The organism is Anaerorhabdus furcosa (assembly GCF_900167375.1).
GTDB classification, from domain to species: domain Bacteria; phylum Bacillota_I; class Bacilli_A; order Erysipelotrichales; family Erysipelotrichaceae; genus Anaerorhabdus; species Anaerorhabdus furcosa.
The window spans coordinates 230,685-288,355 of the sequence record NZ_FUWY01000001.1 but is presented as its reverse complement, the minus strand read 5'-3'; the positions used below and the strand labels follow the sequence as shown (position 1 = coordinate 288,355).

Here is a 57,671-nt window from a genome sequence, read left to right as displayed (position 1 = left end):
TTAGGTATGGCTCTATTAATGAACTTTATGTTTGATAAACAAACAGCAGTATATCTATTCTTAGGATTTGTACTCAACGCATTCTTAGGTATGAGTTTATTAGGAATTACATTTATTGGGGTTATTATTGCAGTAGCAATTTATCAAACTAGAAAGCATTCAGCATAGGGAGGATAAGAAAATGACATTAACATCAAAAACAATGCAACGTACATTTTGGCGCTCATTTCCTCTACAAGGATGTTTCAACTATGAACGTCAACAAACAGTAGGTTGGTTATATAGTTTAGTACCTGGCTTACAAGAAATTTATCATGATGATCCAGAAGGATTTAAAGAAGCATTAACTCGTCATACAGGGTTTTACAATACAAGTCCACAAATGACATGTTTCATTCAAGGTGTAGTTCTTGCGATGGAGGAAGAGAAACATAGAAATCCAGAAATGGATGGAGACTCAATTGCAGCGGTACGTACAGCACTAATTGGACCACTTGCTGGAATTGGAGATGGATTATTCTGGGGAACACTTAGAACAGTGGGATTAGGTATTGGTGTTGCTATGGCGCTTGAAGGAAATTATCTAGGACCAATTATTTTCTGGTTAATTCATAATATTCCTAACTTCTTAGTACGTAAATATGGACTAAAATTAGGTTATGAACAAGGAATGAATTTCTTAAGTGGAGCAATGGGAAGTGGAACAATTGAAGAAGTAACTGCCGGAGCTAAAATTGTTGGATCTGTAGTTGTAGGAGCAATGATTTCAAGCATGGTTAAAGTTACCACATCAGTTACATTCTCATTTGGTAATGTGTCTTATGCAATTCAATCATTATTTGATACATTAATGCCAAATATGCTTCCATTAGCATTAACATTTGGTTGCTACTATTTAATGAAAAAAGGAATGAGCACAACTAAAGTTATGTTCCTTCTTATTGGATTAGCAATTTTATTAGTATTATTAGAAAGTGTGCCTTTCTTGGCACCAGTTGTAGCTGGATAAGAGGTGTAAAATGGATAACTACGATACTATATCAGAAAATGCAATGTTAGAGTATATTCACGAAACTCCAACTGTATTAAAAAACATTCTAGATAATAGAAAAGAATATACAAAAGAATTTGTAGATGATTTTGTAGAGAATAAATATTCAAAAGTAATTATTATTGGATCAGGGACTTCATATCATGGTGGATTATCTTCTAGAGCTTTTATGGAAAGAACTTTAAAAGTAACAGTAGATGCAAACTATCCATTGTTGTATAAAAACTTTACATCTGTTTTTAATGAAAAAACAGTCGTTATTGGTATTTCACAAGGTGGTGAAAGCAAATCTACAATTCAAGGATTGGAATATTCAAAAGATCACGGATGTAAAACGGTTTCGTTAACAGAAGCTGGTAAAGATTCTAAGCTAGCTGCTTACTCAGATATTGCTTTATGTTTAGCTTGTGGAACTGAAGTGGCAGGACCAAAAACTAAAGGATATCAAGCAACAATGATGATGTTAGTAGTTATGGCATTAGAAACAGGATTAGCACTCAATACGATTACTTTGGATGAATATAACAAAGTATTAGCAAGATTATACAAGATTGTAGAGAATTTAGATCATGTAATCAATGAATCGATCAATTGGTATAATCGAAACCGTGAAGATTTCTTAACAGCCAAGAGAATTCTTCTAGTGGGTTATAAAAATAACTTTGGTAATATATTAGAAGGTCGTTTGAAAATTGAAGAAGCAGTTCGCTATGGTATTGAAGGATATGAATTAGAAGAATTTATGCATGGTATTTATCATTCGATTGATGAAGGAGTTCATTTGGTTTATCTAGCTCAAGATGATGAATTTAAAGAACGCTCCGTTAAACTGAAAAACTTTATGGGTGATTACTCTTCACATCAATTTATGATTGGTGATTTAGGGGTGAACAGTTCTAAAGATATGGATTTCAAATTTGTAAATGATAAAGAATTCTGTGCATTTGAATACATTATTCCTTTACAATGCTTAGCATTCTTCTTATCTAAAGATTTAGGTATTAATGCAAATATACCAAAGATCAGAAATTTCCACTATTTATTAGGAAGTAAATAAAGGTGATAGGGATGCGCTGCATCCCTTCCTTTTTAGGTGAAGGTATGAAAATATATATTGATTTGTTTGTTTCGTGGTTCAAAATGGGTTTATTCACATTTGGTGGTGGCTATGCAATGTTACCTATGATTCAAAAAGAGGTTATTGAGAAACACAAATGGGCAACAGAAGAAGAAGTTATGGATTACTATGCAATAGGTCAATGCACACCAGGTATTATTGCAGTAAACACAGCAACTTTTATTGGCTATTATCAAAAAGGGGTATTGGGTGGAATTGTTGCGACACTGGGTGTGATAACACCCAGTCTTATCATTATTAGCTTAATTGCAACAGCATTAAGTAATTTTGCACAAATCACAATAGTACAAAATGCTTTGGCAGGTATACGAGTAGCAGTATGTTATTTAATGATCACAAGTATTATTAAACTATGGAAATCAAGTATCAAAGATACTACGGGAATCATTATTTTTTGTGGTGCATTTATCCTATCATACTTCCTTGATTTCTCGGTAGTTATAACAATCTTACTTTCAGCATTTATTGGAGTTGTTATTCGTAATATAAGGAGAAGAAAAATATGAGTACTTTTTTGTTATTAATATTTGAATTCTTCAAAACAGGTTTATTTGCAATTGGTGGTGGATTAGCAACTATCCCCTTCCTACAAGATATGGCAGTTAAATATAATTGGTTTACAACTGAAATGCTAACCACCATGATTGCAATCTCTGAGAGTACACCAGGACCAATGGGTATTAATATGGCGACATATGTTGGTTATCATATGTTTGGATTACCAGGAGCTATCGCAACATCACTTGCTCTTGTTGCACCAAGTATCATTGTAATTTGCATTATTGCGAATATGTTAACAAAGTTCAAACAAAATCAAACAGTACAAGATGTATTCTATGGGTTAAGACCAGCTGTTGTTTCTTTGATTTTGGTTGCATGCATTGATATTTTTCTAATTACTTTATTCAATCAAAAATTTGATTCAATTTTCAATTTATTTAATATGAAATCAGTATTCCTATTAGGTGCACTCATTGTTGTTAATCAATTTAAAAAACTTCATCCAATTTTGATTATCGTTACCTGTGCACTTACAGGAATATTATTCGCATTTTAAAAATGAAAATATTAAATAGAAACATTAAAGGAATCATTTTTGATATGGATGGAGTAATAATAGATTCAGAACCAGTTTATATTCACAAACAAGAAATATTCATGGCGATTAAGAATTATGAATATGATAAATCATTATTAATAGAACTTGTCGGTAAGACTAGAAAAGATGCGTTTAAATTGTTGAGTAATCATATCGTAAATTTCTACACTGATGAAGAGACTTATTTAGAAGATTATAAAGAGTTTTGGATTGATTTCGATGTAAATTATAAACGAATAGAAAATGAGGGTATTCGTGCTTTAATTCAATATTTAAAAAGTAAGAACATGAAAATAGGATTAGCCTCATCAAGTACTAAAGAAACAATTTCAAAAGTACTAGATACTATAGAACTAAAATCATATTTTGATGTCATCGTTTCAGGAGAAGATTTTGTTGAAAGCAAACCGAATCCAGAAATTTATCAGGATACGCTTAAGAAATTGGGATTAAATCAAGGAAATTGTATCGTAATTGAAGATTCTACAGTAGGAATTCAAGCTGCAAAGAATGCGGGTTTATTTGTAATTGCAAAGGAAGATAAGCGATTTAATTTTGATCAAAGCAAAGCAGATTTTTCAATAATTGATTTTAAACAATTGAAAGACATGTTTTTAGAAGAATAAACAAACCAAAGTAAGGAATGCTTTGGTTTGTTTGTATTTTGAATAAAAAACTGTTAGTGTGATACAATTTGCTATAGATGAATTAGAAATTAAGGAGAAGATGATGAAAGAAATAAAGAATACCTTTGCAAAGAAAGTATGGGCTGATTCAGCATTTAATCTGTTTTTTGGTTTGCTTTTAGTCTTACTTTATTTTGGTAGAATAAATTCATGGATTCTACTTGTTGCGGTACTAGTCTATGAAGTATTTATTGTTAGCATGATTGAAATTAGACTAAATAAGTTAAATAAAATATTGATGCAATTGACAAATGAGGAAATTCAAAAATATCAAATTATTGACAATACCTTATTTTTTGAAGAGTTCATGATTTCTTATAGCTATAGAAAGTTTGTCTTCATGAAATATTTGGAGATAAAATCAATAAAAGGTAGCAAAGGATTTGGTGGAAGTAAAAAAATAGTTATAGAATCAAATATCGATATTATTGTAATTTCGACTAAGAATGAAAGTGCTATAGATAATGCATTAAACATCTTGGAAAAGAAGAACAAATCAGTAGCACTTAAAAGATAATGAAGAGGATATTAATTTGCATAGGTTAGTTTTAATTTGTTTGGATTATAATTGTTTGGCGATTTAATTGTATAAACTAAAGCATTGATTTCAACTTGATTTAATTGATTAGGTAATTTATTAAAGTAATGCAATGATGCTTCTTTAATACCATAGCAATCTTCACCAAAATAAATAATATTTACATACAATTCAAGGATTTCATCTTTTGTATAATTATTTTCTAAGTCAAATACGACAAACAATTCAGCAACTTTTCGTTCGTATTTTTTTTCGAAGGAAAAGTATAGATTCTTTGCAAGTTGTTGGGTAATTGTGCTACCACCTTCTTTTATCTTTCCAGCGGCTATATTTTTTACAAAAGCCCGTGTTAATGCAATAACATCCAAACCAAAATGTTCATAGAATCGATGATCTTCTGATTGAATAAGTGCGGCTAAGTAGTCAGGAGATATTTGATCAATTGTCACATAGTTTTCATTAGAACGTATCTCTTGGATCATTGTTGCTAGATCTTTTTCTTTAGTTGCGTTTTTATACATTGCATATCCATCATTAATGATAGGTGCACATAAACTCAATACAAATAACATGATAGCCATCACGGATAAGATAATTGCTCTTTTCATGGTATCACCACCTTTATGACTTTATTTTAAGGCAAAAGAAAAGTCAGCACCTTAATACTGACTTACACATAACTTACATTTTTGTCATTTATTTAATATGAGAGTTATTTCCTTTGGGTAGATGGGTGATTCTTGAATCATGGTTAGAATATAAGATTTAGTATCATCATCTTGTTCAATGAGCCAATTGTAGAAGTCAGAAGCTTTGAATTCATCTCTTACTTCATCAACATTTCCTGTAAAATAATAACAATTTAATATCCCTTTTACATCTTGCAAAGCCTTTACTTGCTCATCAGTAAATCCTTTTTCCTTAAAACGATCTACGCCTCGTGATGTACTTGCAAACTTAAAATATTCATAAGAGTAATCTTCAAAAGACAATAAGTCATCATTATCAGAATTGTCTTGTGCCCATAGTTCAATATCGACTTCGCTGGAAGTGTATTTGAAATTCTCAAATGGCTTATAATGGATATCACCATATTGATTTGTATACACCAACAAAGAGCTGGTACAAATATCAGTGATTGTTCCGTTTACTATTTCCTTTTGTGCAATTGTCTGAGCATGAAGGTGTCCACTTAAATTAATACGAATGTTTTGTTCATCGAATATACGTTGTGCTTTAAGGGTATTTAATAAAGTGTAACTAGAACTAAAGAAAGAATTATGTTGAATTAAACTATGATGGGTGGCACTAATAAGTTCTACTTCTTTTTCTTTTGCAAGAGCTCCAATTTCTTCAATCCAATCAAAAGTCTCTGATTTTATTTTCCCAGAAGATTCTGCACCTAGTGCTGAATTCTCATAATACATTGCAGTATCAAGCATGAGTATCCAAGCATTATCTCTCAATTCATAAACATAACTCAATGAATTTTCATCTTTGTATAGTGCATTACCATAACCACAATTTTCATAAATTGTTGCGAATTCTTCTGCTGATACAGTAGACGTATAAGTAGAAGGAGAACCATAGGTTCTTGATGATGGATTCATAATGTCATGATTTCCAGGGATAATTAAAGGTTGGATACCTTGTTGTACCAGTTGATCCAATTGTTTTGCTAACCATTGGTGAGATAATTTTTCACCATCTAAGGTTAAATCACCAGTAATGATGACATACTCAGGTTTCTTAATTAGCATCTCATCAATAAAAGCTTGAAGTATTTCACCTGAGTAATTAAGCAATCTACCATCACCAGAATTTAGTGATAAATCATTGTATAGTGTTTTATTTTCAACAAGACTTGGATCAATTACATGGATGTCAGTCGTAGTTACCATGTGAATTGTATCTGGAATGTTTTCTGCCTGAGGCTGACTGCATCCAAATAATGTAATTGTAAGTAAGATTAATAGTAGTTTTTTCATAGGTTTATTATAGGTGGTTTACAAATAAAAATCTACTAAAGTTTCCTCTAGTAGATTTTGTGACTATTGAATTGATTCAATCATGATGATGGCATTGTCTGCGTGTGAGAATGAAATTGTTTGACCAACTTTAATAAATGGTAAATGATCATCCAAAGTCACCATGGCTTTGTAGATATTTGAATCATCTTGTATTGTTAAATAATAGTATGTATTTCCATCAAGTACTAAACTTTGAATATCAGTTACAATTCCTGTTACTTTATCACCAACGACAAGTTCCGTATTAGTGGCTCCCATCATTTGTAAATAATCTTTAGCAGCAGTAACTAATCCAAGAGAACTGTCTGTTACTTTTACTTTTTGATAATCTTGTACATCAACAAATGCATAAGCTTTAACTAAGCCAGCACTATCTTTCAAAGAAGATAAATAAGTAGGACGATCATTTAAATTAATAAGAAGAGGGAAAGTTGAGATATATCCTTTTTCTTGAACTGCCCCCTGAGCTGATGCCATAGCACTAAATTCTTCTGCGCCTGGTACTGCATAATATTTAGTTTCCTTTGTACGTAAGTTGATTAAGATGAACCCGATGTTTGATTGATCTGCAGTTGCCGATGTAATACCAGTATAAACAAAGATATCTGTGTCATCTGCAAGATAAGTATAACCTTGAGTTGTTGTACGAACGTTCTTTTGACCAATGAAACTATTTAACCAACCATCTTGATATGACCCCCAAGAATTAGCTTGCTCGATCACAAGATTTGCAGGATAAACATGGTCAACCCATTTTGGAACATCTTTTACATCATAATATGTTGATGTACCATCAATTGGATTGGTTAGAATTGCACCCTTAATATCAGGTAACATTTCAATCCAACGAACTTTTAATACAGGTGTTATAAAATATGGATTACCATCATCATCAATTTCAAATACTGATGTAGATAATAACTCAGTTGGATATTGAAAACGAATGTGACGTTGCAAGTTGTCATTAAAGTATCCGCTAGTTACATATTTCATACCTTCAGGTAGTTTAATTAAACTTGCTTCTCCTGTTGTACTATCAACCATGATGTAACCAGGAATTCCTTCATTGCGATTACCAAACCATTTGAAGAACCCGTTATATTCCAATGGTGTAACACGTACAAGTCTTCCGTTATAACTTATTTGTGTATATTGATCAGATACTGCGAATTGTGAAATAAGCTCAGGAAGTTGTCCCATAACACGATCTCCAACTTTTTCAGTACTTGATTTATCCAACAAGGGAAGGTTGTTTAAATTAACAGGTTGAATGTCTTCTGCAAAATCACCAGTAGTTACTTCAAGACGATTTGCATAAGTCTTACTAATAAAGATAGGTGAGTTTAGTACACTACCAACAACTGCTACGATAATGATTGCTCCAACTGTTGCCATAAGGTAAAAAGAAGATTTGATTGTGGATAGCGGTTGGGTAAAATTAATACCAATCGTATAAACCATGTAAGTAATAAATAAAATCCCGCCAAAAATAATAAGTGAAGAATAGGATTGGATTGAAAGTGCAGGTAATAGAACATAGAAACATCCAAGCGATAAAACTAGAAATACAACGATAGCAATGAGTAAATTTTTGTTTTTCATAAAACCTCTTTCTATTTTACTTCTTTTTATCTAGTAAGAAATGAATGACTCCAAGTACGAGTAAACATCCAACAATCATACCAGACGCATCGATAAACATATCACCGATTTCACAAGATCTTCCTGGAGTGAACTTTTGAATAAGTTCATCTGTGATAGGTACCAAGAAGAAAACTGTAAAATTGACTACGCTAGATTGAAACAATGGTTTTGTCTTAACTGCATACATAATGAGTATTCCAAGAATAGCATACTCAGTAAAATGTGCTGACTTTCTAATCATGAGGTGTAAGAAATCGTAATCCATTTGAACATGAATAGAATTGAATCCATTGAGAATAATATTTGTAATATCACTACTTAATGCCTTTGATGATACAGCAGGGGTTAAGGAATTCATAAAGATAAAACAAATCATTAAGATTACTAGTACCCAACAGTTGCTTCGAATGAATTTCATACTTGCCTCCTACTCGTAATGTATTCTAACATATTTATCATTAAAAGTTTATGTTATAATAGTCCAGTAAGTTTGAGGTGGATAATGAAGGTCAAAATAAGAAATACTTTTTTAATATTGTTAGGAAATTTTTTACTAGCGTTAGCGGTAGGATTTTTCATATTGCCATATAATATTTTATCAGGAGGCGTTGCAGGGATTGCTGTAGCACTTCACTCTTTTATTCAAATTCCTACTGATGTAATGGTTAATGCGTTGGTTATTGGATTGTTCTTTGTGGGTTGGATTTTATTGGGGAAAGATTTTGCGATTAAAACAGTAGTGAGTTCATTTGTTTATCCGGTTTTTCTAACTCTAATTTCTTCATTTTTAACACCACCAGCGAATCTTGATCCAATACTAGCTTCACTCTATGGAGGACTTATTGCAGGAGTTGGAATTGGACTTGTAATTCGAACTGGTTCAAGTACTGGGGGTATGGATATACCACCACTAGTTGTACACAAGTATACAAATATATCCATTGCAAAATTAATTTTGATTACGGATTTCTTAACTGTTCTATTGGGATTATTTGCATACAATTTAGAAACTGTTTTGATTGGTATTATTTCTGTCTTTACAACAAGCTATGCAATCGATAAGGTTTTGGTTGTAGGAGGACAGGAATCAAAATCAGTACAAATTATTTCGGCAGAATATGATAAAATTTCAAAAGAAATTCATGATAAGTTAAATCGCGGTACGACAATAACTCTTGCACGTGGTGGTTATACCAATGATGAAAAGAATGTAGTACTTGCAGTAGTGTCACAAAATCAATATCCACAACTCATTGATATCATCAATGAAATAGATCCAAAGGCATTTATTATTACTACGGATACAACTGACGTCCATGGGGAAGGTTTTAGTTTTGGATACCGTGTTTAAAATGGTTGTGATATAATATGTTAGTTAGGAGATAGTGAGATGATTACTTTAGCTGGTGTTAGTAAAACATATAAAAATGGTGTAAATGCTTTGTATGATATTAATCTTGAAATCAAACAAGGTGAATTTGTCTATATTATTGGACCAACAGGTTCAGGTAAATCAACTTTAATTAAACTTCTTGATGGAGAAGAAGTACCTACAAAAGGAAATGTTGATGTTGTAGGAATCAATGTGGGGAAATTGAAACATTCTCGTGTACCTTTGTATAGGAGAAATATTGGAGTTGTTTTCCAAGACTTCCGTTTGTTGGAAGCGAAAACAGTTTTTGAAAATATATCCTATGCATTAGAAGTAATAAATATGAAAAAAGATATTATCCGTCATCGTGTAAGACAAGTAATGAATCTTGTAGGACTTGATGATAAAGGAAGTTCATTTCCGAATGAACTATCAGGGGGGCAACAACAACGTGTGGCTATCGCACGTGCAATTGCTAATAAACCGAAAGTATTAATTGCGGATGAACCAACTGGAAACTTAGATCCAGTAAAATCAGATGAGATCATGACACTTCTTGAAAAGATAAATCGTGAAGAAGGAACAACAATCCTCATGGTTACTCACGATATCACGCTTGTAAATAAGCATCGTAAAAGAACGATCGTATTAGAAAATGGTCATGTTGCTGCGGACTTATCTGAAGGAGGCTATATTAAACATGTTCAGTAGATTTATTCGACATATTAAAGAAGGCTTCTTTGGAGTAGGACGACATGCAGCAATGTCAATTTCATCAGCATCGGCAGTTACAATTACTTTAATTATTATTAGTATCTTTGTTATTTTTACAGTCAATGTAAACTCAATGACGAATAAAATCGAAGGGGATGTACAAATCTCTGTCATGATTGATTATAACTATGAGTCACAGGAAAATATTGATCGCATCGGATTAGCGATAAAAGAACTTCCAGGAGTTGATGTTGTAACATTCTCAAGTAAAGAAGAAGAATTGAATTTCTTTATTGATAGTTTTACAGATGAGCATGAAAAAGAAATCTTTGAATCTTATCGAGAAGATAATCCAATGCATAATGCGTATTATGTAAAAATAAAAGATGGAAATGATCTACAAGCATTGAAAACACAAATTGATGCAATTGAAGGTGTTGCGAATTCTAACTATGGTGGAGAAAGTTCTGTCATGTTAGTCGATGCACTTGGTTCAGTTAGAACAGGTGGCTTTGTCATCGTAGTTGCATTAAGTTTACTTGCAATATTCTTGATTCAAAATACAATCAAAGTAACAATCTTAGCACGTGCTAACGAAATTGCCATTATGCGAAATGTTGGCGCTAAGAATGGATTTATACGAGCACCATTTGTGGTAGAGGGTATGATTATTGGAGCATTAGGGGCAATCATTCCAATCTTCGCTACCATCTTTGGATATATCTTTGCATATTCCAAATTAAACGGTATCTTAATCTCAAGTATGTTCATCATGATACCGCCACATCCGTTTGTATTACAAATTTCATTGTTATTAGTAGGGGTAGGAATGTTAGTTGGATTAATTGGTAGTTTCTTGTCAGTTACTAAATACTTGAGGTGGAAGAGATAATGAAAAAGTTAATTAAATTAATGTTAAGTTCCTTGATGATTCTAGGAATAGTAGTACCAGTAATAGCTGAAGAAGATTTTTCTAACTCAGCTGAATGGGTTGCGAAATGTTCGCGTGATGATTTGACAGCAGAAGAAAAAACTTCGTGTCAAGCTTTCGCGGATTACTATAGTAATAGTTCAAGTGGGTTACGTGAAGAACTTGCAGCAATTGAAGCTGAAAGAGAAGCAATTTCAAAAGATATTGAGAAATATGGAAGAGAAATTGCAGGGTATAATGCAAAAATCGCTACATTGAATGCAGAAATCGCTGCACTAAATGAACAAATTTCAGTTAAAACAGAAGAGATAACTGCAAAAGAAGCTGAAATTGTTCAAAAAGAAGCAGAAATTGAAGCATTAAAACAAAAAATGAAAGACCGTATGGTTGCAAATCAATCAACGATGCGTTTGAATCAATACATTGATATCGTTATGGGTGCAAAAGATTTAAATGACCTAGTTCGTAGAACGAATGGATTAAGTGATATTGCGAGTTATGATGATAGTGTTAAGGAAAGTTTAAAAGCTTTAATTGATGAATTAACAGTAGCAAAAGCACAACTTGAAGAAGATAAAGCACAACTTGAAGTTGATAAAGCTGATGTGGTGACAAAGCAAAATGAAATTATGGTTATGAAACGTCGTGCAGAAATAGCAAAAGAAGAGTCACAAAAGAAGGAAGCAGAACTTGAAGCAGCAGGTAACCGTATCGCAGGTAACCTTGAACAAATCAAAAAAGATTTAGCTGCAATGTCTGCATCACTTGATAATATTCCAAGTTCTTCAGGATTTGTAAGACCAGTAAGTGGTGGAAGAATCTCAGCGGGAACATGGGCATATCCTGATGGAGGAACTCACCTAGGTACAGACTTTGCACCAGGAGCTGGAGTTGCGATTCGTGCTGCAGGTAATGGTGTTATTATCAAGAGTGCAGATGGTTGTCCATCAACTGGTGGAATGGGAAACAGTTGTGGTGAGGCACAAGGTGGAAGCCGAGGTGGTGGTAACCAAGTGTATTTACTTACTAGAATTGATGGTACTCTTTACGCAATCAAATATCTTCATATGCAACAAGGATCACCAATTGCACAAAATACGATTGTAAATGCAGGTGATACAATTGGACGAGTAGGTAGTTCAGGGAACTCATCTGGAAATCATTGCCATGTTGAAGTATTTAAACTAGGTTCAATGTCAATTAATGAATACATTTCATCTTGGAATGGTGACTTAGCATTTGGAGCTGGCTGGGGTAATACCGGATTAAGTACTACCTGTGCAAATCGTGGAGCACCATGCCGCGTAAGACCAGAAGAAGTATTTTAATAAAAACAAGGAGGCAGATTGTCTCCTTTTGTTGTGATTTATGATAAAATAGGTAGCGTGAGGTAAAAATATATGAGTAATGAAGAAGAAAAAGATGACGATAAAAAAGTTCGAATTAAATTAGAACGTCATATATGGCCAGATGAAGCAGAAAAGAAGGAACAAAAATTCCAAAGACGATTGTTCACGGTTTTTATAGTTGTAAGTATGATTTTTGTTTTTGTTGTGGGATGGCTAATTGGGAATGCAAAAGTAATACAAATCAATCCAACAACTCAAGAAAAGCAACAGTCTAAAATTGATTATGTCATGGATCTACTAGAAAATAATTGGTATTTTGCGAAAGATGATCCAGATATTCAAGAACATTTGATGGATCGTGCATTATATGGAATGGCAACAAGTGAAGAGGATCCACATACAACATATTTTTCAAGTGATGAGTTACAAAATTTCACGCAATCAATTAATATGAACTTTGTAGGAATTGGTGTTCAATTTACAACCAATGAAGGAGTTTATTTAATTAATCGTGTATTCAAGAATTCTCCAGCAGAAAAAGCAGGTGTATTACCTGGTGATATTATAAATAAAATAGATGGTGTATCTGTTGAAGGATTAACAACTGATGATATTAAAGACAGAGTTCGTGGTGAATCAGGGACAAATGTTTCAATTGAATTCTTAAGAGGTGGAAAACCAGTTACCCTTGATATTAGCAGAGCAGAAGTAAATGGAACCACCTATGGAAAAATGCTTCAAGATGATATTGGTTATTTAGAAATATATGGTTTTGGAGATTCAACAGGATATGAAGTGGAAGCATATTTAGATGAAATGAAAGATGCAGGCATGAAGAAGCTTGTGATTGATTTAAGAGACAATGGTGGAGGCTACTTAGACGCATTTGTTGATGTTGTAAGTTTCTTTGTTGATAAAGATGTTGTCGTTATGAAACAAGAATATGCAAATGGAAGCGTTCAAGAAACACTTTCACTTGGTGGTAAATACGATAATATTGAAGATATTGTAATTCTTATTAATGAACAAACTGCAAGCGCATCAGAAGTATTGACAATCGCATTACAAGAATTAAGAGATAATGTAACTGTTATGGGTACAACAAGTTATGGTAAAGGTACTGTCCAAATAACACAACCATTTACTGATGGATCAGCTTTAAAATATACTTCATCGAAATGGTTATCACCAAGTGGAGTTTCAATTGATGGTGTAGGAATTAAACCAGACATTGAAGTTAAACTACATGATATTCTATATGAAGCCTACTTACCAATGGAAGAAACAGATTCATTTACAGTTGATCAAGTATCAAATTATGTGCGTATTTTACAAGAAGGTTTAGACTATTTAGGATATTCTGTAAATCGTACAGATGGATACTTTGATGAATCAACATTAACTGCGCTTAAACAATTTGAGAAAAACTTGAACATAACACAAGATGGTATTTTAGACAAAGGTACATTTGAGGCTATAGTTTCATCGGTAGTTAAAGAGTACTCACTCAATGAAGCTAAAGATGCACAATTGAATGAAGCAATTAATGTACTAAAAGAAAATCAGTAGCAAAGCTAGAGTAATCTAGCTTTTCTTGTGTTATCATAAAAAGACATTGAGGTAATGAAAATGAAGGATCTAATAATTAGAAAAGCACTAGAAGAAGATAGGGAAGCGATTGCATTAATCAGTGCAAGAGCTTTTAATAATGATTGGAAATTATTAAGTACAGATGAAAATAAAATAGCTAGAATATTAGCACCAGGTGTATTTATTGATGTTTATGATGTCGCTATTGTGAATCAAAAGATTGTTGGATTTATATCACTTGTTACAAAGAATGAGAGAGCACAATATATTAAAGAAAAAGTATTTCAAAAAGAAGTTGGTTTCTTTAAAGGATATGCAATGGCAATGATGTTAAAGAAAGAATTTGAAGAACCACTTCATTTTAATACTGATCAAGTCTATGTTGATATTTTGGGGGTTGATCCTGACTTCAATCATCAGGGAATAGGGAGTCAATTATTGCAACATACAATTGAAAATAATAAACAAAAAGAAATAAGTTTAAAAGTAACGAGTATCAATGAAAATGCGATAAATTGTTATACAAAGAAGGGGTTTCATGAATTTAAAAGAGAAAAAGTGAAATATCCAAAACAAATGGGATTTGATGAATTTATCTATATGAAAAGATAACTCTTATCACTTGAATATAATTCATGTATATTCTATAATTATGTGCTAGAATAGTAAGGGAGGGCATAAAAATGAGTGAACACAAATTTGAATTAGTATCAAAATATAAGCCTACCGGAGATCAGCCCCTAGCGATTAAAGAACTCGTTCAAGGGATTAGAGATGGAAAACATGAACAAGTTCTTTTGGGTGCAACAGGCACAGGGAAGACGTTTACAATCGGAAATGTAATTGAACAAATTAATAAACCAACTCTTGTATTTGTGCACAATAAAACACTTGCAGGACAATTATATTCAGAATTCAAGGAATTATTTCCAAATAATCGAGTTGAATACTTTGTTTCTAACTTCGATTTTTATCAACCAGAAGCTTACATGCCAAAAACAGATACTTATATTGAAAAGAACTCGATGACCAATGATGAATTAGATATGTTACGTATGGCGGCGTACAATTCAGTACTTGAAAGAAGAGATACAATAATCGTTGCGTCTGTTGCATGTATTTATGCATCAAGTGATCCTGAACAATATAAAGGCATGTTTTTTACAATTCGTGTTGGTGAAAGAATCGAAAGACAAGCTTTGCTTAGGAAATTAATTGAAAGACAATATCAAAGAAATGATATAGATAACCAAAAAGGAACGTTTAAAGTGCGTGGCGATGTTGTAGAAATAACATTAGGGCATACGGATCAATTTGCGTTACGAATAGAAATGTTTGATGATGAGATTGAGAGAATATTAGAAGTGGATCCATTAACAGGAAAAATTATTAATGGCTATACAGTGTATATTATTTTCCCAGCAACAGGCTATGCAAGACCAAAAGAAAATATGTTAAGAGCGTGCAATGAAATCGAAGAAGAGATGAGAGCACGAGTTAAAGAGTTGCAAAGCCAAGGAAAACTTCTAGAAGCACAACGACTTGAGCAACGCTGTACATTTGATATTGAAGCTTTAAGAGAGTTTGGAGTATGTCCTGGAATAGAAAACTATTCAAGAGAAATTGATAATAGAAAACCAGGAGAGAGACCATTCAATCTATTCGACTATTTTCCAAAGGATGATTTCTTACTAGTTGTTGATGAAAGTCATGTGTCATTACCGCAAATAAGAGGAATGTATAACGGTGATCGAGCAAGAAAAGAAACACTTGTAGAATATGGATTTAGACTTCCAAGTGCTTTAGATAATCGACCAATGAGATTTAGTGAGTTCGAGGAAATATTCCCTCAAGCAATTTATGTATCTGCAACACCAGGTGATTATGAGTTGCAAAAAGTAAACAACAAGTTTACAGAACAAATTATTCGTCCAACAGGTCTACTTGATCCTGAAATATTTATCCGCCCAACAAGAGGACAAATTGATGATATAACAGATGAAATCAATGCACGTATCGAGAAGAATGAACGTGTTTTAATCACAACATTAACTGTGAAGATGGCAGAAGATTTAACGGATTATTTGAAGAAAAGTGAATACAAAGTTGCTTATCTTCATCATGAAACTCAAACACTGGAACGTATTGAAACAATTCGTGATTTAAGACGTGGTAAGATTGATGTCCTTGTTGGAATCAACTTGTTACGTGAAGGTCTTGATATTCCAGAGGTATCTTTGGTTGTTATATTGGATGCCGATAAAGAAGGATTCTTACGTTCACAACGTTCATTAATACAAACGATTGGACGTGCTGCACGTAATGCACATGGTCAAGTTATTATGTATGCAGATCGAATCACAAATTCAATGCAACTTGCAATTGATGAAACAAATCGTCGTAGAAAAATTCAAGAAGATCATAATATTAAATATGGAATAACACCTACAACGATTAAAAAAGATATTCAAGAAGCTGTTCATGGCAAAGAAACACAAGAAATGGCAGCGAAGTTTATTAAGAAGAAATCTAAAGTTGGTAAGAAAGAAAAACAAGAATTGATTGCTAATTTAGAAAAAGAAATGAAGGATGCTGCAAAAGTCCTTGATTTCGAGAGAGCTGCAGAATTAAGAGACATTTTAATTGAAATAAAAGGCGAATAAAATGCAATTAAACAGATGTGAAAAATCATCTGTTTTTAATTTATATTTTTTCATCTTCCCTAAATCTTAAGAAATTATGAATATTTACTCTAGTGGGTGGCAATGACTATCTAAATCATGTAGAATAGAAAAGAAGTGAGGGCAATGTATGACGAATAAAAAAGATTTCTTAAGTTCACTTGCAGAAGAACTTGAAGATGAAAAAAAAGGTGTTGAGCGCGATGATTTTGATATCTATCAAGTCTCAAACAATAAGGGTGATGAATTAAGAAGTTATAAAAATCAAGACTATGATTTTCCACATGAAAAATCTACATCTAGCAATACAGCACCTAAACCTGCTCCACAACCAACTAAACAAGTTGTTAGTGAGCCTGTAAAAAAACCAACAGCAGCACCAACAGCAGCACCAGCACCAACAGCAGCACCAAGGAAAGCTTCATTAAGAGATGGAAAAGGACCAAATAGTTTCCACGAAGAAAAGCTTGAAAAAATTGAAAAGAAACCTTTCAAATTAGATCCGAAATTATTGATTGCAGGAATTGTTGCATTAGTAGCAATTGGAGTAGCAGTTTGGTATTTTGTATTTGCACCTAAAATTCCAATGCCTAATTTTGTAGGACAAACAATTAATGATGTAGGAGCTTGGGCAAAACAAAACAATATTTCAACTTCAAATATTATTATGAATACAGAATTTAGCATGGAATATGATAAAGATGTAATTATATCTCAAGATAAAACAGCTGGTTCAAAGATTAAAGATACAACACCTTTAACATTTGTAGCATCTAAAGGTGCGAATCCAGAGGATCCTGTTGATTTCCCAGATTTAATGAATATGAACTATTCAGAAATTAAAGATTGGATTGAAACCAACAAACTATCTAAAACAAAAATTAATACGCAATACAATACGATTGTAGAAAAAGATCAAGTGATTAATTTCGAATTAAAAACAGGTACTGAAAGTAGTTTTACTAGAGGTGCAACACTAACAATTAATATTTCTAAAGGACCTGCACCTGCTGGAACTGTAGCAATGGAAAACTTTGTAGGAAAAACATTTGCTGAATTTGAAGCTTGGGCTACTACAAAAAAATTAGTTGTTCAAAAAACTGAAGTATATAGTGATACTGTTGAAACAGGAAAAATCATTTCTCAAGGAACTAAAGTAGGTGATAGCGTTGAAGAAGGAGCAACAGTTACTGTAGTTGTTTCTAAAGGAAAAGCTGTTAAGATTCCTAACTTAGTTGGTTATACAAAAGAAATGCTTGAAGTTTGGGCAGCAACACCAGAGAATAAAGTAACAATTGTTAAGAAAGAACGTTATAACAGTGCAGCAGAAGGAACAGTGGTTGAGCAATCAATAAAGGCTGGTTCTGCAGTTGATGCAGGAACAGTGCTTGAACTTACTATCTCGATTTATATGCCTCAACTTGAGACAAATAGCCGTGCTTGGTATGGTAAGGATTATCTCGAGTTAACAAAATGGGTAGATGATGCAAATGGTAAAGGTGCTAACTTAGCAACTGGTGCATGGGATGGTCAAGTATGTAGTGATGAATACCCAACACCTGGTCAAATCATTAGTTATCGTTGTTTAGATGGAAATGGTAATCAAATTGATACAAGTGCAAATGGGTGTGCAAGACCATTGCCACTAAATGCGAAGATTGCAATGAAGACTTCAACTGGAGCTTGTACTGTAAAACCAACACCAACACCAACGCCTGAAAATAAATCATTTACATATACTGGTCAAAACTTCTCAATGTTTGAAGCGTTATGTAAAGCAAATGGTGTGAATCTAAGCGTGGTTGGTACAATAGATGGAGCAAGTACAGCATACAAATTACTTTCTTCTGATGGAGTGACTGTAATTAACACGAATACAGAATTGACTGAAGGAATGTCGGTAATAGCTTCAAATTAGTATAAAAAGAAAGAGGATAAAACATGAACTTTTTGAATCGTGCTTGGCGTTATGTAACGCGTAAGATGTCTAAATCAATTCTATTAGGAATCACATTCTTCATGATTGGAAATCTAGTATTGATTGGTTTGGGAATTAGCGATGCAGCAAATAACGCTAAAACATTAACACGTAGATCAATGCGTGCGGTTGTTAACTATGAGGTTGATAACCAAAAATTCTGGGAATATACAGATTCATTAGAGTCTGATGAAGAAAGAACTGAAGCATACAAGAACTATCCAAAAATTGAAAAAGAAATAGCACTTAAAATGGCAAAAGATGAAAGAGTGAAAGCAATGAATTACTCTGCATCATCACCAATGTATTCTCAAGGCTTTGATAATGTTCCACTTGGAAATGAAGAAAAGAAAGCTGAAAATGGTGGAGGAGGAGCCGTCGTGATGCAAGATGGCACTCAAATGGAATATGTTGAGCCAAACATCATGATACAAACAAATATTGTTCCAGAGACTATTGAGTTTGTGGAAGGTACGAATACGATTGTGGATGGAAGAATGTACAATCAAAATGATATTGATAATGCAAGTCCAGTTGCAGTAATAACTAAAGAGCTAGCAGATGTAAATGGTTTATCAGTTGGAGATACAATTACGTTGTCAAGTACTGATAAGAATCAAATGGAATATTTGTTAACAATGGGTATTACAGAAGAAATGACAAAAATGGATTTAGAAATTATTGGTATTTATAATACTAAAGCTGATGTTGATCCAAATGATCAAAGATTTGATTGGATGTCTGCTTATGAATCTCCAAAGAATTTTGTATTAATTCCTGGATCAACATACGCACAATTCAACTATGCATCATCAAAGGCATCATATGATTACTATGTATCTCAAGGAAATAGTGATATGTATGGTGAAGAGCCAACAGTTGAAACTTCATATTATGCAAATAAAGTTGTTTATTTATTAAATGAGCCATTAAAAGTAGATTCATTTGTAGATGATTACAAATCAGAATTAAAAGACTATACTTTCTTAAATGCAAACAATGAACAATTCAAAAAATTAGCAAAACCATTAGATACATTATCACTATTCGCAAATGTTATCGTCTGGATTGTTACATTAAATGCAGTAGTAATCATTTCATTAGTTACTGCATTAACATTAAAAACACGTGAATTTGAAATTGGTGTTCTATTGTCTCTTGGTGTAAGTAAGGTTAAGGTTGTTCTGCAGATGTTTGTGGAACTATTAATTGTAGCATTCCTTGGATTTACACTGGCAGTTGGAACAGGTAGTTTAATTGCAGGTCAAGTAGGAAAAATGGTATTAGACTTCCAACAAAGTAATACAGAAGAAGAAATTACTACCGATGACAATTATTATTCTTGGGTAGGTGATCAAAATTACTTTACTGAGATTAGTCAGGATCAATTACTAGAGAATTATAATGTATCAATTAGTGTTTGGATTATTTTACAAATCTATGCAATGGGTGTTGCGGTTGTCTTTATTAGTATCGTAGTTCCATCTGCAATGATTATGAGATTAAATCCAAAACAAATCTTGTTGGCATAGGAGGAAACCATGGGAACAATATTAAAAGTAGAAAACATAAACTATGGATATGTAGATGGTGGTTACCGTCGTGAAATCCTTAAAGATTTAAGTTATGACTTCGAAGAAGGTAAATTTTATACAATCCTTGGTCCATCAGGTTCTGGTAAAACAACATTACTTAGTATTCTAGCGGGTCTTGATAAACAAGAATCAGGAACTGTTTATTATGCAGGTGAATCTTTAGAAAAGCTTGGCTTATATAAGTATAGAAGAAATAAAATTGGTGTAGTATTCCAAGCATATAACTTAGTTCAATACTTAACAGGTATTGAAAATATTGAACTTGCCATGACAGAAACTGATAACGAAGTACCTAAAAATCGAAAAGAAATAGGATATGCTTTATTAGAAAAATTTGGAATTGTAAAATCAAAAGCTGATCGTTTAGTTACTCACCTATCAGGAGGAGAACAACAACGTATTGCGATTGCGCGTGCACTAGCTTCTAATGTAGATTTAATCTTTGCGGATGAACCTACAGGGAATTTGGATACTGCAACAGAGCAAGAAATTATACAAATCTTTAGAATGTTAACTGAAAAATTTAATAAAACAGTTATCGTTGTAACACACAGTAATGAAGTTTCAAAATTATCTGATCATCGTGTATTTCTACAAGATGGCAAATTACAAGACATTGACTAAGAAGTGAAATTTCACTTCTTTTTCTTTTATGAAAATTAAGTTTGTGTTTAGAAGTTCTTAATATTTATCAAATAAAATAATTGTATAAGGTGGTAGATAGATATGAACTATTTGAAAAGAGCAATATTGTATTGTAAAAGAAAAACATCGAAGTCAATTATTTTAGGAATTACTTTTTTCATGATTGGTAATTTAGTTTTAGTAGGGTTAGGAATAAGTAATGCTGCAGAAAATGCTAAAAAAATAACACGTGATAAGATGCGCGCTGTTGTAAATTATGAAATTGATTATGATTCTTTCTGGAAAGAAATGGATAAACTAGAATCCGATGAAGAAAGAACAGAATTTAATAAAAATATGCCAAGAGTTAATAATGAAAATGTAAAGAAAATGATGGCAGATGAACGAGTATCAGCAGTAAATCAACTTACTAGTACAATGGTATATTCCATAGGAATAGAAAATGTGCCTGTAGGTAATGAAAATAAGAAAAATGAAAATTCATCAGGAGCAAGTTATGATGCAATTACTGGTAAAGAATATGTATATCAAGAAGCAAATTTATTTTTGATGGCTAATGCCTATCCAAACATGATTGAGTTTGAAGATGGTACATTTACCTTGGAACAAGGAAGAATGTATACACAAGATGATATGGATAATTCAAATCGTGTTGCCTTAATTACAAAAGAGTTGGCAGAGGTAAATGGTTTACAAATAGGTGATACATTTAAATATGTTATGTTTCAAAATGATCAATTAGAACAATATAAAACAACGATGGGACTTACAGATCAAGATTGCATCATGGAAGTAGAAATTATTGGTATCTACTCAACCAAAAATGATGTAGATCCAAATTCTGACCAATTTGATTGGATGGCACCTTATGAGTCACCTAAAAATGTAATTTTGCTTCCATTAACAGCATATGCAGATTATAGTTATAATTTGATTTCTAAAGTGTATGACTATTTTGTAAGCACAGGGAATTTCTCAATGATAGAAGGTCAGGAAAGACCTGTAATAGAAGATTATTTAGTTACAAATAAAGCAACTTTCTTATTGAAAAGTGCAGAAAATATTGAATCTTTTGTAAGTGATCATCAATCACTTGAGGAACAATTTATAAAATTCAATTCAAACGAAAAAGAATTTAAGGAATTGGCAAAACCATTGGATACACTTTCATTCTTTGCGAATGTTATCGTATGGATTGTAGCGATAAATGCAGTTGTCATTATATCATTAGTTACAGCTCTTACATTGAAAACACGTGAATTTGAAATCGGTGTACTTTTGTCATTGGGTGTTAGTAAAGTAAAAGTAGTCATGCAATTGTTTGCAGAATTACTAATTGTAGCTTTTCTTGGATTTACATTGGCAGTTGGAACTGGAAGTTTAATTGCAGGAAAAGTTGGAGAACTGGTCTTGGATTATCAACAAAGTAATACTGAAGAAGAAATTCAAACAGATGTTACTTATGGCGGAATTTGGGATCAAGACTATTTTACGAGGATTAGCCAAGATGAACTATTAGAGAATTATAATGTATCGATTGAGCCATTGCTTATCATTGAAATCTATGGATTGGGAGTACTTGTTGTATTTATAAGTATATTAATTCCATCTATTATGATTATGCGTTTAAATCCAAAGAGAATCATGTTGTCGTAGGAGGATAAAATGAATATAAAATTAAAAATAGATCATATAAGCTATGGATATGTTGATGGTGGATATCGAAGAGAAATACTAAAAGACTTAAGTTATGAATTTGAAGAGGGAAAGTTTTATACAATTCTTGGTCCATCAGGAAGCGGTAAAACTACACTACTCAGTATTCTTGCAGGATTAGATTCACAGGAAAGTGGAAATATTTATTTTGATGATGCAGATATTAAACAATTGGGTTTGTATAAATATCGCAGAAATAAAATTGGTGTAGTGTTTCAAGCTTATAATTTGATTCAGTATTTAACTGGTATCGAAAACATTGAAGTAGCTATGCTCGAAACAGATAATGAAATGCCAAAAAACCAAAAGGAAATTGGTTATGCATTACTGGATAAGTTTGGGATTGTACAATCAAAAGCAGATCGTTTAGTAACACATTTGTCTGGTGGAGAGCAACAACGGATTGCGATTGCTCGTGCATTAGCGTCCAATGTAGATTTGATTTTTGCAGATGAACCAACAGGAAATCTAGATACCGCAACAGAAAGTGAAATCATTCATATCTTTAAAATGTTAACAGAAAAGTTTGGTAAAACGGTTATTGTTGTTACACATAGCAATGAAGTTTCTAAACTTTCAGATCATCGAGTATTTCTACAAGATGGCAAATTGATAGATTTAAAGTAAGAAACGGGTATAAATCCGTTTTTTTTCTTGTTATAATGTAAGTATGGGTTTTACAAGTGTGTAGGAGAGGTGTCGTGTGAAGAAGAATTCATCTAAAATATTTCGGTGGATATTAGCTATTTCTATAATCTTAGGAACTCTTTTTGTAGTAGGTATATGGATTGTAGAATCTACTAAAGATGACTTAGATAAACAAAATGAGCAATTTTTAAATGAAATAGCAGTTTTAAATGCGAATGCACTTGATAAAATGGTGAAGCAAGAATTAGATAAACTAGAATCTATATCCAATATTGCAGGACACATTGAAGAGTTTAGTATAGAAAACGTATTAGAGATTTTATCAATGGAAGATGATAGAACTAGTTTCAAACGACTTGCGTTTATCTCTTTGGATGGTATTGCAAGTACTACAGATAATATGACATTTACATCGAAAGATAGACAATATTTTAAAATAGCACTTGAAGGTAAAAGCAATGTATCGGATCAATTGATTGATCGAGTAGATGGATTACCAATAAATGTATATGCAACACCATACTATTGGCAAGGTGAATTAAAAGGAGTAATCTTTGCAACTAATTCTCCAGATATATTTTCTGATTTAATTAGTACAAGTACATTTGGTGATTATGGTTACTCTTACATTATTGATGATGCAGGGACAATCATTACTCATTCGAAGTTGAATGAAGAATCAACTGCAGGATTAAATCTATATACACTTCTAAAAGAAGAAGGCAATAATGCTGAAATAATTGATAAGTATAAAGAAGATATTAAAAAACATGAACAAAATGTTATTGAATATGAGCACAATGGACAAAAGTTATTGGCGACATTTGCCGCATCAAAAATAAATAATTGGTCCGTTGTAACTGCTGTACCAAAATCTGTTGTTATGGATTATACCAATCGTTTGGTAATAAGAAATATTATTAGCGTAACAGTTTCGATTCTTTTGTTTAGCTGTTTGTTAATTGCGATTGTATTTATGGAGTATCGAAACAAAAAGAAATTAGAGAATCTAGCTTATACAGATCCACTTCTTCATTGTAATAATTTGAACAAGTTTAAATTATTAGTAGAAGATAAGTTGAAAAATTACAAATCTGGATTATATATGGTTAGAGTAGATGTTGATAATTTTAAAATGATTAATGACATGTATGGTTATACTGAGGGTGACTTTATTTTATTTAAGATGGAGAAACTTATTTCTAAAATATTAACGAAGGAAGATTTATATTGTCATGAATCTGGTGACAATTTTATGTGCTTACTAATGTGTAATTCAGATGAGGAAGTTCTTAAAATGGGTGTTGAATTTAGAGCACGGTTAAGAGAAGAATTAATTCAGGCAGATAAGCAATATAAAGTAAATGTAACAACAGGTATTTATAAGGTGCCTGCTAATGAAAAAGATATTGGATTAATTATGGACAGAGCAACCATGGCTCATCAAGATGCAAAAGCGATGGAGTCTGAACGTAAATTCTGTTTCTATACGGAAACAATGAGAGAAAATGCAATTAATGAAAAAGAAATAGAAAACGTTATGTATGAAGCTCTAAATAGTGGGCAATTTAAAGCATACTTACAATCTAAAGTAGATATAAATACTGGAAAAATGGTTGGAGCAGAAGCTTTAGTACGTTGGATTAAAGATGGAAAAATTATTCCACCAAATGAATTCTTACCATTATTTGAAAAGAATGGATTCATTGTAAATATTGATTTATTTGTCTTAGAAGAAGTATGTAAGATGCAAAGAGAATGGATATCAATGGGATTAACACCATTACCGATTTCAGTAAATCAATCGAAAGCTTTAGTGTATAGCGAAGGTTATGTAGAACGCTTAGAGTCAATTATTAACAAATATGATTTACCACCACATCTTGTAGAGTTAGAATTACTTGAAACGATTATTCATGAAGATATCGAAAATTTCTCTAAGATATGTAAAGAATTAAGATTAAAAGGATTCCTTATCTGTATTGATGATTTTGGAAGTGGCTATTCATCCTTCAATTTATTAAAGGACATTGAAGCTGATGTATTAAAGGTAGATAGAGGTTTCTTGACTGATGCAGAAGATAGTAAACGAGTTGAGTTTGTATTGAGCAATATTATCTCACTTGCTAAGGGCTTAGATATGTCAGTGGTTGTTGAAGGTGTTGAGACGATTGAGCAAGTAAACTTATTAAAAGAACTTTCTTGTTATGTTGCTCAAGGCTTCTATTATGCAAAACCAATGCCAAAAGAAAAGTATGAAGAACAATTAAAAAACAATTAAAAGTAAGAAAGCACTCAAAGGTAAGGAGTGCTTTCTTTTGTATTGCTACTATGCAAATGAATGAAAAATAAAGATTTGTTGAATTATAACTCTGATATAACCTAGATATGAAAAAATAAGGTTGCATATAAAGTGAGGTAATAAGTAATGAAAAAAAATACATCGGTCAATGGAACTATTCGAAAGTAACAAAAGAAATGCTTACTACTTTTAGCAATCGATAATGAATGGATGAGATATATAGTTAATATAAACGGTATATCTTTTTCTTTTAAGAATTATCTTGATTACAAAGTAACTAAGTAATGATAAAATAGTAATAGAAAGAGGTGTCTTATGGATGAATTAAAACTATTACATGTGTTAGAAAATGATCCTCGTATATCAATTACTGATTTAGCGGATATTCTAAACGAAACAGAAGAAGTAGTTGTTCGTACAAAACGCCGTCTTGAAGACGAAAAAATTATTTGTGGATATCACACAGTAATTAATTGGGACAAGACGAATCGTGATCACTGTATGGCAATTATTGAGGTTGGTGCGCAACCGGAACGTGAAAGTGGTTATGATAATGTCGCCGCGGAAATCTCAAAATACCCTGAAGTTTCTAGTCTATATTTAATGAGTGGTAAAAGTGAATTCATGGTTGTAATTCAAGGAAAAACAATGCGTGAAGTTGCGGATTTCGTTGGTCAAAAGTTAGCACCAATTGAAGGTGTTAAACATACAATTACATGTTTCGTTCTTAAACAATATAAAGTAGAAGGTGTCGTAGTAACAGAAGATGAAGAGCCTGTTAAACGATTGATTGTTACTCCATGAGTGGAGCAAAATACTTAAATAAATTGATTCAAGAAATTCCTCCTTCAGGTATTCGTAAATACTTTGACATGGCAAGTCAAATGGAAGGAGTAGTATCGTTAGGGGTAGGGGAACCAGATTTTCAAACACCTTGGCATATTCGTGAAGAAGCAATTTATGCAATTAAAAGTGGTAAAACATTTTACACGAGTAATGTGGGTTTACCAGAGTTAAGAAAAGAAATATGTAAGTATTATCAACGTCGTTTTGGTGTTTCGTATGATTGGCAAAATCAATGTATGATAACCGTTGGTGGATCAGAAGCTATTGATATTGTTATGCGAACATTATTAGATCCAGGAGATGAAGTAATACTACTTCAACCTGGATATGTGGCTTATGAACCATTAGTTCGTCTTGCAGGTGGAACACCTGTCATCATTGAACTAAAAGAAGAAAATCATTTTAAATTAACAAAAGAGGCATTGGAAAATGCAATTAGTGATAAAACAAAAATTTTATTCTTAAATTTCCCAGGTAATCCTACAGGTGGGGTTATGAATAAGGAAGATTATGAAGAATTAATCCCGCTTATTAAAGCGCATGACCTAGTAGTATTAACGGATGAGATTTATGCAGAATTATCTTATGGAGATAAATTTTGTACAATTTCATCTTTTGAAGAAATTAAAGAACAAGTTATCATCATCAATGGATTCTCTAAAGCTTATTCTATGACAGGATGGCGTATTGGTTATTTATTAGCGGATGCGGATATTATCAAATCAATGAATAAAGTTCACCAATATTGCATCATGTGTCCATCAACGATTAGTCAGTATGCGGCAGTAGAAGCTGCGGCTAAAGGAGATAATGATTGTGATGTTCATCGTGAATCATTTGAAGGTAGACGAAACTTTATCGTAAATGGTTTAAATCGTATTGGATTGAAATGCCATTTACCTGAAGGAGCATTTTATGTATTCCCAAACATTACATCTACAGGTTTAACATCAGATGAATTCTGTGAGAAATTACTTCAACAAGAAAAAGTTGCAGTTGTGCCAGGTTCAGCTTTTGGTAAATGTGGAGAAGGATATGTAAGAATTTCTTATGCTTATAGTATTGATGAAATTAAAGAAGCATTAGAAAGAATGGAAAGATTCTTAAATTCATTGAAATAATTGTGAAGGTAGAAGGATGAGAAAAATCTCATCTTTTTATTTTGTAAAATACTAGTTGACACATTATACTATGCAATGTATAGTATACACATAAGGAGGTTCTTATGGATGCACAATTAAAAAAAGGATTCTTAGAGTTTTGCGTTCTTGCAGCACTAAAAGATGCAGATTCTTATGGGTATCAAATTGTAAAAGATGTTTCAACATGCATTGAAATCTCTGAATCAACTTTATATCCAATACTCAAAAGATTAGAAACAAGCCAACAAGTATCGACTTATTCTGTTGAGCATAATAGTCGATTAAGAAAATATTATCAAATAACTGATAAAGGAATTGGACAGATTAATAGGTTTTTAGAGGATTGGGATGAAATAGAGAAAATATACAAATTTATAAAAGGAGATAAAGAGGATGAATAAACAAGAATTTTTAGAAAGATTAGAAAATCTTTTAAATAAATTAAGTCCGAGTGAGAGAGAAAAAGCGATTTCATATTATAGTGAAATGATAGAAGATTTCATAGAAGATGGTTGTACGCAGGAAGAAGCAGTTATCAAAGTAGGTACACCTGGACAAATTGCAGAAACAATTTTATCAGAAGATGTTTCAAATAAATCGAAAAAGGAAAGTACACCAGCAAAAAAGATGTTAATCGCAACACTGATTGTGCTTGGAAGTCCATTCTGGGGTGCGTTTGTTTTGATGGGACTCATGTTATTGTTAACGGGATTTTGCTTACTTTTAGTGGGTTATATGCTACTTTGGACAATTCCATTTCTTATGGGAACGCTTACTGTTGTTAGTGTTATCCTAAGCGTTGTTAGCACATTGGGGTCATTTGCAATTATGCAAAGTAATTTAGCTCTAGGTTTGACACAATTTGGTGTAGGCGTTATAGCATCGGGTTTATTTATCTTACTAGCAATCAGTACAGGAATGATTTCAAAATACTTTGTTGTTATCACGAAGAATGTCTGGGGTTGGGTTGATATCAACTGTTTGCAAAGATTGAGAGGAATTAAATTATGGTAAAAGAGTTACTTAGTAAAAAGAATTTATTGATTTGGAGTTCATGCTTAATTATTGCAGGGCTTGCATTTATGATTGCAGGATTTAATCTTGCAGATAATAATCTTGAAAACATGAAATTAGAAGATAAAGAAATATGGTATCAAACAGTTCATGTCGATGATGATAATCAATTCCGTATCTATGCAAAAATGGGTCCACTCTACGTTTTTCATTTTGGTAATTAAATATTGTATTAGAGGATAAGTGAATACTTATCTTTTTCTATCCTGACGGAACATAAAAAGAGATGAAAGTAATATTTATTTCATGTAGAATTAGAATACACGATGAGGTACGAATATGGATTGGAATGAACAGTTACAACAAATTATTGATTATGTAGAAAATCATCTTCAGAGAACTGAAGAGCCAATTGAACAAGAAGATATAACAAGAATCGCAGGCTGTTCATACGGATTTTTTCAAAAAGTATTTTCTTATATGAATGAAATGAGTTTTGCAGAATATGTAAGAAATCGAAAATTAACACTAGCTGGTTATGATTTGAAAAGCACAAATATGAGAGTGGTTGATATTAGTTACAAGTATGGGTATGATTCACCGACATCGTTTACAAAAGCATTCAATCAATTTCATGGGGTATCACCTAAAGATGCTAGAAATGAAGATATTGAATTAAGAGTATTTCCAAAGATGCAAGTATCTACAAAACAAGAATATGCTTGGCGATTGGTAAAAAAAGAAGAGATGCGACTGCTTGGTAAAATAAAAAAAATATCTTGTGTAAATGGAAACAATTTTAAAGAAATTCCAGCGATATGGCAACAATATTTTAAAGATGGAACATTTTCTAAACTTGTTAACTTGGATCAAGGAAGTCCCAAGGGACTATTTGGTTTGTGTTTGAACTATTCTAGTGAGGCAGAAGAAATTGATTATGCAGTAGCGGTAATCGGTGATAAACAATCAGATGAGTTTGAAGAAATCGTGTTACCTTCAGTAACTTGGGCAGTATTTGATTGTAAAGGTAGACTACCAGAGGCGATTCAAAATGGATGGAAATTCTTAAATGAAGAATGGGTTGTAAAGTATCCATTCAATCATGCTGATTGTCCAGAAGTTGAATGGTATAGTGAAGGAAATTCTTTTGACGATGATTACTTAAGTCAAATTTGGATTCCCATTGAGGAGGATAAATAAATGGTGCATTTAGTTTACTGTGATAATACAGGAGGAAAAGGAAATAAAGAGTTAGATAAAATCATCAATCATACAAAGACGATGGTTGTTAGAGGAGCAGCGGGTAGAAAGTTTCCCCACAGCAGAGTATTTGAAAATGACGTTCTATACTTCATGGAAAAAGGAACGATGAAAATAACTGCAAAAGCAGTTGTAACTCATGTAGAGAATTATGTTAAATTGAGTGATGAAGAAAGTAGAGAAATTCTTGAAAAGAATCAAAAGAAATTAAATCTTACTGATAAACAAAAAGAGCGTTGGCTAAAGAAATGTCTATGTCTTGTTGAATTTAATCATGTAGAAGAAATAGAACCTTTGGATTTTGATAAACAAAGTAATATGGATGATTGGTTAATTATCGACAAGATTGAAGATGTTGTAGTGGGTACAAGTATTAAATATGAATATGTGAAGATAAAATAAAAGATATGCTCAATTTAAACATATCTTTTTGATATTATGCTTTTTTAATTTCTACACTCCATTGTGCACCAACACCAATGTTGTATGCCTTTGAGAATGAACCTTGATTGATTGCGATACCTACGCGGTAAACAGAGTTGATATAAATAATTGGTGAACCAATTCTTACATCTGCAAAACTTTTACCATAGATTACTTGATTTTGATAAACCAACATATCATTGTTGTAGATAGTAACTTCAAGTCTTTCACCATAAGCAGGATTGATGCTTAAGAACTCTTCACGTTCAATACTTGTCCAAAGTGATCCAAAGCGAACATCAAGGATATCAATAGAACCTTTTACAGAATCACTTGTAACTTCTGTTGCAGTAACAGGTAATTCAACAATTCTTTCAACTGATAGTTCAGGACCAACGTCTTCAAATGTGATAATACCAGCAGCAAGACGAGCACCTGTAAAGGCATACACATCACGGCCATGGAAAGTATAGCTCGCTTCTGTATTAGCACGGCGATTTGAAACTTCTGATATTTCGCGAATTGCTTTAATTCCCATATATTTTTTGATATGAGTGAGAGTTCCGTTATCTGGTGTAACGATGTAATGTCCAGCGTTTGTAAGCGCAACTACACTTTTACGAGATGATCCAACACCTGGATCAACAACAGAAACAAAGACAGTACCTTCTGACCAATATTCTACTGTTTGGAATAAGCGGTAACTTGCTTCAAAGATATTGTAAGGTGTGATGTCGTGGGTAAGATTACGAATACGTAATGTTTCATCAACACCAAAGGCAACACCCTCCATTGCACTAATTGCTCCATCGACTAATCCAAAGTCGGATTGTAATACTAAAGTTTTTTTCATTTTATTCTCCTATTTAGTGAAAGTGATGGTCCAGTCAGAACCAAAGTCACAATGATATTCTTCGACGAAGTTACCCATTGATACAGCCAATGACACTTTCATCAATTCATTATTATAAATAATTGGTTCGCCGATAGAAGCCATACCAAATGATTTGTGGAACAGAATTGGTTTATTCACAACAGTTTCACCTTTGTGCTTAATTTCAACATTGAGATAATCACCGTAATTGAAGCCAGCTTCATGCATCATAACAAGTGGGATATTTGTCCATAAGTTTCCAAAGTTTGGATCATTGATTTCAAATATACCGTCAACTTTATTACCTGAAAGCGTTGGTTCTAAAATTTCATGAGTTACGATTTCTTCAACTGGATAAGCTGGTCCTACTTGTTCATAAGTAATAATTCCAGAAGCAAGTTTTGCAGCACAGTAACCAAATAAATCACGACCATGGAAAATTGCAACACCTTCGGTTCCTTTTCCTTTTAAACGATTTACTGTTTCATCAATTTCTCTTACCTCTTCGATACCTACATACTTCATTAAGTGTGTTAGAGCACCATTATCAGGTGTTACAACATAGTAGCCATCTTTTGTCTTTGCAACACAGGCTTTTCTTGCAGTGCCCACACCTGGATCTACTACAGATACAAAGATAGTTCCCTCTGGCCAAAACTTCATCGATTGATATAAACGATAAGAAGCAGACCAAATATCATATTGAGGAAGTTCATGACTTCCATCTATGATTTCTAGTGAGCGATCAACACTCTTAACAACACCATACATTGCACATACTGCACCTTCTTTATAAGTGAAGTCTGTTTGAAATACTAAAATTGGTTTTTCCATATTTTTATTCTCCTTTTATATAAATGGATTAAAGTAAATACTATGATTTACAAAAGTTGTGATTAGAAGTGAAGCGATAAAGATTGCAAGACATACTCCCATTGCGATGTAATCGTTTTTATTAAGTGGACGATATGCATACCAAGTTCTAGTTTTGCTTTTACCATAACCTCTTAATTCCATTGCGTTGGTAATAAGTTCGATTCGATCTAATGTTGTAAAGATAAGAGGTGTAAGAATAGAAATAATATTCTTGAATCGTTTTGATAATTTCTCTTTATTTGATAATTCGGTACCACGAGCTTGTTGAGCAAGTGAGATTGAATGATAGTCACGTTGAACATCTGGGAAATATCGGAGTGTCAGTGATAAAGCAGTACATGCTTTATAATTCACTTTAATCTTATTTAGTGATGATGCAAACTCACTTGGGTTTGTAGTAAGAAAGAACATAATACCAAGAGGTACAATAGATAAATATTTTAATAGCTTTGTTATTTGATAGAATAGTTGTTCAAGTGTAACAACATATGGACCTGCGATGGTGAATAACACATGTTCAGTACCATAAATTTCAACACCTTGTAATGGAGCAAAAACAAAGGTAAGAATGAAATTTGTAATTAAGAAGATGAAGACATAAATCAACATAAGCTTAACTTGACTAAATTTTATTTTTGCAACTTTGAATAAAGCAAAAGACAAAATTAATACAAATAAGATAACACGAATATCAAATGATAACATGACGGTCGTTGTTAATAACAAGAAACATACAAATTTTGTTAGACCACTTAAATGATGGATATAAGTATCTAATTGATTGTAAGAGAACATTTTAACTTTCATGATTACGTTCCCTTCTTTCTTGGATAATGAAACATTCTACGAATTTAAGTGGGTCACTAATGTGTGCTTTTTGTGCTAATTCAAATAATGAAGTTTCTTTTAAATTTGCTTCTTGAATTAATACAGGGTCACATAAGACTTCATATGCTTTTGTGTCAGCTAATTTCTTTCCATTTGCAAGAACAATAGCACGAGGGGTATATTCCAACATTAAATGCATGTCATGTGTTATTAAAATGATAGTTTGACCATTCTTATTTAAACTTTCTAAGAATTCCATGATTTCTGAATAGTGATGATAATCTTGACCCGCTGTAGGCTCATCAAGAATGAGTATTTTAGGATTAAGAACTAAGATACAAGCAATCGTTACCCTTTTCTTTTGTCCATAACTTAATGCGCTAATTGGCCAACTCTTAAATGGTAACAAACCACAAATTTTCATTACATCTAAAACACGTTTTTCAATTTCTTCTTCATTAATATTTCGTATGCGCAGTCCTAAAGCGATTTCATCATAGATTAAGTTTTTAGAAATCATTTGATTTGGATTTTGTAAAACAATACCAACATGTTCTGCACGTTCTTTGATTGTATAGTTTACTAAATCTTGTCCTTCTAATAAAATCGAACCCTTATCTTCTTTCTCAAATCCAACAATAAGTTTAGAAAGTGTACTTTTACCAGCACCATTCTTACCAACAATTGAAATCATTTCACCTTCATTAATGATGAGGTTAATATCTTCTAATATCTTACGACTACCATCATAACTAAAACTCAAATGATTAATTTCAAGCAATGATTTTTCTTTTGGTGTAGGTAGTGTACGGTTATGTGTTTTGAACCAACTTTGTAATTGATTTGCGACAGCATCGATATTGAATGTAGAGATATGTTCAGGATTCATATCAGGTGTGATTTTGATTCCTGCATATTTACACGCAGTAATATAGAGGGGTTCTCTTATCCCTTGTTCAAGAAGAATGTTGCTTGATAATACATTGTTTGGTGTATCATCCATAAGAATTCTTCCCTCATTCATAACAATGATGCGATCAATATTACGATGTAGTACATCTTCTAAACGATGTTCAATGATGACAACAGTTTTTCCTTCATCATGAATATCATCAATCAATTCGATTGCAGTTTTTCCAGTTGCAGGATCAAGATTTGCAAGAGGTTCATCAAAAAGAAGGATATCGACATCATCAACTAATACACCCGCAAGTGATACACGTTGTTTTTGCCCACCAGATAGTTCAAAGGGATTACTACCCAATAACTCATCCATGGATACAAGCTGTGCAATTTTTTTAACTCTGTCTTTCATTGCAGGTAAAGGAACATTATCATTTTCTAAAGCGAATGCAATGTCCTCACCCACGGTTAATCCAACGAATTGGCCATCTGAATCTTGAAGAACAGTACCAATTTGTTTCGATAAATCAAATAAAGTTTGTGTTTTTGTTTCTGAATCATGAATCAATAATGAACCTTGAATTTCTCCTTTATATGAGAAAGGAATTAATCCATTTAAACAATGCCCCAGTGTACTTTTCCCACTTCCACTTGGTCCAACAATTAATATCTTTTCACCAGAGTGAATCGTTAAATTGATGTTATGCAATGTAGGTTCTGCTTGGGAATAATATTGGAAAGTAAAATCCTTAAATTGAATAACAGGTTGTCTCATAATTTCACCTCGTCTGTCTACTAATTAAAAATGGGCTAAATTCAATTAGCCCATTCCTGTTACAAGTAATAATAATTATTCTTTTGTAAGTGAGCCTTTACTAGTTTTTGTTTTAGCGTAAGCAAGCAATAATAATGACCCAACAACACAAGCACATATTGCATCAAGTACAAAGGCAACAAGACCTTGTGTAAATACAAGATTTACAGGCTCTGCATAAATTACGATATCTAATATTGGCGCAACAATAACCCATGCAATTGCATTACCAACGATATTCATAGCACAGAATTTGAAAATTTCTGATTTACCGATTTTGCCACTGTCTGCATCAATCATGAAGTAAACCATACCACCAATAGCAGCAGCTACCCCAGATGCGATAACCCAGCTCCACCAAGGAGCTCCATAACTGAAGTCATTTAGAGCATGTCCAATGAATGCTACTAAGAAACCACAAATTGGACCAAACACTGCACCAAAGAATGCAGATACACCATAAGCGATTTGTAAATTTGTTTCAGGAATTGGTGAAGGTATTTTTACAAACATGAATAATACCATGAATAATGCTGCCCCAAGACCAGTTGCCACAATTGTTTTTGTAGAAAATAAACTTTTCTTTGTCATAATTGTACCCCCTTAATTGTACCCAAACATTTTAGCATATTTTAGTCAAAATTTACTATCAAAATCAGGTTATTCGTCAGATTCTTTAGGATTTTGCAAAGATTGTTTGTAGGCTTTATAAAATTTGATAGAAAGAAGTGAAAATAAAAGTAATCCAAATCCAAAAGGAATGAGCCATAGAAATGCAAGCCATGCAGGAGCACTGGCATACATATACTTTGCTGCATAATATCCATGGACATAATCACTCGTTATAATAATGCAAGCAGCATGGGTATCAATAAGCGCTAAAATAGCGAAAATTAAGGCTAAATACTTATTTTTTTTCATAAATTACTCTCCTTGAGGTAATTTTTACACACAATCTTAGGAAAAGATAGATAAATAAAGGATAAATAAGGTAGAAAGGCTCTAAAAAAGTTTACACATTGTCTAACATGTGATAAAATCATAGGCACGGGTAGATTAATCGTCTACTCCTTGCCTGAAAAGGCCAGAAGACCATAAGGAGGTGTACACATGAGAAAATATGAAGTCATGTACATCGTAAATGCATCTTTAGAAGATGCTAAACGCCAAGAAGTAATCGAGTCTATGCACGGTATCATCACTAACGGTGGTGGAAAAATCGTAAATGTAGATGAGTGGGGCGTGAAAGAATTTGCGTATCGTATAGAAGACATGACCAAAGGTTATTACATGGTAGTAACATTTGAAGCTGACAACGAAACAGTTAAAGAATTTGAACGTTTAATGCGTATCAATGCAAACATTGTTCGTTTCATGATTGTAAAACAAGACGAAAACTAAGAGGTGACCCATGATTAATCGTGTCGTTTTAGTCGGAAGACTAACAAAAGATGTTGAAATTAAAAAAACATCATCAGGACTTTCTGTTGCTTCATTTACAGTTGCATGCAATCGTCGTGTATCTGGACAAGGACAAGAGAAACAAGCAGATTTCATTAACTGCGTAGCTTGGCGCCAAACTGCTGACTTTTTAGGGCAATATGCTAGAAAAGGTGCTTTAGTTGGGGTTGAAGGTCGTATTCAAACACGTAATTATGATGGAACCGATGGTAAAAAAGTTTATGTTACAGAAGTTGTTTGTGATTCTTGTCAATTATTAGAATCTAAATCAACATCAGAAAACCGCCCTGCATCAACATCATTTGATGGCCCATCCTATTCAGGTATGGAAGCATCAGGGTTTGAAGCAGATAACGCGTTTGATGATTTCAATGCTGGACCATCTTTGGATATTTCCAGCGATGACTTACCATTTTAGAAAGGAGATCTACCATGGCATTCAAAAAGCAAAGAATGGGTCGTAAGAAAGTATGTTACTTCACAAAGAATAACGTTACATCAATCGACTATAAAGATATTGAATTGTTGAAAAAATTTGTTTCAGCGAACGGAAAGATTATTCCTAGACGTGTAACTGGAACTCGTGCTAAATATCAACGTATGTTAGCAACAGCAATTAAACGTGCTCGTCAAATGGCACTATTACCATACGTTAATGATTAACAGGTAAACCTCCGTCAACATGATGGAGGTTTTTGAACTTTTGGAGGAGACCCTAAATGAATAACAATGTGAGAAAAATTACAGATGGAGCAATGATGACAGCACTTGTTGGTGTATTGCTTTTCGCGAATCGGCAATTAGGTGGGATTGTTGATTTGTTTGCTTGGATATTACCCTTACCAATGGTATTTTTTACTGCAAAATACGGTTGGAAAGATGGGTTGTTGCCACTTGCAGCAATGATTATTCTGACAGTGCTATTGGGTACTCCACAATCGATATATTACTTTACTGTAACGTCTGTAACTGGACTGATTTATGGAGAAGGAGTTAAGCAAAAGTGGACATCACGTCGATTAATGCTTACTGCAATGGGGATTTCACTAGTTTCTAATTTGGTGACAACTGTTTTATTTGCATCCTTTTTCGGTTATGATATAGCTATGGAAGTTCAAACAATGAAACAAGTGTTTGAGCAAACTATGGGAACCGCTGTTGCAGCATTACCAATTGACATTACACAAATGATTCGTATCGCTGCAATCTTTAGTGTTTTCTTAACGGGTGTTGTTGAGGGTTTATTGATTCATATGCTTTCAAGATTACTACTTCAAAGATTAGGATTTCAATTTCCTAAAGCAAAACCATTATCACAAATTAGTAGCCCAAAATGGACTGGATATGTAGCTATTATTTGTTGGGCTGGAGCTGAATATTTATTAAGAACGCCACAAAAATCTAATGTACAAGATATTTTAATGATTTTGAATTTGGCTTCTAATTTATATTTAATGTTTTTTGGTTATTTGGGAGCAATTGTATTTGGAGCTATACAATTCAAGAAAAATATTACATTTTATTTAGTTCTATTAACAATATTGTTTTTACCAGTTGCAATTCCAGCATTCTCTTTATTTGGATTTCTTTACATCGCAACTAATTGGAGAGTGGACTTATTAAGGAGGATTCAAAGTGGAGAAATTAAGTAAACTGAAAGTACAAGTTTCACTATTACTTGTTATCCAAGTGATTTTGATTGTCTTTTTCAAATTAATGTGGGATATCAATATTATTTTATCTGCATTAATTACAGCAATTGAAATTGCGATGCTTGTAATTTTATTTAAGACATATGAAAAGGATTTGGAAGAAACAAATCATGGAATAACAAGAGTATTAGGTACTGAAGCAAAAGAAGCATTTCTTTTTGGTGAAACAGGAATGCTTGCTTATGATGACAACTATGTAATCTCTTGGATGAGTGAAATCTTTGAAGAAAGAGGGTTTAATCGTGTAGGTAAGAAATTACTTGTGTGGTTACCAGAAACAGATGACTTGATTTCTGGTAAAGCAGAAGAAGTAGAAATAAAATTAGATAATCATATTTATTTAGTGCATCGTAAAGAGGATGCAAAAGTTTTATTCTTTAAAGATATTACTGAAACAAAAATGTTTAAAGATGCTTATGAAGATGAGCAAATTGTTGTTGGTTTAATCAATTTAGATAACTATGAAGAATCAACTCGTTATGAGGATGAAAAATTAACATCAAGTATTAATAATAGTATTCGACAACCGGTTGTTGAATGGTGTAAGCAACATGGTTTATTACTTAGAAGACTAAAAAATGATCGTTACATGGTTGTTTTAAATGAGAGTTTATTTAAAGGACTTGTTGAGAATCGATTCAGTATTTTAAACACAGTACGTCGTGCTTCTCAAGAGTTGGATGTATCCATTACTTTATCTATGGCATTTGCAAGAGGGACATCTAATTTTGAAGAATTAGATGAAATGGTTGTTCAATTACTTGATTTAGCTCAATCTCGTGGAGGAGATCAAGTTGCAATACGAAGAGCTGGTGAAGATGTGAAATTCTTTGGAGGAAGCTCTGAAGCAATAGAAAAACGAAGTCGTGTTCGTGTAAGAATTATGGCAAACACACTGAAAGATTTAATTCAAAAATCAGGGAATGTAATTATTTGTTGCCATAAAGAAGCAGATTTTGACTGTATGGGTGGTGCAATCGCGATGAGTCGTATTGTTCAAGCCTATGGTAAAGGATGTTGCATTATTGCGAAAACAGGTGGTATTGAAGAAAAACTATCTGGTGTAATTGAAAAGAATAAAGCTGAACTATTAGAGCATCATCAATTTGTAACTGAGAATGAAGCAATTAATCAATATAGAGATGATACTTTAGTTATTATGGTTGATCATCACAGTTTGAAACAATCAAATGGTTCTCATTTATTAGAGAATGCGAAAAAGATTGCGATTTTTGATCATCATCGTCGTAGTGCTGATTTGGAAATTAATCCAATTTTGGTATATATTGAGGCAGGTGCATCAAGTACATCTGAACTTGTTTCTGAATTTATTCCATATCTATCAAATCGCATAGAACTTAATGAATTAGAAGCAAATATTATGTATGCTGGTATGATTATTGATACAAATCGTTTTAAAGTAAGAACTGGAACAAGGACATTTGAAGCTGCAGGAATGCTTAGAAGTTTAGGTGCTGATCCACTTGTGGTTGATGAGTACTTAAAAGATACCTACGCAGAGTTTACGATGAAATCAATTATTATGAATAACTGTGAACAATATGAAAAAGGAATTATTATTGCCCCAGTAACTGATAAAGTGGTATCTCGTTCAATGATGTCACAAGTTGCGGACAATATTCTTCAAATTAAAGATATACAAGCAAGTTTTGTGATTGCAATGATCAATGAGAATCAAGTTGCAATTAGTGCGAGAAGTAGAGGTAAAGTGAATGTTCAAAGAATTATGGAAAATATGCATGGTGGAGGACATTTAACAGCTGCAGCACTACAAAGAGAAGGCAAAGATGTGGTAGAATTAAAGAACGAACTAATTGATGCAATTAGTCGATATTTTGAGGAGGTTGAAGGAAATGAAAGTAATCCTACTGAGTGATGTAAAAAAAGTTGGTAAAAAAGGTCAAGTATTAGAAGTGGCTGATGGATATGCAAGAAATTTTCTTATTTCGAAAGGTCTTGCAGTTCAAGCTACTGCTAAGAGTATGGAAATATTAGAAGATCAAAATGAAGAAGCAAGACAAAATGCAAAAGAGCTTGAAGCACAAGCGATTGCATTAAAAGAAAAATTAAAAGGAATCACATTGGAATTTACATTGAATAGTAAAAATGGAAAAGTATTTGGTTCAGTTTCTACAAAACAAATTGCAGAAGAATTGAATAAGAAATTTAATATTCATGTAGATAAAAGAAAATTTATTGATACAGATCCAATTGCAGGATTAGGTTATAGTACGGTGAAAGCTGAATTATATAAAAATGTAATTGGTGAGATTAAATGTCACATTAAAGAGAAAGCGTAGGATTAAGCATGATTCGTCAAATGCCAAATAGTTTAGAAGCTGAACAGTCATTACTTGGAACACTTATGGTTTATTCTAACAGTTTAACTGTTGTGATGGATTCAGGATTAGGTGATTCTGATTTTTACTTAGATGCACATCGTAAAATATACAGTGCAATTTTTGACTTGCACAGCGAAGGAAAACCAGTGGACATGACGACAGTTTCTGCAAGATTGAACGATACAAATCGTTTATCGCAAGTTGGAGGAGTAGATTACTTAATGCAACTTTGTGATGCTGCAGTAACTAGTGCAAACACAAAATCATACGTGGAAATTATTCAAAATAAATCTTATATGCGTAATTTGATTGAAGCATCTCAAAATATCGCAGAAGAAGGTTTTGAAGGTCAAGTTGATATTGATGATTATTTGGATAGTGCTGAAAAATTAATCTTAAGCGTTACAAGAAATCGTAGAACAACAGATTTTAGATCAGGTACTGAAGTTATTAACTCAGTAATCGAAAATATACAAAAAATGTCTGATAATCATTCTCCAATAACAGGAGTGGCTACTGGATTTAAGGATTTAGATCGCTTAACACACGGATTTCAACCAGGTGACTTAGTTATCCTAGCGGCTCGTCCTTCAATGGGTAAGACAGCGTTTGCGCTTAATTTGGGGATGAATATTGCTCAAATCAATACAAAGAAAGCAATCGCAATCTTTTCACTTGAAATGCCTGCTGAACAATTGATTTCACGTATTCTTGCGGCAAAGAGTACAGTCATGGGTGATCATTTGAAAACAGGTTTCCTATCTACTGGAGAATGGAATCAATTATCAGAGGCTGTAACAGAATTAAAATCAACAAAAATATTTATTGATGATACACCAGGTGTACGTGTTTCTGAAATATTCTCGAAGTGTCGTAAACTTGAAGCTGAACATGGGCTTCAATGTATTATCATTGACTATATTCAACTTATTTCTGGAAGTGGTAGTAAATCAAGTGATAACCGTCAACAAGAAGTATCTGAAATATCACGTAATCTAAAAGCGTTGGCACGTGAACTGAAGGTACCTGTTATTGCACTATCACAATTATCTCGTGGTGTAGAAGCAAGAACGGATAAGCGCCCAATGATGTCAGATCTTCGTGAATCTGGAGCCCTTGAACAAGATGCGGATATTATTATGCTTTTATTTAGGGAATCTTACTATAATGAAGAGAAAAAAGAAGAATCAATTAAAAATGGAATAGAGTCTGTTGAAGTTGATATTGCGAAACACCGTAATGGTGCTACTCGAAAAATTGATGTAGCATTCAAAGCGGATATCAATGCATTCTACAATATTGATAAATCTCAACAGTAAGCATAGAAATTAAAGAGAGGTGAGTGCGATGAAAAAAGTTTTACCCTTAGTGATTGCTGCACTTGCAAGTTTAGCGATTGTATTTTTACTCCCACAATTTTTTGACGTAAATTCAGTAAAAGTTGTAGAAGCAAAAGCACAAATTGAAAAATCAATTCTTCCACAAGAAGTAATTGGTGTTCGAACAGAACCAAAAGAAATAACAAAGATTTATGATTCAGGTGTCTTAGTAGGTGTTTTAAATGATGATGCAGCTGTATCAAATTTATTGACACAAGTTTATACTCAAGAATATGAATCTAAGTTTCCGGGAACACATCTAGATACTGGAAATGATATCTACGAAATTAAGGAATTAAGTTATAATGATTATCAGAACATTGATGATCAAATTACACAATATTTAAAAGAAAAAAACTCATATACTGTTCAAGTGAACGCAATTGATTTTGCGGATGAGAATGGTGTTTTTGCAACGATTTATGTTGATGATGTAAAAAAATATGAAGAGGCTCTTCATAAATATTTAATGTATTTTGTTGAAGAAAGTTCTTTGAATGCAATTACAAGTAATGAAACTGTTCCAGCATTAACTACATATGGTGAAAGAGATATGTCAGTTGAAATATTACAAAATATTTCAATGAAAAAAGCATATGCTTCCCCGGATAAGATTATGACTTCAACCAATGAAATATTAGATTATTTAAAATGGGGTGAAGGTGTTGAAAAACAATACTATACAGTTGTTCCAGGAGATACAATTCAAGGGGTAGGAAGTAAGAATAACTTCTTATCAGATAAGCAAGTTGTAAATATCAATGATGATATTTTAAGTAGTGTGGATCAAGTATTATCGCCAGGTACACAATTGAATGTTACTTATTTCCAATCACCAATTGATGTTGTTGTTAAGAAAGAATCATTGCGTAAAAGAGATGAAGAACCAGGACCTACAATCTATCAAGAAGATGCTTCGATGTATACAAACGAAGAAGAAGTTGTCCAAGAAGCTAAAGTAGGATCAAAGAATTCATTAATAGAAGAAACTTGGATTAATGGTGTCATTGTATCTGGGGAAGAAGTATCATCAATTATCACAATGCAACCTCAACAAGAAATCATTCGTGTTGGAACATTGGAAGTTCCGGGTAATGGTACAGGAACATTTAGATATCCAATTGATAATCCGCTGATTACTTGTCGTTGGGGATGCTATAGTGGTCACCGTGCACTTGATGTTCAAAACCCATACAATCGTTATGGACCAGTTTATGCAGCTGACCGTGGAACAGTTTATGAAGTTGGTTATACAGGTATTAATGGTAACTATATGATTATTGACCATGGTAATACAGGATATAGAACTTATTATGGACACATGAATAAACCAACTGATTTAAAAGTTGGAGATCGTGTTGATAAAGGGGATGTAATTGGTCAAATCGGTATGACAGGTAAAGCATCTGGACCACATGTTCACTTCTTTATTATCGTATCAGCAACAGGTGAAAGACGCGATCCATGTGCTGGATTCTTGGCATGTTAATATGAGATTTGCACTTTGTTGTAGTGGTTCTAAAGGAAATAGTTTTGTCCTACAGGATGATGAGTGTACACTGGTTATTGACTGTGGCTCAACACGAAGACACTTAGAACTAAGTTATCAAAAATTAAATATAAAATTAGATGATGTTGATGCGTGTTTAATCACGCATCATCATGTCGATCATATAAGCCAAATTAAGATGTTTAAGAATACTGAAGTATATTCAGCAAGTCCACTTGATGATTGTTTCTTATTTCATCTTGTAAAACCATTTGAAACATTTCAAGTAAAACATCTAACGATAACACCACTACCACTTAGCCATGATGCTGAGAATACGGTAGGCTATGTGATTGAGAATGGGTTAGAAAAATTAGTGTATATTACAGATACAGGTTATTTAAATGAATCATATTATGAAAAATTAACTGGTGCAGATTACATTATTCTTGAAAGTAACCATGACATTAAGATGTTGATGGAATCGAAGCGTCCACATTTTGTAAAACAAAGAATTTTTTCGGACAGTGGGCATTTATGCAATGAAAATTGTGCGGAGATATTAGAAAAAATAGTTACAGAAAATACGAAGCAAATCTTTTTGGCTCATATATCAGAAGAAGCTAACACACGTCAAAGAGCACTTGAAGTAAATACAGAAGCATTGATGAAAAAGAAGAATTGCTTGAATACTGATTTGATTTTAATTGCAGCAGGACAATTTGAATTAGTACAAGGAGGAGAAGGAAATGAAAAAATTTCTCGTAGCTCTAATTGCTGTTCTCTTGGTTTGGAATAGTTACTTAACTTATGAAATTAGTAGAGTAAAAACACAAGAAACAACAGGGCAAAAAGTTACTCCAATTTATAACAACAATACAATTAATGGATTTACAACTGACTTAACAAACATCGTAACAAAGACAGAATCAAAAGTAGTTGGAATTACAAGTAGTGCTCATGAAGATTTGTTGGGTACGGGTAGTGGTGTTGTTTATGGCAAAGATGATAGTGGCGTTTATATCGTTACCAATCAACATGTAATACAGGGTGCAACAGAAATATATGTATCGTTTGATAATGGTGAAACATTAATTGCTCATCTACAAGGAAGTGATGCTATCAGTGATATTGCATTACTCGTTGTACAACCTACATTTAGTGTGGAAGCATTTAACTTAGGTAATTCAAGCGTAGTGAAAAAAGGTGAGTATGTTTTGGCGATAGGAAGTCCACTTGATTTGAGTTTACAAGGCTCTGTATCCTTTGGTATCATTTCTGGGATTGATCGCTCTATTGCGATTGATACAGATGATAATGGGATTGAAGATTGGGAAATGACAGTGCTTCAAACTGATGCAGCTATTAACCCAGGTAATAGTGGTGGACCACTTATTAATATGAGTGGTGATTTAATAGGAATTACATCAATGAAGTTATCAGGTGATGATGTTGAAGGTTTAGGATTTGCAATTCCAATTAATGAAATTATTCCAATCGTGGATCAACTAAAAGAGAATGGGTACGTTATTCGCCCAATCCTTGGTGTTGTAGGTAAAGATATTTCACAATTAACAATTTATCAAAAGAGTTATATGGGTATTAACTTAGATCGTACAAAAGGCGTGTTAATTACGAAGGTATTTGAAAACACACCTGCTAGTACTGGTGGTATACAAACTAATGATATACTTACAAAAATAGGTGATACTGAAATTACATCCTTCAAAGATTTTAGAAAAGCACTTTATAGTATGAATGTTGGAGATGAAGTTGTACTAACTATTGTTCGAGATAACAATGAAGTTAATATAACTGTAGTATTAGAATGATTAAAATTGTAGCAGTGGGAAAAATAAAAGAAAAATATTTTGTAGATGGTATACAAGAATATATAAAAAGACTTGGACCCTATACTAAAATAGAAATTATTGAAGTACCTGATGGGGCTTGTGCTCCTAATGCATCCATAGCGGAGCAAGAATTAGTAAAACAAAAAGAAGGCGATGCGATATTATCTAAAATAAAAGAAGATGAAGTTGTGATATGTTTAGATTTGCATGGTAAAAACTACAATTCTCTAGAAATAAGTAAGAAATTAGAGGAAATATCAACGTATCAATCAAGTAAAGTGACATTTACGATTGCAGGTTCAATGGGGTATAGTGAAAAAGTAATTCAACGTGCAAATCTACGTTGGTGTCTATCAAATTGCACTTTTCCACACCAAATTGTACGTTTATTGTTGGTAGAACAAATTTATCGTAGCTATAAAATCAGAAAAAACGAAAATTATCACAAGTAACTTCTTGTAAGTTGTACAAATATAGTTTAAAATGAAGACAGTATACAGGAGGATTAAGAAGATGAAACAAATTTCAGTGTTGGTAATTGACCCTGTTGGATTACATGCTCGTCCTGCAACAGTAGCAGTAAATGCAGCTAGTAAATTCAAAAGTGAAGTCAAAGTGGCTTATAAAGGACGTACTGTGAACATGAAATCTATTATGGGTGTAATGTCATTAGGTATTCCTACTCAATCTGAAGTAGTAGTTTCTTGCGAAGGTGAAGATGAAGAAATCGCTATCAAAACTATCGAAGAAGTACTACGTGCTCAAAAAGTCATCGCATAGAGTAAAAATAATTAATTAAGGAAGATGCCTTTTGGTATCTTCCTTTTTTCAACCTAGGAGGGTCGAAATGGAAAACAAAATCGAAAAAAACTTTGAACGTTGGTACAACAATGCAAACATTGATCCAAAACTAAAAAATGAATTGGAAAAAATGGATGAAAAAGCGAAAGCAGATGCATTCTATACGAACATTGAGTTTGGTACAGCGGGGATGCGTGGTGTACTTGGTGCTGGAACCAACAAAATTAACATTCATACCATTCGTAAAGCAAATGCTGGATTTGCAGAGTATATCGCATCACATGGCGATGAAGCATGTCGTCGTGGGGTAGCTATTGGCTATGACAATCGTCATATGTCAAAAGAGTTCGCTATGGATTCTGCGAAAGTACTCGCAACTTATAATATTCAATCCTATGTATTTGAAAGTTTAAGACCAACACCTGAGCTTTCTTTTGCAGTACGTACTTTAAATTGTTTTGGTGGAATTATGATTACTGCTTCACACAACCCAAAAGAATATAATGGGTATAAATTATATGATGAACGAGGCTGTCAACTTGTTCCATCACTTGCATCACAAGTTATTGATCGTGTTAATGCAATTGAAGATGAATTATCAATTGAAGCTAACCCAACACCTGATCAAGAAAAATTAATTCATATGATTGGTGAAGAAATTGATAAAAAATATATTGATGCAGTACTATCAATTCAATTAAATAAAGATGTAAACAAAGATATTAAGATTGTTTTCTCGCCAGAGCATGGAACTGCTAATATTCCAGTAAGAACGCTTTATGATTTAGCTGGTTATGATTGCATTCCTGTACTTGAGCAATGTGATCCAGATCCAGATTTCTCAAATACAAAAACACCAAATCCAGAAGAAGCAGGAGCTTATGAATTAGCACTAGAATATGCAAAGAAAAACGATGCAGATATTATTCTTGTGTGTGATCCAGATGCTGATCGTATGGGAGTTGGTGTTAAACAAGGTGAGGAGTATGTTGTATTAACTGGCAATCAATCAGGAGCTATCTTAATTGAATATATTTTTAGTCAATTAAAGAAACAAAACAAAATGCCAAGCAATGCAGTAATGTTTAACACAGTTGTAACAGGTGATTTAGGTGAAAAGATTGCGGATAGCTATCATGTTGCAACAGAAAAAACATTAACTGGATTCAAATTTATTGGTGAGAAAGTAGCTAAATATGAAATCAATCATGATAAAGAGTATGTCTTTGGATATGAAGAAAGCTATGGATCTCTAATTTCACCATTTGTAAGAGATAAAGATGCGCAACAAGCATGTCTTATGTTAGCTGAAGCTGCTGCTTACTATAAACAAGAAGGTAAAACATTAATTGATATTTTGAATGAACTTTATGAAAAATTAGGTTACTATGATGAATCTCAAGTTTCTATAACACTTGCTGGACAAGAAGGAGCAATGAAAATCAAACAAATCATTTCATCACTTCGTGAAAATCGTTTAGAAGAGATTGCCTTAAAGAAAGTAATTGGATGGGAAGATTATGGAACACTTGAATACTTTAAAGATGGCAAGTTAGCGAAGCTTGAAGGCTTTACACCATCCGATGTACTTAAATATTATTTAGAAGATGGAAGTTGGATTGCGGTACGTCCTAGTGGGACTGAACCTAAGTGTAAGATTTACTTCTGTGTTAAAGGAGAAAATCTACAAGATTCCAAAGATAAGGCAACAATGTATCATGCCGCAATGAAAGAAATCACAGCTTAGTTAAGAGTAAGAAATAATCTTACTCTTTTTTCTTTTAAGAAGTAAGTAGAAATAAAATAAGGTATGAATTTTAAGCTATTAATGGTAAAATAAAACTATATTTAGGAGGTATTTATGACCTACACAACAATAATAGAAAGCTTCCATCAGGGGCATTCCGTAGATGCTTATAAACTCTTCGGTGCTCATTTTTGTTATGAGTCACAAGAAGGAGTAAGATTTACTGTTTATGCACCTCATGCGAAGGAAATACAAGTCGTTGGGGGTTTCAATGAATGGGATGGTAGTAATCACATCATGGAGCGTCTTACTGACAAAGGGATTTGGAGTTTATTTATACCAGGGATTAAAGAATGGGAAACATACAAGTATCGTATAGTTGATCTAAATGGTAATAAAATGGATAAAGCAGATCCATATGCATTCTTTAGTGAAACTAGACCGGGAACAGCATCAAAAGTTGTGCAATTAGATAATTTAACATGGAAAGATCAAAAATGGATGAAACATCGTAGCAAAAACTTTGATCAACCTATGCACATTTATGAAGTACATGCAGGATCTTGGAAACGTTATGAAAATGAGAATTGGTTTACTTATGAAGAATTAGAGAAACAATTAATTCCTTATGTTAAGGAAAATGGATTTACACATATTGAGTTAATGCCACTCAATGAACATCCTTTTGATGGCTCTTGGGGATATCAAGCAAATGGTTATTTCTCATGTACATCACGTTATGGAAATCCAAAGGAATTTGCACATTTTGTAAATCAATGTCATAAGAATGACATTGGTGTTATCTTAGATATGGTTCCAGTACACTTTGTAAAAGACAATCATGGATTAAGAGAGTTTGATGGATTACCATTATATGAATATAAGAATCCAAATGATGCAAATAGCCAATGGGGAACTTGCAACTTTGATTTGTGGAATGAGGAAGTACGTTCATTCTTGATTAGTAGTGCAGCATTCTGGTGTGATCAATATCATATTGATGGAATTAGAATTGATGCTGTAGCAAATATGATTTTCTGGGAAGGAAATAAAGATCGAGGAACAAATGAAGGGGCTCTAGCTTTTATTCGCCGTTTGAATTATTACCTTAGCAAAACATATCCAGAGGTGATGTTGATTGCAGAGGATAGTAGTGATTTTCCAAAAGTTACACAAAGCACCCTTGATATGGGGTTAGGCTTTGATTACAAATGGGATTTGGGTTGGATGAATGATACGCTAAGTTATTATGCAAGAGATCCAATTTATCGTAAATATCATCACAACAATTTATCATTCTCAATGGCTTATTTCTTTTCAGAAAGATTCATTATGCCATTATCACATGATGAAGTTGTTCATGGTAAGAAAACCATTGTTGATCGGATGTGGGGAGATTATGATCAAAAGTTCTCTCAAGTAAGAAACCTGTACATCTATATGATGTCTCATCCAGGTAAAAAATTAAATTTCATGGGTAATGAAATTGGAATGTTTAGAGAGTTTGATGAAGCAAAAGAAGTGGATTGGGAATTGCTTTCTTATCCACGCCATGATAGTTTCCTAAGATTCTTTAATGATTTGAATCATATCTACTTGCATCATGGTGCTTGGAGTAAATATGATTATGATTTAAAAGGGTTTAAATGGATTGATGCAGATAATTCAGAATTAAGCATTTACTCTTACTATCGTGAAGATGAACACGAGGTTTTACTAACAATCTTAAATATGACTCCAGTAGCACATGAAGAGTTCAAACTGGGTGTTCCATATAAGGGTGTATATACTGAATTAATTAATTCAGAAAAAGATATCTATGATGGATGCAATATGTGCAACTTCAAACCAATAAGAAGTAAAAAAGGAAAGCTGAATCATTTAGAAAATATGATATCAGTTCGATTAGCTCCATTTGGTGCGATTGTACTTCATTTGGATAAATCAAAACTTGTAGTAGAGAAAAAAGTAGTTAAAAAAACAATGAAAAAAGATGTGAAGGGATAGAATAATCATGTTTAAAAGTAAAGAAGAATTTATTCAAGAATTTGAATTGAGAATTGCCGAAATGTATGGACGTTCAATTGAACAATCGCACCATACAGAAAAGTACATGGCACTTGGTGAAATGGTAAGAGAGTATGCGAGTTTAAATTGGAAAGCATCAAAAGAGAAAGTAGCGAAAGAAGAAGATAAACAAATGTTCTATTTCTCTATGGAATTCTTAATTGGTCGACTTCTTACAAACAATCTTATGAATTTAGGTATCTATAATATCGTTAAAGAAGGTTTAGATGAACTTGGAATTGATATCAATGAGCTTGAAGATCTAGAATCTGATGCTGGACTTGGGAATGGTGGATTAGGACGCTTAGCAGCGTGTTTCCTTGATTCCCTAGCTTCACTACGTTTACCAGGTAATGGGAACTGTATACGTTATCAATACGGTTTATTTAGACAAAAAATTGATCGTGATGGAAATCAAGTAGAAGTACCAGATCAATGGTTAAAACTTGGAAATGTTTGGGAAGTACGTAAACCTAAACATGCCGTGGATATTAAGTTCGGTGGTCATGTAAATGTTAGCCAAGATGCTCAAGGACATTTTGTTTTTGATCATGTGGATGCAGAACACATTACAGCTGTACCTTATGATATGCCAATTGTAGGTAGAGGAACAAATGAAACAAATACACTTCGTTTGTGGTCTGCAGAAGCAAGCGATATTATTCCCTCAAATAAAGACTTCAGAAAATACTTAGCTGAAGTGCAAGAGATTTGTTTAAATGTTTATCCAGATGATTCAACACCTGAGGGTAAAATATTACGTTTAAAACAACAATATTTCTTTGTGTGTGCAGGATTAAATGCAATAGTACGTGCTCATTTGCGTGTTTATCCAAACTTGGATAATCTTGCGGATAAAGTGGCAATTCAATTGAATGATACACATCCTGTATTAGCAATTCCTGAATTAATGAGAATTTTAATGGATGAACATCACTATGAATGGATGGATGCATGGAATATTGTCGTTAAAGTCATGGCATATACAAATCATACAATCTTACAAGAAGCATTAGAAAAATGGCCAGTTGATTACGTGCGCCAATTATTACCACGTATTTATATGATTATAGAAGAAATCAATTCTCGTTTTCAAAGTAAGGTGGGACGTGAATATCCAGGTGATAATGATATGGCTTATCGTGTTGCGATAATTCGTGATAACCAAGTTCATATGGCAAATCTAGCAGTAATTGGAAGTCATAGCATTAATGGTGTTGCACAAATTCATAGTGAAATCATTAAGAAAGACTTATTTAAGGATTTCGTGAAAATCTATCCAGAAAGATTCAATAACAAAACCAATGGAATTACTCAAAGAAGATGGTTATACTATTCAAATCCTCAATTAACAAAATTGATTGAAGATACAATTGGTAATAAGTTCTTAGATAATTTTGATCATATTGAAGATTTAATGAAACATGTAGATGATGTAAAACTTCAACAAGATTTCTTGAATGTAAAACAGGAGCGAAAAGAAATACTTGCGAAAGTAATCTTAGATAAAACAGGAATTGAAGTAAATCCAAATACGATATTTGATGTTCAAGCTAAACGTCTTCATGCATACAAACGTCAATTGTTGAATGCATTGCATATTATCTATCAATATCAACGATTAAAGAGTGATCCTAGCTATACAATAGAGCCAAGAACCTATATCTTTGCAGCTAAGGCAGCACCTGCCTACGTCTTTGCGAAGAAAGTAATTAAGTTGATTAATAAACTATCAAGTGTAATTAACAACGATCCTGCAGTGAATGATAAACTAAAAGTGGTGTTTATCCCTAACTATAGTGTTTCAATTGCAGAGGTATTAATGAATGCAGCGGATGTATCTGAACAAATATCTACAGCAGGAAAAGAAGCAAGTGGAACAGGAAATATGAAGTTCATGATGAATGGAGCAATTACCCTAGGAACACTGGATGGTGCAAATGTTGAAATTGATGAACTAGTCGGCAGAGAGAACGATGTAATCTTTGGTTTAACAGTAGATGAAGTTACAGCAATTAAACCTACTTATCAAGCTCGTGAATATTATGAAAAAGATATGCGAATTAAAAATGCGATAGATTCATTGATTGATGGTACTTGGATAGATAATAAAGAAGAATTTAGAATTATCTATGATGAATTGTTGTACCGCAATGATGAATACTTGTTGTTAGCTGATTTTGATGCTTATGTAAAAGCACAAGAGAAGATTGAAGAAAAGTATAGAAATAGAAGTGAATGGGCAAAATCATGTCTTATCAATATTGCTAAATCAAATTATTTCTCATCGGATCGTACAATCAAACAATATGCAGAAGATATTTGGCATATTCATTCAGTCAAAATTTAAAAGAAATACAGTTTTATTCATTAAATCAAGGCACTTATACTAAGTGTCTTTTTTTGTTCTGTAAAAAGTTGGCAATTGGCTAGATGTTATGTGGTTATATTTAGAGGTATATTAAATAAGAGGCAAAGAAATACAAGTTATGATTATATTTTCCACGATATAGCAATAAATTATTCTTGGTTATGTAGTCAAAAAACTCAATAAATATAGAAATACAATATAATTTTGACAATGTAGAAGATTTAAAATGTGCTTATTTTAAAGGGTATTTTGAATGTCTATTAAAAATAATATAATATCTTCTGAATATAACCTTCATATAACCAGAATGATTTATTATGTAGACATCAAAAGAAAACATTCGTGGAGTGAGGGTAAATATATGAAGAAAACAACATTTGCATTTTATAGAAAAACAATGCTTACAATGATATCATTAGGACTATTACTAAATTGTTCTGCATTAACGTTTGCAGAGGAAAATAGTAATACTGATGAAAATCAACAAGTTCAAGAAGAAATACTTGTTGAACAAACAGAAGTTTTAACTGAAGAAGTAGCAGTGGAACTTCAAAAAGAAGAAACAGTTGAACAAAGTAATAAATCGATACAAACTCCAAAAGTGCATTTCTCAATTTACTTTGTTGCAGAAGCAAATGGTGAAGTAACAGGACAAACTAAATTTGATTCATTGGTAAGTTCGGATTTATTTTCAAATATAGTAACTGCAATACCAACACCTGTAGCAAATGAAGGTTATGAATTTAGTGGTTGGTATTGGGGTAATAGCTATATTGGTTCTACATCAAGCGAAGTATATTCTTATTTTAAACGAGGAGCTGCATTATCAGATTTAACAATAACTGCTAAATTTAAACAAGTAGAAACTCCAAAAGTACATTTCTCAATTTACTTTGTTGCAGAAACAAATGGAGAATTAACAGGACAAACTAAATTTGATTCATTGGTAAGTTCGGATTTATTTTCAAATATAGTAACTGCAATACCAACACCTGTAGCAAATGAAGGTTATGAATTTAGTGGTTGGTATTGGGGTAATAGCTATATTGGTTCTACATCAAGCGAAGTATATTCTTATTTTAAACGAGGAGCAGCACTATCAGATTTAACGATAACTGCTAAATTTAAACAAGCTACACCAAAATTCAATGTTACAGTAAAATTTGTAACTGAAGGTAAAGGTAGTTTAACTGGAAATGTAACATTTGATTCTACAACAAGTGATTTATTCAAAGATGTAGTTGCTACAATGCCAACACCTGTCGCTGAAGAAGGAAATACATTTGATGGATGGTATTTAAATGGTTCATTAATTGGAACAACTTCTCAAGAAGTATATACAACATTAGAAAATACAAAATTATTAGAGAGTACTGAAATCGTAGCTAAATTTGTTGAAAATACACAAGCACAAGATCCAATAACTCCTCCAACAGATACACCAACTACACCTCCAACTGCAGAAAATCCACAACCTGAACAACCAGTAATCAATGAACCTGTTGAACCAGTTGTGAATAATCCTGGACAAGCTCAACAAATTACTCCAGTTGCTCCAGAAGTTCAAGATGAAACAATTTTGGATGATGCTACACCTGAAGTAATAAATGCCAACAATCTAGATACAATTGAAGAAGAAGTAACACCACTTGCACTTGGTCATGATTCTTGGTCATTAATTAATTTGGTTTTGACTTTAGGTATTGCTGCATTAGCAATTATGATGGTTATAGGCAAGAAGACAACAAATGATGAAACAAGAAAAGTAAACAAGAATGCAAAAGTCATTGGTTGTATAACCGCAGTGATTAGTATCATTATCTTCATCTTAACTCAAGACATGAGTAATCCTATGGCTTTAGTGGATAAATGGACAATCGTGATGTTAATTCTAGGTTTAGTACAAGTAGTTACTTCATTTATAAATTATAAAGTAAAAGAAAATAATGAAGTTGAAAGCGTAAATTGTTAGAAAATGATAAAAGTCGATAAATATCGGCTTTTTTATTTGACAAGTTTACTTGGCAGGTATATACTTCCTTATGACAAGAAAACTTGTCATAAGGAAGGGGTACATATGCCTTTGCAAAATAAAGTTAAAGAATATCGCACTGCGGCTGGTATTAACCAACAAGAATTCGGCCGACTCGTTGGTGTATCAAGACAAACTATTAGTTCAATAGAATGTGGTGATTATCATCCCAGTGTACTTGTAGCTTTAAAGATAGCAAAAATACTAAAAACAACAGTAGAAGATGTATTCGAGTACGTGGAGGATGAAAATGAATAACAGAAAAAAATCATTTTATCGATATATGATAATAACTGCGATTTCAGCATTTATAGGTGGTGCAGGTGGGTTTATTGCAATGATAAGCAGACATCTTAATTGGAATTTTGGTTGGATATTAAAATTACTACCAACAATTATTTGTACATTGTTATTAAGCACTTTGCTCATAATAATGGTGTTAACAATTTTGAAATATTTTAAGGCAAAGAAACTTGTTAATCTATCAAATGATGAAGATGAAGAGATTTATTTACTCGCAGATAAAGAACTTTCAATGGTGTCTTCCTTAAATGCAGTAGGTAGTGTATTAGGTATGGTGATGATGGGCTTAGTAATTCCAATGATGTCTTATTGGGAAAGAAATGATTCTTCATTAATGGGAACTTATTCTATTGTACTAGGTATGACTACAGTTATAATTTTCATTATTTATATAATTGCTAGTACTTGTCTTCAAGTCAAGACAGTTGATTTAATCAAAAAGATTTACCCAGAGAAAAAAGGATATGCGCTTGAGAAAAAATTTGAAACTGTTTGGTTAGAAAGCGCTGATGAAAATGAAAAGAGAATCATCGGAGAAGCGAGCTATTACTCGTATCGCTTAACACAAAAAGTATTATCCTATGTGATGGTAGTAGCGTTGTTTATTGGGATGTTTCAACCCGATTCTTATGTATTCGTTATATTAATAGGTATTGGCTGGCTTACACAAACAATCAGTTATTTAAAAAAAGTTAGAGATTTAGAATTTAAAAAGAAATGAGGATGACATGGAAACGATTTTAAAAGTAGAGGGTTTAAAGAAAACATTTACACTTTCAAAAAAACAAATGAAGTTAGAGAAAACAAAAGATAAAAAGAAAGTAGCAGTTAATGGTATTTCATTTGATGCATATCGTGGAGAAATATTTGGGTTATTGGGACCAAATGGTGCAGGGAAAACGACTACGCTACGTATGATTGCAACATTAATTAAACCTGATGCTGGTGATGCATTAGTGGATGGTAGTAGTATTGTTAAAGATCCAGGAGCAGTAAGAGGAAAGATTGGATTTCTTACGAGCGAATTAAAATTAGAGGATTTCTTTACTCCAAATTATTTATATGATTTTTTCAGTAATTTATATGGTGTTGATGTAGCAACATGTAAAAGTAGAAAAGAAAAACTGTTCAAACGATTTGGTATTGATGAATTTGCGGAAGTGAAAATAGAAAATTTATCAACAGGGATGAAACAAAAAGTATCAATTGTTATTTCACTTGTTAATGATCCAGATATTATTATTTTTGATGAACCTACAAATGGATTGGATATTTTAACTGCAAAAGTGGTAACTGATTTTCTATTGGATTTAAAGAAACAAGGAAAGAGCATTATCGTATCAACACATATTTTTAGTTTAGTAGAAAAAATTTGTGACCGTGTAGGGATTATCATTCATGGCGAAATGGTTTGTGCAGATACGTTAGAACGCATTCAAGATGGAATGAGTATGGAAGAAAGATTCTTTGAAATCTTTGAAGCTCATGGAGGACGTATCGATGCATAACATAGTAACGATTATTAAGAAAGAGTTAGCTCGTTTCTTTAAAGATAAAAAATTAGTATTCACAACTGTATTATTTCCAGGGTTAATGATTTATTTACTTTATTCATTTATGGGTAGTGGATTCTTGAATAAAATGGAAGGGGATTCTACCTATATCCCAAAGATTGTGGTGAATGAAATACCTTCAGAAATCGAACCATTATTTCAAGAAACAAAATATGATTTTAGAGGATTTACTGAAAATGAATTAGATGCAGTATTAACACAAATTGAGAATAAGGAAATTGATGTTGCGATTATATTCCCAGAGAATTTTGAAGAAGATATTCAAACACATTCACAGATTCCAAATGTTGAAATTTATTATAATTCTACAAAATCAGATTCCAGCAGTGCTTACCGCGCATTGATAGCAGTGTTGAGTCAATATGAAAATACATTATCCAATGTATTTGATGTCAATGTTGATCAAAGTATTACATATGATTTAGCATCTGAAAAAGATTTAACTGGAGAAATATTCTCGATGATGTTACCAATGCTTCTTATGATTTTTATCTTTAGTGGTTGTATGGGAATTGCTCCTGAATCAATTGCTGGTGAAAAGGAAAGAGGTACGATTGCTACTCTTCTTGTTACACCAATGAAACGTAGTGAACTTGCGATAGGTAAAATTATAAGTTTGAGTATTATTTCATTACTTGCAGGTCTATCTAGTTTCTTGGGTACAATTTTATCATTACCTAAATTATATGGTGGTCAAATGGATGGAGTAAATGCAATGGCATACTCTATGATGGATTATGTCATGTTGTTAGTCATTATTTTATCGAGTATTCTTATTATTATTTCTTTGATTTCAATCATTTCAGCTTATTCAAAGAGTGTTAAGGAAGCAACAACTGCGATTATGCCGCTTATGATTGTTGTAATGCTAATTGGTGTTAGTTCAATGATGATTTCGGATAAGGGGCCAAGTTTAATTACAGCACTTATTCCTTTGTATAATAATGTAGCATGTATGAATGGAATCTTTGGATTTACCTTAAATCCGATTTACTTCGCGATTACACTTGTTGCAAACTTGATTTATACATTTATCTTTGTCTTTGTATTAGCAAAAATGTTTAATAGCGAAAAGTGCATGTTTTAGGCGAGATTTCTCGCCTTTTTCTTTTGACTAAGGTAATGCTATAATAAGACATATAGTTAGAGGTATTTATGAGACAAGATAGAAGCATTGAAGCTTATTTAGATGATTATGGAAAAGTGACAATCTATGTGTCACATCGTTTTTATCATGGGAAAGTTGATTCATTTTATTTAAAGAACAGTAAAGGGTATTGCAGTGATTGTGTTATTCGCAGTGTGGTGGATCATACTGCTTATACACAATATGATTGTATTGTACCAGCTGAGATAGAATTAGGAATAGAATATAAAATCGTTGATAATCATGGATTTCAAGCAACGCTTCAAATCCGATTTATAGTACGTACTCGAATGTTTGATGAAACATTTAGTTATGATGGAAATGATTTAGGTAATCAATATCATCCTTCGGGAACAAAATTTGCGCTATGGGCACCTACTGCTCATCGCGTAGAATGTTCAATAAAAAAACAACATGAAGAAAAAATAGTTGCAATGACTAGAAGTGATTGTGGTGTATATCGATTGCATGTTGAAGAAGATTTAAAGAATTGTACATACACTTATTTAGTTCATGTAAATGATGAGGTACATGAAGCAACTGATCCGTATGCATTGTCGTCTACATCCAATGGTGGGCGTAGCGCAATTTTAAATGAAGATGAATTTGTGGCGATGTCAACGCGTACATTACCAGAGTTTCAACATCCAACAGATGCAATACTCTATGAACTTAGTGTTCGTGA

The 57,671-nt window shown here is 32.7% G+C and carries 58 protein-coding genes (2 of these 58 cut by a window edge); 48 read left to right on the top strand and 10 right to left on the bottom strand.

The window, feature by feature from the left end; translation table 11 throughout:
- The 7 genes from B5D14_RS01485 to B5D14_RS01455 form a co-directional block, all read left to right on the top strand.
- Positions 1-168, top strand: the 3' portion of a protein-coding gene (locus B5D14_RS01485) for a PTS mannose/fructose/sorbose/N-acetylgalactosamine transporter subunit IIC (protein WP_078710809.1). It extends 567 nt beyond the left edge of the window; the window shows 168 of its 735 coding nt (coding positions 568-735); the start codon falls outside the window, past its left edge; its stop codon occupies positions 166-168.
- Between the two features lie 13 nt (positions 169-181).
- Positions 182-1,009, top strand: a complete 828-nt coding sequence (locus tag B5D14_RS01480) for a PTS system mannose/fructose/sorbose family transporter subunit IID (RefSeq protein WP_078710808.1) — start codon at positions 182-184, stop codon at positions 1,007-1,009.
- A gap of 10 nt (positions 1,010-1,019) precedes the next feature.
- The gene (locus tag B5D14_RS01475; RefSeq protein WP_078710807.1) at positions 1,020-2,108 is read left to right on the top strand and encodes an SIS domain-containing protein; all 1,089 of its coding nucleotides are present in this window, start codon (positions 1,020-1,022) and stop codon (positions 2,106-2,108) included.
- 44 nt (positions 2,109-2,152) lie between these two features.
- Entirely contained in the window at positions 2,153-2,695 is a 543-nt protein-coding gene (locus B5D14_RS01470) for a chromate transporter (RefSeq protein WP_078711124.1), read from the top strand.
- A complete protein-coding gene (locus B5D14_RS01465) occupies positions 2,692-3,246 on the top strand; it encodes a chromate transporter (RefSeq protein ID WP_078710806.1) in 555 nt (184 codons plus the stop codon). The genes B5D14_RS01470 and B5D14_RS01465 overlap by 4 nt, the downstream gene beginning before the upstream one ends.
- Before the next feature lie 2 nt (positions 3,247-3,248).
- Complete coding sequence (locus B5D14_RS01460; protein WP_078710805.1) at positions 3,249-3,914, top strand: HAD family hydrolase; 666 nt, start codon at positions 3,249-3,251, stop codon at positions 3,912-3,914.
- 103 nt (positions 3,915-4,017) lie between these two features.
- Positions 4,018-4,491: a hypothetical protein gene (locus tag B5D14_RS01455; RefSeq protein ID WP_078710804.1), complete on the top strand. Its 474-nt coding sequence runs from the start codon at positions 4,018-4,020 to the stop codon at positions 4,489-4,491.
- An 11-nt stretch (positions 4,492-4,502) separates the two neighbouring features.
- Here the strand turns inward: B5D14_RS01455 and B5D14_RS01450 are convergent, their stop codons facing one another.
- From B5D14_RS01450 to B5D14_RS01435, 4 genes are all read right to left on the bottom strand, one after another.
- On the bottom strand, positions 4,503-5,120 hold the full coding sequence (locus tag B5D14_RS01450; RefSeq protein WP_078710803.1) for a biosynthetic peptidoglycan transglycosylase: 618 nt from the start codon (positions 5,118-5,120) through the stop codon (positions 4,503-4,505).
- An 84-nt stretch (positions 5,121-5,204) separates the two neighbouring features.
- On the bottom strand, positions 5,205-6,500 hold the full coding sequence (locus B5D14_RS01445) for a metallophosphoesterase (RefSeq protein ID WP_078710802.1): 1,296 nt from the start codon (positions 6,498-6,500) through the stop codon (positions 5,205-5,207).
- Positions 6,501-6,563: 63 nt separating this feature from the next.
- The gene (locus B5D14_RS01440) at positions 6,564-8,144 is read right to left on the bottom strand and encodes a hypothetical protein (protein WP_078710801.1); all 1,581 of its coding nucleotides are present in this window, start codon (positions 8,142-8,144) and stop codon (positions 6,564-6,566) included.
- Between the two features lie 16 nt (positions 8,145-8,160).
- On the bottom strand, positions 8,161-8,604 hold the full coding sequence (locus B5D14_RS01435; protein ID WP_078710800.1) for a VanZ family protein: 444 nt from the start codon (positions 8,602-8,604) through the stop codon (positions 8,161-8,163).
- 84 nt (positions 8,605-8,688) lie between these two features.
- Between B5D14_RS01435 and B5D14_RS01430 the strand changes: the two genes are divergently transcribed.
- The 20 genes from B5D14_RS01430 (at position 8,689) to B5D14_RS01335 (ending at position 30,371) form a co-directional block, all read left to right on the top strand.
- Entirely contained in the window at positions 8,689-9,537 is an 849-nt protein-coding gene (locus tag B5D14_RS01430) for a YitT family protein (RefSeq protein ID WP_078710799.1), read from the top strand.
- A 39-nt stretch (positions 9,538-9,576) separates the two neighbouring features.
- Positions 9,577-10,269 (top strand): cell division ATP-binding protein FtsE, encoded by a 693-nt coding sequence (ftsE, locus tag B5D14_RS01425; RefSeq protein WP_078710798.1) that lies wholly within the window; start codon positions 9,577-9,579, stop codon positions 10,267-10,269.
- Complete coding sequence (gene ftsX, locus B5D14_RS01420; RefSeq protein WP_078710797.1) at positions 10,259-11,164, top strand: permease-like cell division protein FtsX; 906 nt, start codon at positions 10,259-10,261, stop codon at positions 11,162-11,164. The genes ftsE and ftsX overlap by 11 nt, the downstream gene beginning before the upstream one ends.
- Entirely contained in the window at positions 11,164-12,531 is a 1,368-nt protein-coding gene (locus B5D14_RS01415) for a murein hydrolase activator EnvC family protein (RefSeq protein ID WP_078710796.1), read from the top strand. Before ftsX ends, B5D14_RS01415 begins: the two co-directional genes overlap by 1 nt.
- Before the next feature lie 72 nt (positions 12,532-12,603).
- The gene (locus B5D14_RS01410) at positions 12,604-14,121 is read left to right on the top strand and encodes a S41 family peptidase (protein WP_078710795.1); all 1,518 of its coding nucleotides are present in this window, start codon (positions 12,604-12,606) and stop codon (positions 14,119-14,121) included.
- Positions 14,122-14,181: 60 nt separating this feature from the next.
- A complete protein-coding gene (locus B5D14_RS01405; RefSeq protein WP_159443681.1) occupies positions 14,182-14,754 on the top strand; it encodes a GNAT family N-acetyltransferase in 573 nt (190 codons plus the stop codon).
- A 71-nt stretch (positions 14,755-14,825) separates the two neighbouring features.
- On the top strand, positions 14,826-16,805 hold the full coding sequence (uvrB, locus tag B5D14_RS01400) for an excinuclease ABC subunit UvrB (RefSeq protein ID WP_078710793.1): 1,980 nt from the start codon (positions 14,826-14,828) through the stop codon (positions 16,803-16,805).
- Positions 16,806-16,953: 148 nt separating this feature from the next.
- Positions 16,954-18,741: a PASTA domain-containing protein gene (locus B5D14_RS01395; protein WP_078710792.1), complete on the top strand. Its 1,788-nt coding sequence runs from the start codon at positions 16,954-16,956 to the stop codon at positions 18,739-18,741.
- A 23-nt stretch (positions 18,742-18,764) separates the two neighbouring features.
- Positions 18,765-20,333 carry an ABC transporter permease gene (locus B5D14_RS01390; RefSeq protein WP_078710791.1) on the top strand — a complete coding sequence of 523 codons (1,569 nt, stop codon included), beginning with the start codon at positions 18,765-18,767 and terminating at the stop codon, positions 20,331-20,333.
- 9 nt (positions 20,334-20,342) lie between these two features.
- A complete protein-coding gene (locus tag B5D14_RS01385; protein WP_078710790.1) occupies positions 20,343-21,020 on the top strand; it encodes an ABC transporter ATP-binding protein in 678 nt (225 codons plus the stop codon).
- A gap of 102 nt (positions 21,021-21,122) precedes the next feature.
- Positions 21,123-22,697 (top strand): ABC transporter permease, encoded by a 1,575-nt coding sequence (locus tag B5D14_RS01380; RefSeq protein ID WP_078710789.1) that lies wholly within the window; start codon positions 21,123-21,125, stop codon positions 22,695-22,697.
- Positions 22,698-22,706: 9 nt separating this feature from the next.
- Positions 22,707-23,384 carry an ABC transporter ATP-binding protein gene (locus B5D14_RS01375; RefSeq protein ID WP_078710788.1) on the top strand — a complete coding sequence of 226 codons (678 nt, stop codon included), beginning with the start codon at positions 22,707-22,709 and terminating at the stop codon, positions 23,382-23,384.
- Between the two features lie 76 nt (positions 23,385-23,460).
- Positions 23,461-25,686 carry a bifunctional diguanylate cyclase/phosphodiesterase gene (locus tag B5D14_RS01370; protein ID WP_078710787.1) on the top strand — a complete coding sequence of 742 codons (2,226 nt, stop codon included), beginning with the start codon at positions 23,461-23,463 and terminating at the stop codon, positions 25,684-25,686.
- A 336-nt stretch (positions 25,687-26,022) separates the two neighbouring features.
- Positions 26,023-26,511 carry an Lrp/AsnC family transcriptional regulator gene (locus B5D14_RS01365; RefSeq protein WP_078710786.1) on the top strand — a complete coding sequence of 163 codons (489 nt, stop codon included), beginning with the start codon at positions 26,023-26,025 and terminating at the stop codon, positions 26,509-26,511.
- On the top strand, positions 26,508-27,674 hold the full coding sequence (locus B5D14_RS01360) for a pyridoxal phosphate-dependent aminotransferase (protein ID WP_078710785.1): 1,167 nt from the start codon (positions 26,508-26,510) through the stop codon (positions 27,672-27,674). The genes B5D14_RS01365 and B5D14_RS01360 overlap by 4 nt, the downstream gene beginning before the upstream one ends.
- 104 nt (positions 27,675-27,778) lie before the next feature.
- Positions 27,779-28,096, top strand: coding sequence for a PadR family transcriptional regulator (locus B5D14_RS01355; RefSeq protein ID WP_078710784.1), 318 nt, complete (start codon positions 27,779-27,781; stop codon positions 28,094-28,096).
- A complete protein-coding gene (locus B5D14_RS01350) occupies positions 28,089-28,709 on the top strand; it encodes a DUF1700 domain-containing protein (protein ID WP_078710783.1) in 621 nt (206 codons plus the stop codon). Before B5D14_RS01355 ends, B5D14_RS01350 begins: the two co-directional genes overlap by 8 nt.
- Positions 28,703-28,933, top strand: a complete 231-nt coding sequence (locus B5D14_RS01345; protein WP_078710782.1) for a hypothetical protein — start codon at positions 28,703-28,705, stop codon at positions 28,931-28,933. The genes B5D14_RS01350 and B5D14_RS01345 overlap by 7 nt, the downstream gene beginning before the upstream one ends.
- 115 nt (positions 28,934-29,048) lie before the next feature.
- Positions 29,049-29,909 carry an AraC family transcriptional regulator gene (locus tag B5D14_RS01340; protein ID WP_078710781.1) on the top strand — a complete coding sequence of 287 codons (861 nt, stop codon included), beginning with the start codon at positions 29,049-29,051 and terminating at the stop codon, positions 29,907-29,909.
- Entirely contained in the window at positions 29,910-30,371 is a 462-nt protein-coding gene (locus tag B5D14_RS01335; protein ID WP_078710780.1) for a hypothetical protein, read from the top strand.
- A gap of 34 nt (positions 30,372-30,405) precedes the next feature.
- On the opposite strand, the gene B5D14_RS01330 is transcribed toward B5D14_RS01335, so the two are convergent.
- The 6 genes from B5D14_RS01330 to B5D14_RS01305 all read right to left on the bottom strand — a co-directional run bounded on the left by B5D14_RS01330 (position 30,406) and on the right by B5D14_RS01305 (position 35,608).
- Positions 30,406-31,245, bottom strand: a complete 840-nt coding sequence (locus B5D14_RS01330; RefSeq protein WP_078710779.1) for an SAM hydrolase/SAM-dependent halogenase family protein — start codon at positions 31,243-31,245, stop codon at positions 30,406-30,408.
- Between the two features lie 9 nt (positions 31,246-31,254).
- A complete protein-coding gene (locus tag B5D14_RS01325) occupies positions 31,255-32,100 on the bottom strand; it encodes an SAM hydrolase/SAM-dependent halogenase family protein (protein WP_078710778.1) in 846 nt (281 codons plus the stop codon).
- Between the two features lie 15 nt (positions 32,101-32,115).
- Entirely contained in the window at positions 32,116-32,949 is an 834-nt protein-coding gene (locus B5D14_RS01320) for an energy-coupling factor transporter transmembrane component T family protein (protein ID WP_078710777.1), read from the bottom strand.
- Positions 32,939-34,648 carry an ABC transporter ATP-binding protein gene (locus B5D14_RS01315; protein ID WP_078710776.1) on the bottom strand — a complete coding sequence of 570 codons (1,710 nt, stop codon included), beginning with the start codon at positions 34,646-34,648 and terminating at the stop codon, positions 32,939-32,941. Before B5D14_RS01315 ends, B5D14_RS01320 begins: the two co-directional genes overlap by 11 nt.
- Before the next feature lie 75 nt (positions 34,649-34,723).
- Entirely contained in the window at positions 34,724-35,278 is a 555-nt protein-coding gene (locus B5D14_RS01310) for an ECF-type riboflavin transporter substrate-binding protein (RefSeq protein ID WP_078710775.1), read from the bottom strand.
- A gap of 69 nt (positions 35,279-35,347) precedes the next feature.
- Positions 35,348-35,608: a hypothetical protein gene (locus tag B5D14_RS01305; RefSeq protein ID WP_078710774.1), complete on the bottom strand. Its 261-nt coding sequence runs from the start codon at positions 35,606-35,608 to the stop codon at positions 35,348-35,350.
- Positions 35,609-35,797: 189 nt separating this feature from the next.
- Here B5D14_RS01305 and rpsF point away from each other — a divergent pair, with 189 nt between their 5' ends.
- The 21 genes from rpsF to pulA form a co-directional block, all read left to right on the top strand.
- On the top strand, positions 35,798-36,088 hold the full coding sequence (rpsF, locus tag B5D14_RS01300; protein ID WP_078710773.1) for a 30S ribosomal protein S6: 291 nt from the start codon (positions 35,798-35,800) through the stop codon (positions 36,086-36,088).
- Positions 36,089-36,098: 10 nt separating this feature from the next.
- Complete coding sequence (ssb, locus tag B5D14_RS01295; protein WP_078710772.1) at positions 36,099-36,566, top strand: single-stranded DNA-binding protein; 468 nt, start codon at positions 36,099-36,101, stop codon at positions 36,564-36,566.
- Between the two features lie 14 nt (positions 36,567-36,580).
- On the top strand, positions 36,581-36,811 hold the full coding sequence (gene rpsR, locus B5D14_RS01290; RefSeq protein ID WP_078710771.1) for a 30S ribosomal protein S18: 231 nt from the start codon (positions 36,581-36,583) through the stop codon (positions 36,809-36,811).
- 56 nt (positions 36,812-36,867) lie between these two features.
- Positions 36,868-37,800: a DUF2232 domain-containing protein gene (locus B5D14_RS01285; protein ID WP_078710770.1), complete on the top strand. Its 933-nt coding sequence runs from the start codon at positions 36,868-36,870 to the stop codon at positions 37,798-37,800.
- On the top strand, positions 37,784-39,757 hold the full coding sequence (locus B5D14_RS01280; RefSeq protein WP_200804728.1) for a GGDEF domain-containing protein: 1,974 nt from the start codon (positions 37,784-37,786) through the stop codon (positions 39,755-39,757). Before B5D14_RS01285 ends, B5D14_RS01280 begins: the two co-directional genes overlap by 17 nt.
- Entirely contained in the window at positions 39,735-40,181 is a 447-nt protein-coding gene (gene rplI, locus B5D14_RS01275; protein WP_078710769.1) for a 50S ribosomal protein L9, read from the top strand. Before B5D14_RS01280 ends, rplI begins: the two co-directional genes overlap by 23 nt.
- A gap of 8 nt (positions 40,182-40,189) precedes the next feature.
- Entirely contained in the window at positions 40,190-41,542 is a 1,353-nt protein-coding gene (gene dnaB / locus B5D14_RS01270) for a replicative DNA helicase (RefSeq protein ID WP_078710768.1), read from the top strand.
- A 28-nt stretch (positions 41,543-41,570) separates the two neighbouring features.
- A complete protein-coding gene (locus tag B5D14_RS01265) occupies positions 41,571-43,091 on the top strand; it encodes a M23 family metallopeptidase (protein WP_078710767.1) in 1,521 nt (506 codons plus the stop codon).
- Between the two features lies 1 nt (position 43,092).
- On the top strand, positions 43,093-43,890 hold the full coding sequence (locus tag B5D14_RS01260; RefSeq protein WP_078710766.1) for an MBL fold metallo-hydrolase: 798 nt from the start codon (positions 43,093-43,095) through the stop codon (positions 43,888-43,890).
- Positions 43,841-44,923, top strand: a complete 1,083-nt coding sequence (locus B5D14_RS01255; protein WP_078710765.1) for a S1C family serine protease — start codon at positions 43,841-43,843, stop codon at positions 44,921-44,923. The genes B5D14_RS01260 and B5D14_RS01255 overlap by 50 nt, the downstream gene beginning before the upstream one ends.
- Positions 44,920-45,396 carry a 23S rRNA (pseudouridine(1915)-N(3))-methyltransferase RlmH gene (gene rlmH, locus B5D14_RS01250; protein WP_078710764.1) on the top strand — a complete coding sequence of 159 codons (477 nt, stop codon included), beginning with the start codon at positions 44,920-44,922 and terminating at the stop codon, positions 45,394-45,396. The genes B5D14_RS01255 and rlmH overlap by 4 nt, the downstream gene beginning before the upstream one ends.
- Positions 45,397-45,457: 61 nt before the next feature.
- Positions 45,458-45,724, top strand: coding sequence for an HPr family phosphocarrier protein (locus B5D14_RS01245; RefSeq protein WP_078710763.1), 267 nt, complete (start codon positions 45,458-45,460; stop codon positions 45,722-45,724).
- Between the two features lie 67 nt (positions 45,725-45,791).
- Complete coding sequence (locus B5D14_RS01240) at positions 45,792-47,492, top strand: phospho-sugar mutase (protein ID WP_078710762.1); 1,701 nt, start codon at positions 45,792-45,794, stop codon at positions 47,490-47,492.
- 114 nt (positions 47,493-47,606) lie between these two features.
- Positions 47,607-49,499 carry a 1,4-alpha-glucan branching protein GlgB gene (gene glgB, locus B5D14_RS01235; RefSeq protein ID WP_078710761.1) on the top strand — a complete coding sequence of 631 codons (1,893 nt, stop codon included), beginning with the start codon at positions 47,607-47,609 and terminating at the stop codon, positions 49,497-49,499.
- Between the two features lie 7 nt (positions 49,500-49,506).
- Positions 49,507-51,909, top strand: a complete 2,403-nt coding sequence (locus tag B5D14_RS01230) for a glycogen/starch/alpha-glucan phosphorylase (protein ID WP_078710760.1) — start codon at positions 49,507-49,509, stop codon at positions 51,907-51,909.
- 382 nt (positions 51,910-52,291) lie between these two features.
- Positions 52,292-53,902, top strand: coding sequence for an FILTED domain-containing surface protein (locus B5D14_RS01225; RefSeq protein WP_078710759.1), 1,611 nt, complete (start codon positions 52,292-52,294; stop codon positions 53,900-53,902).
- A gap of 105 nt (positions 53,903-54,007) precedes the next feature.
- Entirely contained in the window at positions 54,008-54,220 is a 213-nt protein-coding gene (locus B5D14_RS01220) for a helix-turn-helix transcriptional regulator (RefSeq protein WP_078710758.1), read from the top strand.
- Complete coding sequence (locus B5D14_RS01215; RefSeq protein WP_159443680.1) at positions 54,213-54,986, top strand: DUF3169 family protein; 774 nt, start codon at positions 54,213-54,215, stop codon at positions 54,984-54,986. The genes B5D14_RS01220 and B5D14_RS01215 overlap by 8 nt, the downstream gene beginning before the upstream one ends.
- A 7-nt stretch (positions 54,987-54,993) precedes the next feature.
- Complete coding sequence (locus B5D14_RS01210; protein WP_078710756.1) at positions 54,994-55,773, top strand: ABC transporter ATP-binding protein; 780 nt, start codon at positions 54,994-54,996, stop codon at positions 55,771-55,773.
- Positions 55,766-56,926 (top strand): ABC transporter permease, encoded by a 1,161-nt coding sequence (locus B5D14_RS01205; RefSeq protein ID WP_078710755.1) that lies wholly within the window; start codon positions 55,766-55,768, stop codon positions 56,924-56,926. Before B5D14_RS01210 ends, B5D14_RS01205 begins: the two co-directional genes overlap by 8 nt.
- 68 nt (positions 56,927-56,994) lie before the next feature.
- Positions 56,995-57,671, top strand: partial view of a type I pullulanase gene (gene pulA, locus B5D14_RS01200; protein ID WP_078710754.1) — the beginning only. It continues 1,459 nt past the right edge of the window; only the first 677 of its 2,136 coding nucleotides appear in the window; it begins with the start codon at positions 56,995-56,997; the stop codon falls past the right edge of the window.

Coding starts and splice junctions, on each gene's coding strand:
- rpsF (WP_078710773.1), top strand. CDS start 35,798: ATGAGAAAATATGAAGTCATGTACATCGTAAATGCATCTTTAGAAGAT.
- B5D14_RS01320 (WP_078710777.1), bottom strand. CDS start 32,949: ATGAAAGTTAAAATGTTCTCTTACAATCAATTAGATACTTATATCCAT.
- B5D14_RS01440 (WP_078710801.1), bottom strand. CDS start 8,144: ATGAAAAACAAAAATTTACTCATTGCTATCGTTGTATTTCTAGTTTTA.
- B5D14_RS01325 (WP_078710778.1), bottom strand. CDS start 32,100: ATGGAAAAACCAATTTTAGTATTTCAAACAGACTTCACTTATAAAGAA.
- B5D14_RS01480 (WP_078710808.1), top strand. CDS start 182: ATGACATTAACATCAAAAACAATGCAACGTACATTTTGGCGCTCATTT.
- glgB (WP_078710761.1), top strand. CDS start 47,607: ATGACCTACACAACAATAATAGAAAGCTTCCATCAGGGGCATTCCGTA.
- B5D14_RS01390 (WP_078710791.1), top strand. CDS start 18,765: ATGAACTTTTTGAATCGTGCTTGGCGTTATGTAACGCGTAAGATGTCT.
- ftsE (WP_078710798.1), top strand. CDS start 9,577: ATGATTACTTTAGCTGGTGTTAGTAAAACATATAAAAATGGTGTAAAT.
- B5D14_RS01465 (WP_078710806.1), top strand. CDS start 2,692: ATGAGTACTTTTTTGTTATTAATATTTGAATTCTTCAAAACAGGTTTA.
- B5D14_RS01255 (WP_078710765.1), top strand. CDS start 43,841: ATGAAAAAATTTCTCGTAGCTCTAATTGCTGTTCTCTTGGTTTGGAAT.
- B5D14_RS01220 (WP_078710758.1), top strand. CDS start 54,008: ATGCCTTTGCAAAATAAAGTTAAAGAATATCGCACTGCGGCTGGTATT.
- B5D14_RS01225 (WP_078710759.1), top strand. CDS start 52,292: ATGAAGAAAACAACATTTGCATTTTATAGAAAAACAATGCTTACAATG.
- B5D14_RS01455 (WP_078710804.1), top strand. CDS start 4,018: ATGAAAGAAATAAAGAATACCTTTGCAAAGAAAGTATGGGCTGATTCA.
- ssb (WP_078710772.1), top strand. CDS start 36,099: ATGATTAATCGTGTCGTTTTAGTCGGAAGACTAACAAAAGATGTTGAA.
- B5D14_RS01365 (WP_078710786.1), top strand. CDS start 26,023: ATGGATGAATTAAAACTATTACATGTGTTAGAAAATGATCCTCGTATA.
- B5D14_RS01215 (WP_159443680.1), top strand. CDS start 54,213: ATGAATAACAGAAAAAAATCATTTTATCGATATATGATAATAACTGCG.
- B5D14_RS01305 (WP_078710774.1), bottom strand. CDS start 35,608: ATGAAAAAAAATAAGTATTTAGCCTTAATTTTCGCTATTTTAGCGCTT.
- B5D14_RS01230 (WP_078710760.1), top strand. CDS start 49,507: ATGTTTAAAAGTAAAGAAGAATTTATTCAAGAATTTGAATTGAGAATT.
- B5D14_RS01245 (WP_078710763.1), top strand. CDS start 45,458: ATGAAACAAATTTCAGTGTTGGTAATTGACCCTGTTGGATTACATGCT.
- B5D14_RS01410 (WP_078710795.1), top strand. CDS start 12,604: ATGAGTAATGAAGAAGAAAAAGATGACGATAAAAAAGTTCGAATTAAA.
- B5D14_RS01265 (WP_078710767.1), top strand. CDS start 41,571: ATGAAAAAAGTTTTACCCTTAGTGATTGCTGCACTTGCAAGTTTAGCG.
- rplI (WP_078710769.1), top strand. CDS start 39,735: ATGAAAGTAATCCTACTGAGTGATGTAAAAAAAGTTGGTAAAAAAGGT.
- B5D14_RS01355 (WP_078710784.1), top strand. CDS start 27,779: ATGGATGCACAATTAAAAAAAGGATTCTTAGAGTTTTGCGTTCTTGCA.
- B5D14_RS01395 (WP_078710792.1), top strand. CDS start 16,954: ATGACGAATAAAAAAGATTTCTTAAGTTCACTTGCAGAAGAACTTGAA.
- B5D14_RS01435 (WP_078710800.1), bottom strand. CDS start 8,604: ATGAAATTCATTCGAAGCAACTGTTGGGTACTAGTAATCTTAATGATT.
- B5D14_RS01345 (WP_078710782.1), top strand. CDS start 28,703: ATGGTAAAAGAGTTACTTAGTAAAAAGAATTTATTGATTTGGAGTTCA.
- B5D14_RS01285 (WP_078710770.1), top strand. CDS start 36,868: ATGAATAACAATGTGAGAAAAATTACAGATGGAGCAATGATGACAGCA.
- B5D14_RS01450 (WP_078710803.1), bottom strand. CDS start 5,120: ATGAAAAGAGCAATTATCTTATCCGTGATGGCTATCATGTTATTTGTA.
- B5D14_RS01430 (WP_078710799.1), top strand. CDS start 8,689: ATGAAGGTCAAAATAAGAAATACTTTTTTAATATTGTTAGGAAATTTT.
- B5D14_RS01210 (WP_078710756.1), top strand. CDS start 54,994: ATGGAAACGATTTTAAAAGTAGAGGGTTTAAAGAAAACATTTACACTT.
- B5D14_RS01380 (WP_078710789.1), top strand. CDS start 21,123: ATGAACTATTTGAAAAGAGCAATATTGTATTGTAAAAGAAAAACATCG.
- B5D14_RS01445 (WP_078710802.1), bottom strand. CDS start 6,500: ATGAAAAAACTACTATTAATCTTACTTACAATTACATTATTTGGATGC.
- B5D14_RS01350 (WP_078710783.1), top strand. CDS start 28,089: ATGAATAAACAAGAATTTTTAGAAAGATTAGAAAATCTTTTAAATAAA.
- B5D14_RS01260 (WP_078710766.1), top strand. CDS start 43,093: ATGAGATTTGCACTTTGTTGTAGTGGTTCTAAAGGAAATAGTTTTGTC.
- B5D14_RS01385 (WP_078710790.1), top strand. CDS start 20,343: ATGGGAACAATATTAAAAGTAGAAAACATAAACTATGGATATGTAGAT.
- B5D14_RS01460 (WP_078710805.1), top strand. CDS start 3,249: ATGAAAATATTAAATAGAAACATTAAAGGAATCATTTTTGATATGGAT.
- B5D14_RS01375 (WP_078710788.1), top strand. CDS start 22,707: ATGAATATAAAATTAAAAATAGATCATATAAGCTATGGATATGTTGAT.
- B5D14_RS01205 (WP_078710755.1), top strand. CDS start 55,766: ATGCATAACATAGTAACGATTATTAAGAAAGAGTTAGCTCGTTTCTTT.
- B5D14_RS01405 (WP_159443681.1), top strand. CDS start 14,182: ATGAAGGATCTAATAATTAGAAAAGCACTAGAAGAAGATAGGGAAGCG.
- B5D14_RS01360 (WP_078710785.1), top strand. CDS start 26,508: ATGAGTGGAGCAAAATACTTAAATAAATTGATTCAAGAAATTCCTCCT.
- B5D14_RS01340 (WP_078710781.1), top strand. CDS start 29,049: ATGGATTGGAATGAACAGTTACAACAAATTATTGATTATGTAGAAAAT.
- B5D14_RS01240 (WP_078710762.1), top strand. CDS start 45,792: ATGGAAAACAAAATCGAAAAAAACTTTGAACGTTGGTACAACAATGCA.
- B5D14_RS01310 (WP_078710775.1), bottom strand. CDS start 35,278: ATGACAAAGAAAAGTTTATTTTCTACAAAAACAATTGTGGCAACTGGT.
- B5D14_RS01330 (WP_078710779.1), bottom strand. CDS start 31,245: ATGAAAAAAACTTTAGTATTACAATCCGACTTTGGATTAGTCGATGGA.
- B5D14_RS01335 (WP_078710780.1), top strand. CDS start 29,910: ATGGTGCATTTAGTTTACTGTGATAATACAGGAGGAAAAGGAAATAAA.
- B5D14_RS01315 (WP_078710776.1), bottom strand. CDS start 34,648: ATGAGACAACCTGTTATTCAATTTAAGGATTTTACTTTCCAATATTAT.
- B5D14_RS01470 (WP_078711124.1), top strand. CDS start 2,153: ATGAAAATATATATTGATTTGTTTGTTTCGTGGTTCAAAATGGGTTTA.
- rpsR (WP_078710771.1), top strand. CDS start 36,581: ATGGCATTCAAAAAGCAAAGAATGGGTCGTAAGAAAGTATGTTACTTC.
- ftsX (WP_078710797.1), top strand. CDS start 10,259: ATGTTCAGTAGATTTATTCGACATATTAAAGAAGGCTTCTTTGGAGTA.
- B5D14_RS01415 (WP_078710796.1), top strand. CDS start 11,164: ATGAAAAAGTTAATTAAATTAATGTTAAGTTCCTTGATGATTCTAGGA.
- dnaB (WP_078710768.1), top strand. CDS start 40,190: ATGATTCGTCAAATGCCAAATAGTTTAGAAGCTGAACAGTCATTACTT.
- B5D14_RS01475 (WP_078710807.1), top strand. CDS start 1,020: ATGGATAACTACGATACTATATCAGAAAATGCAATGTTAGAGTATATT.
- rlmH (WP_078710764.1), top strand. CDS start 44,920: ATGATTAAAATTGTAGCAGTGGGAAAAATAAAAGAAAAATATTTTGTA.
- uvrB (WP_078710793.1), top strand. CDS start 14,826: ATGAGTGAACACAAATTTGAATTAGTATCAAAATATAAGCCTACCGGA.